Raw genomic sequence first — 57671 nt, 5'->3', positions numbered from 1 at the left:
CGCCTTCCTGGCCTTCGCTGAGGATGTCCACGGCCTGGCCATTCTGGTACAGCGCAACGACTTTCGCCGCACCGCTAGTGTTGTGATAACCGGTGAACTGGGTGTCGACGTCGACCTTGACCAGCGCGTTGTAGTCCATGCCGAACGAGCTGGCGGAACGAGCGCGCACGCGCTGCGCTTCCATCTCGCGCTCGAAGCCTTCCTCGTCGATGGTCAGGCTGCGCTCACGCGCGATGTCGCCGGTCAGGTCCATCGGGAAACCGTAGGTGTCGTAGAGCTTGAACACCACGTCGCCCGGTACCACGTCGCCCTTGAGTTCGGCCAGATCCTGCTCAAGGATCTTCAGGCCCTGCTCGAGGGTCTTGGCGAACTGCTCTTCTTCGGCCTTGAGGACGCGCTCGATGTGCGCCTGCTGGGATTTCAGCTCAGGGAAGGCTTCGCCCATCTCGGCCACGAGGGCGGCAACGATCTGGTAGAAGAAGCTGCCCTTGGCGCCCAGCTTGTTGCCGTGACGGCAGGCGCGACGGATGATCCGGCGCAGCACGTAGCCGCGGCCTTCGTTGGACGGCAGCACGCCGTCGGCAATCAGGAAGCCGCAGGAACGGATGTGGTCAGCGACGACTTTCAGCGAAGCCTGTTCGTCGTTGGTGCAGCCGATGGCCTTGGCCGAAGCCGCCAGCAGGCTCTGGAACAGGTCGATTTCATAGTTCGAATGAACGTGCTGCAGCACGGCACTGATCCGCTCCAGACCCATGCCGGTGTCGACCGACGGTGCCGGCAGTGGGTGCAACACGCCATCGGCGGTGCGGTTGAACTGCATGAAGACGTTGTTCCAGATTTCGATGTAACGGTCGCCGTCTTCTTCCGGCGAGCCCGGTGGGCCGCCCCAGATGTCGGCGCCGTGATCGTAGAAAATCTCGGTGCAGGGACCGCACGGGCCGGTATCGCCCATGGTCCAGAAGTTGTCGGAGGCGTACGGCGCGCCCTTGTTGTCGCCGATGCGCACCATGCGCTCGGCCGGCACACCGACTTCCTTGGTCCAGATGTCGTAGGCCTCGTCATCGCTGGCGTAGACGGTCACCCAGAGCTTTTCTTTCGGCAGGTTCAGCCATTTGTCGGAGGTCAGGAACGTCCAGGCATAGGTGATGGCATCACGCTTGAAGTAATCGCCGAAGCTGAAGTTACCCAGCATTTCGAAGAAGGTGTGGTGACGGGCGGTGTAGCCGACGTTTTCCAGGTCGTTGTGCTTGCCGCCGGCGCGCACGCATTTCTGGCTGGAAACGGCGCGGGTGTACGCGCGCTTTTCCTGGCCCAGGAAGCAGTCCTTGAACTGGTTCATCCCCGCGTTGGTGAACAGCAGGGTGGGGTCGTTGCCCGGAATCAAAGAGCTGGAGGCTACACGGGTGTGGCCTTGCTCTTCGAAGAAGCGAAGGAAGGCTTCACGGATTTCTGCGCTTTTCATTAGGTTCTTCCACGGAGGCTGCGGCCAAAGGCCTGTGCGAAACGTCAACAGACGAAGCGACGGCAAAGGGCCGCATTATATCGGCCCTGCGCGCGGGGTACAGCGTGTTTATACGATAGAAACGGTCAATTGGACGGCTAACGCTGTCACTTGCGCGAAAACTCGACGAATGTCGCGATCACTTGCTCGATTTGCGAGCGATTGACGTCCATGTGCGTGACCATGCGCAGACGTCCGGCGGCGCTCAGCCTGATCCCGCGCTCGGCGGCAAAGTCCCGGAGCGCCCGGGCCTGATCGCCGATCTGCACGTACACCATGTTGGTCTGGACCGGTTCGACGCTGAACCCGGCCTGGCGCAGGCCCTGGGCGAGGAACTCGGCGTTGGCGTGGTCGTCGGCCAGGCGCTCGACGTGATGCTCCAGGGCATACAGCCCCGCCGCCGCCAGCAGGCCCGCCTGGCGCATGCCGCCGCCGACCATTTTGCGCAGGCGCCGGGCCTTGCCGATCAACTCGGCCGAACCGCACAACACCGAGCCGACCGGCGCGCCGAGGCCCTTGGACAGGCACACCGAGACCGAGTCGAAATGCCGGGTGATCTCCCGCGCATCGACCCCGAGCCTGACCGCGGCGTTGTACAGACGCGCGCCGTCCAGATGCAGCTGCAGGCCGTTGTCTTGAGTGAATTTACGCGCCCGCGCCAGATACTCCAGCGGCAAGACCTTGCCCTGCATGGTGTTTTCCAGGGCCAGCAAACGGGTGCGGGCAAAGTGGAAATCGTCCGGCTTGATCGCTGCCGCGGCCTGCTCGAGATCCAGCGAACCATCGGCCTGTACTTCCAACGGCTGCGGCTGGATCGAGCCGAGCACCGCCGCACCGCCGCCCTCGTACTTATAGGTGTGCGCCTGCTGGCCGACGATGTACTCGTCACCGCGCTCGCAGTGCGCCATCAGGCCCAGCAGGTTGCTCATGGTGCCCGTCGGGACGAACAGCGCCGCGGCAAAACCCAGCCGTTCTGCCAGTTCGGCTTCCAGACGATTGACCGTCGGATCTTCGCCGTACACATCGTCGCCGGTGGCCGCGCTGGCCATCGCTTCGAGCATTGCCGGGGTCGGTTGGGTGACGGTGTCGCTGCGAAGATCGATAACGCTCATGAACCTGGCCTCAAAGTCAGCAGGGGAATTCCCTTTTCGAAGTTGAATTACTGCGGTCACAGCGCAGATTAATCAACCCTTGGTTGAGGAAAAGTCGCCACGTGTCTTCGAAAAACCCGATGGCAATCATCACAAAGGCGCGATGCACAGGCTGCCAATCTGTGTTAAAAACGCTGCGCCGCCCGATGAAGGGCGGCATAACGTTCTCAGGGCGGGGTGCAATTCCCCACCGGCGGTAATTGCGCGCAATGCGCATAGCCCGCGAGCGCTTGGCGCTGGAAACCGGTGTGCCCGGGAGCCGCGACAAGGTCAGCAGACCCGGTGTGATTCCGGGGCCGACGGTCATAGTCCGGATGAAGAGAGAACGGGATTGACGCCAAAGGGCCGTCCGCCCGCCTTCGTGCGAGCGTGCGTACCCTCGAATCCCTTTCGATTCATAACGCCCTGTTTTTTACACAAACAGGAGTCAGAACATGCAACCCACCGCTATCGACAGCAAAAGCAAACACCCACACGGCGAGCGCGTCGCGTTCATTCAGGCCTGCTGGCATAAGGAAATCGTCGATCAGAGCCGTAAAGGTTTCGTCGCCGAAATGATTGCCCAGGGTTACCAGGAAGCGGACATCGATTTCTTCGAAGTCGGCGGCGCCTTTGAAATGCCCCTGCACGCCAAGTTGCTGGCCAAGACCGGTCGTTATGCCGGCATCGTCGCGGCAGCCCTGGTGGTGGACGGCGGCATCTATCGTCACGAGTTCGTCGCCCAGTCGGTGGTCAGCGGCCTGATGCAGGTGCAGCTGGAAACCGAAGTGCCGGTGTTCTCGGTGTCCCTGACCCCGCATCACTTCCATGCCGGTGAAGAACATCAGAAGTTCTTCTTCGAGCACTTTGTGCACAAGGGTCAGGAAGCCGCGAAGACGTGCGCCGATACGTTGCAGAAGGTACGTGCGTTGCGCCGCACCGAGCCGCGTGCTCTCGCGGTCTGATCGCCCCTGAGTGAGGCTTTTGGTCTCACTCATTGCCCTGTGGGAGCGAGCCTGCTCGCGAAAGCGCACTGACAGCCAACTCGAATGTTGAATGCCAGCTTGCCTTCGCGAGCAAGCTCGCTCCCACAGGGTTATATAGCAGATCGAAAATTGGCTTAGGCGAGGTTTTCGTCAGTGGCCGGGACGATCAGAATGCCCGCCCGCAGGCCGTTCTTGACCTTCGGGTTGGGGAAAATGATCCGTGCGCCCTCCTCCTCGATGATCCAGCGGGTATTGGCCAGATCTTCGGCCAGCACGTAACCCACTTCCAGTTCCGAGAAGTTTTCGATGTCCGCCGGCAGGTTCAGGCGGAACGCGTCGCTGTGCTTGATGATTTCCCGCGCCACGCTGAACAGCTGCAGACCGTCCAGGCCTTCCGCGGCCAGCTCCGGCTCGTTGCCTTCGATGATCTGCTTCAGCCGGGTTTCCAGCAGCGACACGTTGACCCCGGCGTTCTGTCCGAACGGCCGCGCCTTGCCCAGCTCGAGGGTAAAGGACTCGGCGCCGAGCTTGTCGTAGGTGTAGGCGCTGAACACGATCGACGGCTTGTTCTGCAACAGCACCGCTTCCATCCCGGCCGCGCGCAAACGGGCCAGTTCCTGGCGCGAATGCTGGCGCCCGTCCTTCCAGGGGTAGAGCGCGAACTGCTCGATCTTCGAGCCACGAATGGCGGTGTGCAGGTCGTAATGCAGGCGCTGCCGGTCCGGCACGCTGAAGAAACTTGCCGCCAGCCGTTCCAGCTCACAGGCGCGCAGGGCTTCGGAACCGCTGCTTTGTTCATGACGGCCGTTGAACAGCCGATTGACGTCCTGCTCGACGAAGCGCTCGCCCTTGCGAATCGCTTCCGGGTTGCCGAACAGGAACAGAATCCGGGCACGCGGCTTCAGGTCGCCGCGAGCGATGTCATGCAGCAACCGGTCGAGCAGTTCGATCGGTGCTGTCTCGTTGCCGTGGATCCCCGCTGACAGCAGCAGGTCCAGGCCATTGTCGCGCGCTTCGGGTGGCCGCACTTCCAGCGCACCCTCGCTCAACCAGCGCATACGCACGCCTTCGACAGTCAGTTGAGTCTTCTCCGCCGGTTCGCGGCCGGCGAGGGTCAGTTCAAGCAGTTTGCCGAGGGCGAGCATAGAGCGGTTTCCTTAATGGTCGTGGTTGCAATCCGGGCCGTGCACGTGGTCCTCGTCACCGAGGTCGGCCGGTTCCATTTCCAGTTGCAGACTTACCAGATTAGTCGCCAATGGGCGCAGCAGCAGGTTGGCGTACTCTTCGTCGCCCTCTTCGACGTCCACGCCGATCAGCAGCTGGCCGCGGCCGTCCTGCTGGATCCACAGCTCTTTGCCTTGCCACATGACCGCGACGCGGGTGCACGAAGTTTGCAGTTGCGTGCCGTCGGTGTCTTCAAGGATCAGCTGCAGGGAATCACTCATGTCTTTTCGCTCTCTTGGGGAGATGAAGCCGGGCGCCGCGACGAAGCGGCGCAACGGCCATCAATTGATCTGGAATGGATAAACCGCGCCCAGTTTAAGGATTTGCGTCAGTTCATCCAGTGCCGTCCGGCATTCAAGCAGCAACTGCGGATCCGCCAGGTCGCTTTCGCTCAGGCGATCGCGGTAGTGCTTTTCAACCCATGCGGTCAATGAACCGTACAACGGGGCCGTCATGATAACCCCTGGGTTGACCGCCGCCAGTTCGGTTTCGTTGAGCGCCACGCGCAGGCGCAGACACGCCGGGCCACCGCCGTTCTGCATGCTCTGCTTGAGGTCGAAGACCTTCACTTCGCGGATCAGGCCGCCGGAGCTGGTCAGGCCTTGCAGGTACTGCCACACGCGCTCGTTGGCCTGGCACTCCTGCGGCACGATCAGCAGCATCGAACCGTCCGCACGCGACAGCAACTGGCTGTTGAACAGGTAGGAACGCACGGCGTCGTCGACGCTGACCGCCGAGCGCGGCACGCAGACCGACTGGAACTGGCCGCCGACCTTGGCCAGCTTGGCTTGCAGCTCGGCCAGCATCTGCTCGGTGTCGAGGAACGCGTCCTCGTGATAGAACAGCACCTCGCCGTTGCCTACCGCGATGACGTCGTTGTGGAACACGCCCTGGTCGATCACCGCCGGGTTCTGCTGCGCGTAGACCACGCCGTCGTCGCGCAGGCCGTGCAGACGAGCGACCGCCTGCGACGCTTCGAGGGTCTGGCGTGCCGGGTACTTCTGCGGTGCAGGGTAACGGGTATCGAACGCACTGCGGCCGAACACGAAGAACTCGACACCGGCCTCGCCGTACTCACGGCAGAAACGCGTGTGGTTGGCTGCGCCTTCGTCGCCGAACTGCGCCACCGCCGGCAACGCGGCGTGGTGGGCGAAGTGCTGCTGGTCGGCGAACATCGCGCCGAGCACGCGGCTGGTGGTCGGGTGCTCGATGCTGCGGTGATATTTGCAGTTGAGGTTGGCGGCGGTGAAATGCACGCGGCCGTCGGCGGTGTCGGCGCTCGGGCTGACGGTGGCGGCGTTGGCCACCCACATGCTCGACGCCGAGCAACTGGCGACCAGCAGCGGCATCGCTTCCTTGGCGGCGCGCTCGATGACCTGCGCATCCGTGCCACTGAAACCGAGGCGGCGCAGCGCGGCCACGTCCGGGCGCTCCTGCGGTGCCAGCACCCCTTGCTGAAAGCCCATTTCCATCAGCGCTTTCATTTTCGCCAGGCCTTGCAGCGCCGCTTCCTTTGGATTGGAAGACTGTTGGCTGTTGCTCTGCGATGCAACGTTGCCGTAGGACAGACCACCGTAGTTATGGGTCGGCCCCACTAGACCGTCAAAATTGACTTCATAGGATTTCATCAGCGAGGCTCCACGAGAATCTGTTGTTATAGGCTTCAAGTAACAATTGAGTCAGACCGCGGCGCGGCCTTCGCTGGCCAGCCAGCTCCCACAGGGATCTCATCGCCCTTGTGGGAGCTGGCTGGCCAGCGATGGGCATTACGCCATTTTCACGCCAGGCGTCAGGGCCGCGGGCAACACCAGGGTCGGCGTTTCCAGCGAGGCCACCGGGTACGCGCAGTAATCCGCGGCGTAGTAGGCACTGGCGCGGTGGTTGCCCGACGCACCGACGCCGCCGAACGGCGCGCTGCTCGCAGCACCGGTCAGCTGTTTGTTCCAGTTGACGATACCGGCACGGCTTTCCAGCCAGAATTGCTGGTAGCGCTCTTCGGAGTCCGACAACAGGCCAGCGGCCAGGCCGAATGCGGTGGCGTTGGCTTCGGCAATCGCCGCAGCGAAATCGGCGTAGCGGATCACCTGCAGCAATGGGCCAAACAGTTCTTCGTCCGGACGCTCCGCCACCGCAGTCACATCGAGAATGCCCGGGGTCAGCAAGGCCGACTGCGCCTGTGGCTGAGTCATCGCCAGCAGCGACACCGCGCCATTGGCCAGCAGCTGTTGCTGGGCATCCATCAGCGCTTTCGCCGCGCCAAGGGAAATCACCGAGCCCATGAACGGCGCCGGTTGCTGATCGAACGCACCGACTTCGATGGTCGCGCTGACTTCCACCAGACGCTTGAGCAGGCTGTCGCCCCACGCGCCTTGCGGCACCAGCAGCCGACGGGCGCAGGTGCAACGCTGGCCGGCGGAAATGAACGCCGACTGAATGATGGTGTACACCGCCGCATCGAGGTCAGCGACCTGATCGACCACCAGCGGATTGTTGCCGCCCATTTCCAGGGCGAGGATCTTGTCCGGACGCCCGGCGAACTGCTGGTGCAGGTGATTGCCGGTGCGGCTGGAGCCGGTGAAGAACAGACCGTCGATGCCCGGGTTGGCCGCCAGGGCGATCCCGGTTTCGCGGGCGCCTTGCAGCAGGTTCAGCACGCCGGCCGGCAAACCGGCCTCGATCCAGCACTTGACCGTCAGTTCGGCGACTTTCGGCGTCAGCTCGCTGGGCTTGAACAGCACGCTGTTACCGGCCAGCAGCGCCGGCACGATGTGGCCGTTCGGCAAGTGGCCGGGGAAGTTATAAGGGCCGAATACCGCGACCACGCCGTGTGGCTTGTGGCGCAACACAGCGGTGGCGTCGCCCAGCGGGCCGCTCTTTTCGCCGGTACGTTCGCGATAGCTCTGCACCGAGATCGCGATCTTGTTGACCATGCTGGTGACTTCGGTCGCGGCTTCCCACAACGGCTTGCCGGTTTCCTCACCGATGGTACGGGCCAGTTCGTCGGCGTGGTTTTTCAGCGCGGCGGCGAAGGCTTCGAGGACGCTGATGCGTTCTTCCAGCGAACGCCGCGCCCATGCCGGGAATGCCTGGCGCGCCGCCTGCACGGCGGATTCGACCTGGGCGGCGGTGGCGCCCTCCCCCGACCACAGCACTTGCTGGGTCACCGGGTTCAACGATTGAAAAGCTTCGCCCTGACCGGCCAGCCATTCACCTGCGATGTATAGCGAATTCATTATTTCGACTCCCGAGCAGCGGACAACGCCACGGCGCGCACTTGGTCGCCCGCGTTGAGTTGAAGACGTTTGGCGGTCAGCGGATCGACCACCAGGGTGCCGGCAGCCAGACGGGCCGGCGCCGCCGTGATGCGGCAGTCTTCGCGCTTGCGGTTATGAATGATGAACGGCGTGGCGTCGTCGCCCGGGGTGCCGACGGCCAGCACCAGCGCCTCGCTGTCACGCACCGCGCGGATCTTGCCGGTTTCGCATTCGATGGCCGGGCCGGCGTCGAAGATGTCGACGTAGCCCTGGTAGCTGAAGCCTTCGCTCTTGAGCATGGCCAGCGCCGGCTCGGTGTCCGGGTGCACCTGGCCAATGACGTTGCGCGCATCCGGCGAGAGGAAGCAGGTGTACAGCGGGAATTTCGGCATCAGTTCGGCGATGAACGCCTTGTTGCCGACCCCGGTCAGGTAATCGGCCTGGCTGAATTCCATCTTGAAGAAGTGCCGACCCAGGCTTTCCCAGAACGGCGAACGGCCGGCCTCATCGGACACACCGCGCATCTCGGCGATGATCTTGTTGCCGAACAGCTCCGGGAACTCGGCGATGAACAGCATCCGCGCCTTCGACAGCATGCGGCCGTTGAGACCGGTGCGGTAATCGGCGTGGAGGAACAGCGAGCACAGTTCGGAGTTGCCGGTCAGGTCGTTGGCCAGGAACAGCGTTGGAATCTCGCGATAGATGTTCAGCTCCTGCGAAGCACTGACGGTCAGGCCGACACGGAAGTTGTACCACGGCTCACGCAGACCGACCGCGCCGGCAATGGCGGAAATCCCCACCACCCGGCCGTTGTCGTCTTCGAGCACGAACAGGTAGTCCGCATCGCCACGACCGGCCTCACCGCGAAAGGTCTTCTCGGCCCAGCCGACCCGGTGGGTCAGGCGCTCTTCGTTGGCCGGCAGGGTGGTCAGACCGGTGCCGGTGCTGCGGGCCAGGTCGATCAGAGCGGATAAATCGCTGCTGCGTACGGGACGAACAATCATGCTATCTCCTCAAACGGGCCGCCTTCGCCACCCGTGAAACTCGCTAAGGCGTTAAACCGCCACCAGGCGCACGCTGGCACCTTCACCGACGCCCAGGGCTTCGGCCGCTTGCAGATCCAGGGTCACCGGTTTGCCCGGCGCGTAATCGAGCTCCAGCAGCACCGCGCGGTAATCCTGCAACTGCGCGTTGGCCACCAGGTACTGGCGTCCGGCACCTTTGACCGGCTCGCCGATCTTCACCGGCACCACGCGGCTCTGGGCGATCGAACGAATCCCCGAAACCCGTGCGTGCAGGGTCGGGCCGCCGTCGAAAATGTCGATGTAGTGATCGGTCTCGAAGCCTTCGCGCATCAGGATGTCGAAGGTGATCTGCGCCCGCGGGTGCACCTGGCCCATCGCTTCCTGGGCGGAATCCGGCAGCAGCGGCACGTAGATCGGGTAATGCGGCATCAGCTCGGCGAGGAACGTGCGGCTTTTCAGGCCACACAGGCGCTCGGCCTCGGCGTAGTTGAGGTCGAAGAAGTTGCGGCCGATGGCGTCCCAGAACGGCGAGTCGCCGTTTTCGTCGCTGTAGCCGACGATCTCGGTGACCACCGAATCGGCGAAACGCTCGGGGTGGCTGGCAACGAACAGCAGACGCCCGCGGGAATTGAGTTCGGCCCAGGGCGATCCGACCAGTTCGCGCTGCACATAGAAACTGGTCAGCAGGCTGTTGCCGGTGAGGTCGTGGCACTGCGAAAGCACGTGGATCTTGTTGTGGATCTTCAGCTCGCGGGAGGCATGCACGAAGGTCTCGTTACGGAAGCTGTAGAACGGCTCCGAGTAACCGGCGGAGGCGACGATGGCCGAGCAGCCCACCAGTTTGCCGGTGGCGGTGTCCTCGAGGACGAAGAAGTAGCTCTCCTCGCCGTTGAAGCTCACTTCGGCGGCGAACGAGGCTTCGCTTGCGGCGATCTTGTCGCTCAGGCGTTCGACGTCATCCGGCAAGGAAGTGACACCAATCGGGCTGTCCGCAGCCAGACGCTGTACCTCGCCCAGATCAGCCATTTGCGCGGGGCGCATCACCAGCATGGTGTCACTCCTTTCTCTTATAAATTTGCAGAAGAAAAAACACCGGACACTGTGGGAGCGAGCTTGCTCGCGAAAGCGGTGTATCAGTCAGCATAGATGGCGACTGAAACCCTCTTCGCGAGCAGGCTCGCTCCCACAATGAAACGTGTCCGGCATTGAAATTTTGATCGACGCCCGAGAAGCTCAGGCGCCGAAGGGTCCATCAGGCTTGTGTCAGTGCGGCGACGGCGCGTTCGAAGCGGTCGAGACCGGCGTCGATATCGGCGTCTTCCACCACCAGGCTCGGGGCGAAACGAATCACGTCCGGGCCGGCCTGCAGAATCATCAGGCCTTCTTTTTCGGCGGCGTTGAACACGTCCTTGGCCTTGCCTTTCCAGGCGTCGCTGAGCACGCAACCGATCAACAGACCGAGACCACGCACCTGGGTGAACAGGCCGTACTTCTCGCCGATCTGCTGCAGGCGGGTCTTGAATTTGTCGTGCTTGGCGTTGACGCCGTTCAGCACCTCAGGGGTGTTGATCACGTCGATCACCGCTTCGGCGACGGCGCAGGCCAGCGGGTTGCCGCCGTAGGTGGTGCCGTGGGTGCCGACGACCAGGTGCTTGGCCAGCGCTTCGGTGGTCAGCATCGCCGCGATCGGGAAACCGCCGCCCAGGCTCTTGGCGCTGGTGAGGATGTCCGGGGTCACGCCGTAATGCTGATAGGCGAACAGCTTGCCGCTGCGGCCCATGCCGGTCTGCACTTCGTCGAACACCAGCAGCGCGTTGTTGGCGTCGCACAGTTCGCGGGCACCTTGCAGGTACGCCAGTTCGGCCGGCAGCACACCGCCCTCGCCCTGGATCGGTTCCAGCACGACCGCGCAGGTCTTCTCCGACACCGCGGCTTTCAGTGCCGCCAGGTCGTTGTAAGGCACGTGGGTGATGCCGGTGATTTTCGGGCCGAAACCGTCGGAGTACTTCGACTGGCCACCGACGTTGACGGTGAACAGGGTACGACCGTGGAAGCTGTTGAGCGCGGCGATGATTTCGTACTTCTCGCTGCCGAAACGGTCGAACGCGACGCGACGGGCCAGCTTGAAGGCGGCCTCGTTGGCTTCGGCGCCGGAGTTGCAGAAGAACACGCGCTCGGCAAACGTGGCGTCGATCAGCTTGTGCGCCAGACGCAGGGCCGGTTCGTTGGTGAACACGTTGGACACGTGCCACAGCTTGTTCGCCTGCTCGGTCAAGGCACCGACCAGCGCCGGGTGCGCGTGGCCCAGTACGTTGACGGCAATCCCACCGGCGAAGTCGATCAGCTCGCGGCCGGCCTGGTCCCAGACCCGGGAACCGGCGCCACGCACCGGAATGAAAGCGGCAGGCGCGTAGTTGGGAACCATTACCTGGTCGAAATCGGCGCGTTGTACCGCAGCGTGCTCAACGGACATCGGAGTCTCCTGAAGAGGAACACCCGCCTGGAACTGGCGAGCGATGAGGGGATTGTAAGGACAGTTTTCTGCCCGGCCTTGCCGCCAAGCGACAACTTCTTATAGCGCAAACCCCGGATTTTCCCGGGTTTACGGCAATGCGACATATAGCGTCGCAAAGGCGCAGTTTAAACCGTCGCCGGTCGTTGCAGCACGTTCCGCGAGCATATCAATTGCAAAGCCTGCCGCTGTCATATCCATGTACCGCACGCGGTTGGCCGAACGCTGATTTGCTGAGCGCTCCCAGACGTACAAGGACGCACTCCATGCAAGCACGCACCGGGCAGACTGCCACCCACACCCCGCGCCATCCGGCCGAACACTACGAACCGCTCAGGCACGCCTTTCCCGAATGGCTCGGCCTGGCTTCTGCCGCCCGTCGCCAGGCACTGAAAAATCACCAGCGGCCATTGGCCGACAAGCTCAAGCAAGCACCGAGGGCCGAGCACGATGAATTACGGGCCATCCTCGCGCGACGCATGAACGCGCAAAACACCGTTGACCGCAAACTCGCGCAACTGCAGGACGCCGCGGCCTACGCCGAGCCGATCCTCAGCGCGGCACTGAAGAGCCGCTTCGACCTCGACGTCGATGTGCGCACCACCTGCCTGCGCCTGTACATCCCGGTGACCACGCCCGGCCTGCCGATCACCACCGGCAGCCGCACGTGGACCGTGTCGCTGCTCGATGCGGCGCTGCACAACTTCGAAGCCAGCGAAACCGAGGCGCACGCCTACAGCGCCGAGTCCACCTATATCAGCAAACCGAGCGCTACCGGCCAGTTCGAAACCCTGCCGCAGATCAAGGCGAAAATCAGCATCGCGGCATTCGCCCGCCTGTGCCGTGAGCTCGACATCGGCGCCGGCTACAAAACCTATCTTGAAGAACACCTGGCGATCGACGAGCCCGTCGCGACCGCCGTGTTGCGGCTGGACATCGATGCCAGCGAGAAGGCCGCCATCCAGGCTGCGCTGCAGATGGCGCGGATCAATGGCGACGTCAGCGAACTGTATGTACGCCTGATCGGCGGTCTGCTCGATGGTTTGCAAGGCATGCGGGTCGACGGTCAGGCATTGCTCAGCCACGACCTGACGATGATGTCGTCGGCACTGACTGGCATCATCGTGTTCGCCCCCGATCTCGGGCAGGCCCGCGATTCGGTCAGGGTGGTGGCCTACGTGCCGGACGACCCCGAGCACCCGATCAAGGAGTACGCCTCCACCGTCGAGATGATGCAGGAGCTGACCCGACAGCTGCGCGCCCCCGAGTACCAGACGTTCTTCAGCCGCTTCGTCGCCCATGACCAGCGCGGGCCTTTCTTCGCCGACCTGGGGCGGCGCCTGAGCCAGGTGACCTGGCACCAGCCCGAAGCAGGCAGTGCGTTGCCGGCGTGGCGCGATACCCCCATCGAGACGCCGCAGCTGCAATTCGTTGCCACGCCGATCGTCGGCGATCTGTTCGAGCAGCTGTACCAGCGCAAACTGAACAAGATCCTCAATGACGCGGCCACGCTGGCGGTCGCCACCGTCACGGTGGACCGCAACGCCCGTTGGGCGATCTGGGATTCACTGGTCAAGGTGGCCTCGTCGATTCTCGAAGTCGCCTCGTTTGTCTTGATGCCCTTCGTGCCGTTTCTCGGCGAAATGATGATGGCGTACATGGCCTACCAGTTTCTCGACGGGCTGTTCGAAGGCGTGGTCGACTGGGCCGAAGGCTTGGCCAACGAGGCCGGTGAGCATTTTTTTGCGGCGCTGGAGTCCCTGGTTCAGCTCGGCGCGTTCGGCCTCGGCGGCGCCATCGCCGTGCAGGAGCTGCCAAAACTGTTGCCTGCCGAATTCATCGCGCTGGTGGATCGCTGCCAGCCGGTGAAACTGCGCAACGGCAAGACCCTCTACTGGAAGCCGGATCTCAAGCCCTACGAACTTCCCGTCTCGCCGCCCGAGGGCGTCACTCCCGATGCCCGGGGCCTGATCCAGCACCAAGGGAAGACCCTGCTGCGCGGCGAAGACGCGCACTATGCGCTGACCGAGCATCCGCATCCCGACAAGTACCGGATCGCACACCCGAGCCGCGCGGACGCGTACCAACCCATCGTGCGACACAACGGCGAAGGCGCATTTCATACCGAACTTGAGCAGCCGCTATCGTGGGACACCGCCACCGCGCTCAAACGCATCGGCCACAGCGTCGAGGGGTTTTCCCCGGCCAGGCGCGAGCGGATTCTCAAGGTCAGCGGCTACCGCGCAGACGCGCTGCGCAAAATGCATGTGAACCGCGAGTCGGTGCCGCCGCTGCTGGCCGACAGCATCCAGCGCTTTCGCCTCGATCAGGCGCTGCAGGACTTCGTCGAGCAGATCGGCAGCCATGATCCCGCGCAGTATCTGAAGGCGGACCCGCAGACCCAGTTGCAACTGCTCAAGGATCACCACCTGTGGCCGGCCGAGAAACGCCTGCGCTTGCTCGATGCACAGGGCGAGGCCGTCTGGGAATCTTCCGCCGATGACAGCCTGCCGCTGACCACCCTGCGTCAGGATCAACTGAGCAACGGCGACTTGCTGACAACCCTGCTGCAGACACTCGGCGACTCGGAGCTCAATACCCTGCTCGGCGAAAACCCCGGCGACCGGATCGCCCTCGAGGTGCGGGCCCGCCAGCTCAGAAGCACACTGGCCCAACTGGCCCGCGAGCAGCGCCCTGCCCTGTTCGAAACCCGTTATGCCGCGTTGCAGCACAGCGACGATCCGCTGGCGAGCAAAGTACGCGTGCATGAACCGCACCTGCCGCTGCGCATCACCCGTGAGCTGCTGAACACCGCCACTGGCGATGAATTATTGGCGATCAACGCCGGCAACTGGCCGGAGCGCCAACAGCAACTGGCGGCGCAGGCTCGCCAGGCGCTGCGCATCACCCGCGCCTACGAAGGGCTCGAGCTGGACTCGGTGCACAACCCCGACAGCGACACCCTGGCGCTGCACAGCCTCGAGCGTTTGCCCGGCTGGTCGGCGGACGTGCGCCTGGAAGTGCGCGACGGCGCCTACGAAGGCAAGGTCATCGACAGCAGCGGTGTGGTGCAAGCCTCGATCCACAAAGTGCTGGTGCGCAACGCCGATGGCACCTGGCAACCATACGACAGCCAGGGCAAGGAGCTGCACGCGCCGACGGATTTCTACACCGCCGTCCTGCAAGCCCTGCCCGACCGCGAGCGCCAGGCCCTGGGCCTGCAGATCGGTGAAAGTGCCAAGCTGAAACAGGCCATTGCCGACAACCCGCTGCAACGCAGCGCGCTGCGCCTGGCGATTGCCGCCGAACCCGTTGCGCCGGTGGTCAACGACACGTTGCGCCTGGTGGGCCTCGAGGGTTACCCGATCATGGCGCCCCGACCCGAACTCACCCTGCCGGACCGGATCAGGGAGGTTTACCCCGGCATCGCCGACGCGGACCTGACGGCCATGGAGCAGACACTGCTCAATCATCCGGAGGGCGCTATCGCCGAACTTTCGCGCCTGCGCCTGGAATACGCCCAGCTCGAAGCCGACCTCAATCAATGGCGCACGAGCACTCCGCGCACTCACCCGGTGACGGGGCGCCGCCTGTCGAGCCAACGCCGCCTCGCCGCCGAGCGCAATCGCGACCTGTTCAGCCAGGAACTGCTCAAATGCTGGCGCCGGGAAAGCCGCGAAGCCTATGGCTTTCGCATGCGCTTCGCCGAGCCGCTGCTGGGTGATCTGCCGACGCTGAGCGCTGATTTCAGTCATGTCGCCAGCCTGGAATTGACCGGCAGCGGCGGCCCCGCTGCCACCGACGGGTTTATCGCGCACTTTCCAGGCCTGCAGCGCCTGGACCTGCGCCACTTCGATCTGCGCAGCCTGCCTCAGGGCGTGACGCGCATGCCCTTACTGCGCCAACTGCGTCTGCGCAACTGCCGACTGACCCTGACGTCGGCGGACCAGGCCTTACTGTCGGCGCTGCCTGAACTTTCCGCGCTCGACCTGCAAGGCAATCGCCTGGGCGCGAACCTTGATGTCGGCGCCCTGCCAGGGCTGAGCCACCTCAACCTGACCAACACCGGGCTGACCGAATTACCCGGCGGCCTGCTCGAGCACGTGCGACTCAAGAGCGTGTGGCTGCGCGACAACCGCATCAGCACCTTGCCCGACAACCTGTTCCAGTTGCCTGCCGAGGCATCCGCAGGGTTCGACTTCGCCGATAACCCCTGGTCTGCCGCCACGCGGGAACGGGTCAAAGGCTATTTCAACCTGACCGGCAAAGACTTCGGCATCCACGCCGATCGCGCCGATATCGAGCGGGTTCGCCGGTTGTTTCCCGATCTCAACAACCGTCAGGCCAACGAATTGTTCTATCGCCTGCCGGGCTCGCTACTGCAAGGCCGGCTGCAGGTGGGTCTGTGGCAAAGCGAACTGGTCAGGCTGACCAGCGAACTGAACACCTGGAGCCGCGACATCCCCGATCGCGACCCGGTGACGGGCAACACGCTCACGCCCAACGAGCAGGCGGACGAACTGAACGCGCGCGAAACCTTCGCCTGGCAGGTGCAGCGTCTGTGGCGCCAACGCTCCAGGGACAGCCCGCTGAACCGTGGCGATTACTTCTCGACAGACGCCAGGTTCCTCGGTGACATGCCGCAGCTGAGTGCGGACTTCGGGCACATCACCAACCTGTCGCTCAATGGCAACAAAGGCATCCGTGGCACCTCGGCCTTTCTGCGCAGCTTCCCTGGCTTGCGCGAGTTGAGACTGCGGCATTTCGACCTCGACCAGGTGCCGCAGACCCTGGGCCGACTGCCGCGCCTGGAGTCGCTGATACTCAGCGACTGCGGCGTCAGCGTCGACCGCGAGTTGCAGACGGCGCTCGAAGCGTTGCCGAACCTGGAATCGCTCGAGCTGCCCAACAATCCGCTGGGCAGCGCCCCGCAGGTGGCGGCGCTGACCGAACTGACCTACCTCGACCTGTCGAACGCCGGGATCCGCCAGGTCTCGGCCGACCTGGCCGAACACCCGAAGCTGCAAACCGTGATCGTCAGCGACAACCAGCTGACCGAGCTGCCCGAGGCATTTTTTCAACTGCCTGCGCGCAAGGGCGAAAACTTCGACTGCTCGAACAACCCGTTGTCTGCCGAGACCCGCGAACGAATCAAGGCCTACTCGCGGGAGCACGGCCACGACCTCGGCGTGCTGGCCGACCAGGCCGACATCGATGCGCTCAAGGCGCTGTTCCCCGCCCTCGACAGCGAGGAAGCCAGCGACGTGTTCTACGGTTTGCCGGGCAGCCTGGAGCATGGACGCAGCCAGATCCGGCACTGGCAAGCCGAACTCGAACAGATGACGGCGGATCTTGGCGAATGGAAAACCGCCATTCCCGACACCCATCCGCTGTCCGGGCAACCCCTCAATACCCGCCAACTGATCGCCGAGCACACGGCGCGCCAGCGTTTCGCCGATCAACTGCTGGAGGTGTGGCGCACCCGCTCCGGCGACAACCCCAGGCAACGCGCGCAGAACCTGCAAGGCCAGATCACGTTCATTGGCGACCTGCCGGCGCTGTCCACCGATTTCAGCCATGTGTCGAACCTGACCTTGCACGGCAACGCCGCCGTGACCGGCGTCGACGGTTTTCTCGAGGCGTTTGCCGGCGTGAGCCAACTGGATTTGCAGAACTTCAGTCTTGGCGACATCCCCACGGCCACTTCGCGCATGCCGCAGCTGGGGCATCTGCTGCTGAGAAACTGCGCCGTGAAGCTGACTCCCGAGGTGCAGGCGACGCTGGCATCGCTTGCGCACCTGCAATACCTCGACCTGAGCCACAACCCGCTGGGCGCCCCGCCGCAGGTGCAGGCCCTGCCGCGGCTGAAACACATTCGCCTGACCGACACCGGCATTTCCAGCCTGCCGGACGGCGTGTTCACGCATCCGCAGATCGCCAGCGGCATCTTTGACGACAACCTGATCGAAACATTGCCCGACGCGTTGTTCACCGTCCCCGCCGTGACCCACAAACACTTCAGTCTTGCCGGCAACCCGCTGTCAGCCGCCAGCCGCTTGCGCATCAAGCAGCGTTACCGCCTGAACAGCCAGGATTTCGGTGTGTGGTTTGCGCGGGAGGATCTCGAGCGCACCACCCGCCTGTTCCCCGACCTGAGCGACGAAGCGGCCAACCGGGTTCTCTATCTGCTGCCCGGAACGCTCGAGGACGGGCAGCTCCGTCTGGCGAACTGGGAGGCCGAATTCCGGCAACTGAGCGTCGATCTCGGCACCTGGGTCGACGACGTGCCCAACCACCACCCGATCAGCGGCGAGTCCTTGAGCGCGGATGACCGAAGCGCGGAAACGGCCGCCCGCCGAGCCTTTGGCAAGGCACTCGAAGACCTCTGGCGCAGCCGCCTGACCGACCGGCCCGAGATCCGCAAAACCGATTTCCGCCAGGAATTGCCGTTCATCGGTGAGCTGCCCTCGCTGAGCGCCGACTTCGGCCACATCTCCTCACTGACCCTCGAGGGCCAGGCCACGCTGCGGGTCAACGAGGCTTTCCTGCAAAGCTTCAGCGGTTTGAAAACCCTGGAACTGCGCAACCTGGCGGTGGATCGCCTGCCCGCGGCCATTGCCCGCATGCCGGCGCTGGAAACCCTGGCCATGAGCAGTTGCGGCATGGTGCTGGATGCCCAGGGCAGCGCGACGCTGTCATCGCTGGCCAACCTCAAGGCCCTGGACCTCTACAACAACCCGCTGGGCATGTCGCCCGATCTGCGCGCGCTGCCGAGGCTGGAATTGCTCGACCTGTCCGGCACCGGCATTACGGCAACGCCTGTCGGCCTGGAAAATCATCCGGCGCTGAAAACGGCGATTCTCAACAACAACTGGATCACCGACATTCCCGAGCCTGTTTACAACCTGCCCAACAGCACGATCTTCGGCTTCGACTTCGGCAACAATCCGCTGTCCAGCGCCACGCGCGAGCGGATCAAGGTGTGCTTTCAGCGCACCGGCGAAGACCTCGGCGTCATGGCCGACAGCGATGAAATGCTCCGCGCACAAGCGCTGTATCCGGGCCTCAGCGACGAGCAGGCCAGCCAGTTCATCTACGGCCTGAAGGGCACCCTGCTGGAAGGCCGCAATGAACTGGCACGTCGAGAGGACGAACTGCGCACCCTGATCGCCGACCTCGACACCTGGACCAGCAACGTCCCGCAGAACAACCCGGACTCGCAGATGCCGCTCGATGAAGGCGAACGCCTGCAGCAAGAACTCACCCGCAGCGCCTTCAAGGAGGCACTGCTCAGGTGTTGGCGCAATATTCCGGTCGAGGGCTCAGGGATCGAGGATCACGGATTTGCTTCGCGCCTGTCACTGGCCGGCGAGCTGCCGACGCTCAAGGCCAGATTCGAACATGTCCCTGATCTGTTCCTGATCGGATTCGGCGACTACGCACCACGGTTGGGGCACTTTCTCGAAGCCTTCCCCAATCTCGACAACCTGGATATCCGCGGTTATTTCCTCCCGGACATCCCGCAGGAAGTGTTCAACATGGGCCGCCTGACATCGCTGAGCCTGAGCGATTGTGACCTGACCCTGACAGCGCATACGGTGAACGAACTGGCCAGCATGGACAGCCTGGAAATCCTGCACCTGCGGGACAACCCGCTGGCGCTCACCCCCGACTTGCGCAACCTGCAGAGCCTGACCGATCTGGACCTGAGCAATACCGGCCTGACGGAAATTCCGCCCGGCGTGCTGGAAAACTTCAACTGGAGCGAGGTCGATCTTTCCAACAATTTCATCAGCGAGATGCCGGATGAGCTGATGGAGGTGCCGGGGCATATCGGCGACCGCTACGACCTGTCGAACAACACCTTTTCCGAGCGCGCCCGGCGACGCATCCATGCCTATTACGAGGAAACGGGGCAGACGTTGAACGTGGAAAACATCGCCGACCAGGCGGGACCGACGATCCGTCCTGACGCTGAAGTGGAGCATTGAGGCCGGACACAGCGGCAAGGCCCGGGCCTTGCCGCTGCCGATCAACCGCGCTCGGGCGGTACCGACGACAGCTCGAACGGGCTGCTGCTGCGGCGCTGGTTGCGATCTTCGCGCGGCGTCGCGCCGAAGAAGTTGCGGTAGGCGCTGGAGAAGTGCGGCCCTGAGGAGAAGCCGCAGGACAGGCCGATCTGGATGATCGACTTGCTGGTCTGCATGAGCATCTGCCGCGCCTTGTTCAGGCGCAGCTCCAGGTAATACTGGCTCGGCACGCGGTTGAGGTATTGCTTGAAGATCCGCTCCAGCTGCCGACGCGAGACGCACACGTGCTGGGCGATTTCGTCGGTGGTCAGCGGCTCCTCGATGTTGGCTTCCATCAGCAGCACCGCCTGGGTGAGCTTTGGATGGCTGGAACCGAGACGGTTCTGCAACGGAATGCGCTGACGCTCGCCGCCTTCGCGAATGCGCTCGACCACCAGTTCTTCGGACACCGCACCGGCCAGTTCCGCGCCGTGGTCACGGGCCAGCACCGCCAGCAGCAGATCGAGCACCGACATGCCGCCACACGCGGTCAGGCGATCGCGGTCCCAGTCGAACAGATGGCTGGTGGCAATGACTTTCGGGAAGCGCTCGGCGAAATCGTCCTGCCAGCGCCAGTGCACGGCCGCGCGATAACCATCGAGCAGACCGAGTTGCGCCAGCGGATACACACCGGCCGACAGCCCGCCGATCACGCAACCGGCGCGCACCAGTTGCTTGAGCGCACTGCTCAGCGCCGGCGCCAGGGTGGTCGGCGGCTCATCGGCGAGCAGGAACAGTTTCTGCAGGTTCTCCAGCTTGCCGGTCCAGGGTTCGCCGGGCAGTTGCCACTCGCCCTCGACGGGCGGCTCGGCCTGCAGGAACGACAGTTCGTAGACCACATCCGGGTGCACCCGCTGGGCGACACGCAAGGCCTCCTCTGCCAGCGCCAGCGTCAGAGCTTTAGTGCTGGGCCAAATCAGGAAACCAATTCGATGGGCAGTCATGGCGGGCGATCCGAAACGAAGAACGGTGATGAAGGCATGGGCCAATGCTAGCCCGTAAATGAACGCAAATCTCGAAACCAGCACCGATCTCCTGTAGGAGCTGGCTTGCCAGCGATGGCGGTTTGTCTGCACCAGATAGGCAATCTGGCCTACCGCTTTCGCTGGCCAGCCAGCCCCCACAGGGATTGGCGTCGATCTCTAGGTCGCGCAGCATGACCTAATCTGGTGCATAACGGCAGCGATTACTTGAGGCTGCCCGACAGGAATTGCTGCAGACGTTCCGATTGCGGATTGACCAGCACTTCGCGCGGGTTGCCGCTTTCTTCGACGACGCCTTTGTGCAGGAACACCAGCTGGTTCGACACTTCACGGGCAAAGCCCATTTCGTGCGTCACCACGACCATGGTGCGGCCTTCCTGGGCCAGGGCCTGCATGACTTTCAGCACGTCGCCGACCAGCTCCGGATCGAGCGCCGAGGTCGGTTCGTCGAACAGCATCACTTCCGGCTCCATCGCCAGCGCACGGGCAATCGCCACACGCTGCTGCTCGCCACCGGACATGTGGCCCGGGAACGCATCCTTGCGGTGAGCCACCCCCACCTTGTTCAGGTAATGCTCGGCCTTCTCGCGGGCTTCGGCCTTGGACACACCGAGAACATGCACCGGCGCTTCCATGATGTTTTCCAGCGCGGTCATGTGCGACCACAGGTTGAAGTGCTGAAACACCATCGACAGGCGCGAGCGCATGCGTTGCAGCTGCTTCGGATCAGCGGCTTTCAGCGCGCCGTCCTTGTTCGCGACGAGCTTGAGCTCTTCGTTGTTGAGCAGGATCTTCCCGGCGTGCGGCTGCTCGAGCAGGTTGATGCAGCGCAGGAAAGTACTTTTGCCGGAGCCACTGGAGCCGATGATGCTGATCACATCGCCGGCTGCCGCTTTCAGGGACACGCCCTTGAGCACTTCGTGACTGCCATAGCGTTTATGCAGGTCTTGGACTTCAAGTTTGTACATGCGGTCGGTTCTCACAAAAACAGTCAGTCAGTCGTTGAGCAAGCGCCCGTGACGCAGCGCTTCGCGCCCCGCCACCTTGGCCAGCCAGAAACCGGGTTGGGCATAACGCAGCCGTTCAATGGCAAACAGCACCCCGGACGTACCAGCACACACCGTGCTGACCCGATCGGACAGCGGATCGATCACTTCAAAAATCTCGTCGCCGGCCTCGACCCATTCGCCAGGCTTGCGCAGGAAACTCACCACACCGGGGTGTGGCGCGAGCAGCAGCTCGGTGCCCTCGAACGGCATGCCTTCACACGGTTCGTGCGCCGCCTGCGGCCACTCGCCGCTGATCAGGCCCTGCTCGGCGAGGAACGCCAGGATGCCTTGAGCATACGCCTCGGCGTCCGCCCGGCCGGTGTCGGCCTGACCACCGAGTTCGATGGTGGTCGCCAGGCATGCCAGGGGAATCTGCGCGTCGGGGAACAGGCGCGACAGCCGCAGCCACGGCAGCGAACAGGCTTCGTCGAAGGAGCTGCCGCCGGAATCTTCCGCCAGCAAACCGACCTTCACATTCAGATGCGCGGCCAGCGAACGCCACTGCGGCCAGTGCTGCGGCAGCGCATACATGTGCAGCGCGGCTTCGGCGTCGCAGTGCAGATCGAGCACCACGTCGGCGGTGCAGGCGTGGCTGAGCAGCACGCGCTGCATGCCTTGCAACTGGCTGCTCGCCTCGGGCAATGCCGCCAGATGATCGGCCATTGCCTGGCGGATCAGACGGATGTTGGCGTGCGGATCGTCACCCAGCCTGCCGGCCAGCGCCGCCGCAACCGGGGCGCTGAGCTCGACGAAGTCGCGGTTGAAGTTCTTGCCGCTGCCGGCCTCGAAACGCCCCTGGTGATTGCCTTGCAGCAACTGGCCAAGACCCAGCGGGTTGGCCACCGGCACCAGCTCGATCACACCGTTGAGCAGGCCTTGGGCTTCGAGTTCGCCGAGGCGTTTTTTCAGCTCCCAGGCGGTGCGCATGCCGGGCAGTTCGTCGGCGTGCAGGCTGGCCTGGATGTAAGCCTTGCGCTCGCCATGACCGAATCGCAAGACCGAGATCTTGCGCTCGCTGCCCAGGTGGCTCCACGGCAATACGTGGTCGATGCGTTCCATATCAGTGCTTCCGCGGGGCCAGGTAGCTCAGCCAGCGCCGTTCGGCCAGCTTGAACAGGCGCACCAGAATGAAGGTCAGGCACAGGTAGAACACGCCAGCGGTGATGTACGCCTCGAACGGCAGGTAGAACTGCGCGTTGACGGTACGGGCCGCGCCGGTGATGTCGATCAGGGTCACGATGGACGCCAGACTGGTGGTCTGCAGCATCATGATCACTTCGTTGCTGTACTGCGGCAGCGCCCGGCGCAGGGCCGACGGCAGCAGGATGCGCTTGTACATCTTGAAGCGCGACATGCCCATGGCCTTGGCGGCTTCGATCTCGCCGTTCGGCGTGGCCTTGAGGCTGCCGGCGATGATTTCGGCGGTGTAGGCGCTGGTGTTGATCGCGAAGGCCAGGCAGGCGCAGAACGTCGCGCTGGACAGCCACGGCCAGAGGAAGCTTTCGCGCACCGCCTGGAACTGGGCCAGGCCGTAGTAGATCAGGAACAGCTGCACCAGCATCGGCGTGCCGCGGATCACGTAGGTGTAGAGCCACGCCGTCATGTTGACGACCGGGTTCTTCGAGACGCGCATCAGGCCCAGCGGCAACGCCGCCAGCAGACCGAAAAACAGCGACAGCGCGAGCAGTTTGAGGGTGGTCACCAGGCCGCCGAGGTACAGCGGCAGGGCCTCCCAAATGACGTTGTAGTCGAAGATCATAGATCAGCCGCCCTTACGCCTACCGAGTAGCGCTTCTCAAGGTGACGCAGCGCCAGCAACGAGACACTGGTGATCACCAGGTACATCGCCGCCACTGCGAGGAAGAAGGTGAAAGGCTCGCGGGTGGCGTCGGCCGCCTGCTTGGCCTTGAACATCATGTCTTGCAGACCGACCACGGAAATCAGCGCGGTGGCCTTGGTCAACACCAGCCAGTTGTTGGTGAAGCCCGGGATCGCCAGTCGAATCATCTGCGGCACCAGCACGCGGAAGAACACCTGAAAGCTGCTCATGCCGTACGCCATGCCGGCTTCGGCCTGGCCCTTGGGGATTGCCATGAACGCGCCACGGAAAGTTTCCGAGAGGTACGCACCGAAGATGAAACCGAGGGTGCCGATACCGGCGGCCAGCGGGTTCAGGTCGATGTATTCGTCATAGCCGAGCATGGGTGCGACGCGGTTGAGCAAGTCCTGACCGCCGTAGAAGATCAGCAGGATCAGCACCAGGTCGGGAATCCCGCGGATCACCGTGGAATACAGGTCACCCAGCCAGGCCAGCCAACGCACTGGCGACAGGCGCAACGCGACACCGATCAGCCCGAGAACGATGGCCAGGGCCATGGAAGACAGGGCGAGCTGAAGCGTCAGCCATGCGCCATCGAGGATGACAGCCCCGTAGCCTTTCAACATGATTCAGGTCCTCGAAAGTTGGGATGAAAAAATGGCGCAAACCGCAGAGATCCTGTTGCTTGCGCCATTTCTGACTTGTCGCCGGGACGAATTACTTGCCGTAGATATCGAAGGCGAAGTACTTGTCCTGGATTTGCTTGTATTTGCCGTTCTCGCGAATCGCCGCGATCGCCGTGTTGATCTTGTCTTTCAGGGCATCGCCCTTGCGCACGGCGATGCCGACGCCGTCGCCGAAGTATTTGACGTCGGTGAACTGCGGGCCGACGAACGCGAAGCCTTTGCCGGCGTCGGTGTTCAGGAAGCCATCTTGCAGCAGGGTGGCGTCAGCCACGGTACCGTCGAGACGACCGGCAGCCACGTCGAGGTAGATTTCGTTCTGCGAGCCGTACGGTTTGATCTCGGCACCCAGCGGGGCGAGGACTTCGCGGGCGAAACGCTCGTGGATCGAACCACGTTGCACGCCGATGTTCTTGCCCTTGAGCTCAGCCAGGCCATCGCTGACCACGGTGCCTTGCTTCATCACCAGACGGGCCGGGGTGTTGTAGTACTTGTTGGTGAAGTCCACGGACTTCTTGCGGTCTTCAGTGATCGACATGGACGACAGGATCGCGTCGATCTTGCGCACTTTCAGCGCCGGGATCAGACCGTCGAACTCTTGCTCGACCCACTGGCACTTGACCTTCATTTCTTCACACAGGGCGTTGCCGATGTCGTAGTCGAAACCGACGATGCTGCCGTCCGGTGCTTTGGAAGCGAACGGAGGGTAAGCCGCTTCGATACCGATCTTCAGAGGTTTTTCATCAGCGAAGGAATTCAGCGACAGCACGGACAGTGCCAGGGCGCCAAGCAGCACAAGTTTCTTCATCTTGGGACTCCATCGGTAAAGGGCAAAAACGGCAGAGTGAGCGACAGCCCAATATGCGAATGGGTGAATCGGGAAAGCAGTGCTGCATCCGTGGGAAATTCCCATTGAAACCCGAAGCGATTTCAACACGAGCCACGACGAGCGAGTGATCGGCATTCTAACGACAGGCCCGAAGCCGATATTTCTTCAATGCGACAACTAATTACAGATGCACCGAGAAACCTGCTTGAGCACATTGACAGCCTTGCAATTTCATGCAAGAGCGAAAGACAGTGAACCGATCTATGCTGCAAATTGCGGGCCTATTATTCGCAAACCCTTCTAATCCGGCAAGCGCAGCGTTATGTCTTATTTTTCACCGGGGGTTTTGCGGCTCTAAAACGGGGCGTTGCGTTTCCCTTCGCCCCGCTGCGGGGCGCGCGGTTACACATTCAGTTACTTGAAGGTCGACGGGTAACAGTGGGAATGGGCTGACAGAACAATTCGATAATTATTGGTTGCTGATTTTGCCTGTCGACCCAGGGTTGCCACTTCGCATGACCAACCGCTTTCGCTGGCAGCCAGCTCCCACACGATCTCAGCCGTGCTGAAGATATCTTTTCACCACAATCCTGTGGGAGCTGGCTTGCCAGCGAAGGGGCCGGCACTGACACCCCATCAACCACAGACAACAAAAAAGCCCCGCCCGGCGCGATGCCGGACGGGGCTTTTCAGCCTTCAGACCCGCCGCTTACGCGACGTTCATGGTCTTGTGCGTATCGATCAGATGCTGCACCACACCCGGATCGGCCAGGGTCGAGATATCCCCCAACCCGTCGTACTCAGCCGTGGCGATCTTGCGCAGGATCCGCCGCATGATCTTGCCCGAACGAGTCTTCGGCAGCCCCGGCGCCCACTGGATCACGTCCGGCGAAGCAATCGGGCCGATCTCCTTGCGCACCCAGTTCTTCAACTCCAGGCGCAACTGCTCGCTCGGTTCCTCGCCATTCTTCAGGGTGACGTAGACATAAATGCCCTGGCCCTTGATGTCGTGCGGCACACCGACCACCGCCGCTTCGGCGACTTTCGGGTGAGCGACCATTGCGCTCTCGATCTCGGCAGTCCCCATGCGGTGGCCGGAGACGTTGAGCACGTCGTCCACGCGCCCGGTGATCCAGTAGTAGCCGTCGGCATCGCGACGCGCGCCGTCACCGGTGAAGTACATGCCACGGAAGGTCTTGAAGTAGGTGTCGACGAAGCGGTCATGGTCGCCGTACAGCGTACGCGCCTGACCCGGCCACGAATCGAGAATCACCAGGTTGCCCTCGGCCTCGCCCTCGATGATGTTGCCGAGGTTGTCGACCAGCGCCGGCACCACGCCGAAGAACGGACGCGCTGCCGAACCGGGCTTGAGCGCGTGCGCGCCGGGCAGCGGGCTCATCATGTTGCCGCCGGTTTCGGTCTGCCACCAGGTGTCGACGATCGGGCAACGCGACTTGCCGACGTTCTTGTAGTACCAGTCCCAGGCTTCCGGGTTGATCGGCTCGCCCACCGAACCGAGCAGGCGCAGGCTGCTGCCATCGGCGCCCTCAACGGCAGCGGTGCCGGAGGCCATCATCGCGCGGATCGCGGTCGGCGCGGTGTAGAGGATGTTGACCTTGTGCTTGTCGACGATCTTCGCCACCCGGGTGATGTCCGGGTAGTTCGGCACGCCTTCGAACAGCAGCGTGGTCGCGCCGTTGGCCAGCGGGCCGTAGACAATGTAGGAGTGACCGGTGACCCAGCCGACGTCGGCGGTGCACCAGTAGATTTCGCCCGGACGGTAGTCGAACACGCGCTCGTGGGTCATCGCCGCATACAGCAGGTAACCGCCGGTGGTGTGCTGCACGCCCTTCGGTTTGCCGGTGGAGCCGGAGGTATAAAGAATGAACAGCGCTTCTTCGGCGCCCATCTCTTTCGGCGCGCAGACGGTGCCGGCGACTTTCATCAGGTCTTCGTACCAGATGTCGCGATGCTGGTTCCACTTGATGTCGCCACCGGTGCGCTTGCACACGATGACTTTCTGGATGCTGCTGGTTTCCGGGTTGGTCAGGGCGTCGTCGACGTTGGCCTTGAGGGAAATCTTCTTGCCGGCGCGGATGCCTTCGTCGGCGGTGATGACGACCTTGGAGCGGCAGTCGATGATGCGACCGGCCAGGGCTTCGGGCGAGAAACCGCCGAACACTACCGAGTGAATCGCGCCGATCCGGGTGCAGGCCAGCATGGCGACCACGGCTTCGGGGATCATCGGCATATAGATCGTCACCACGTCGCCGCGGTGCACGTCCTGGCCACGCAGGGCGTTGGCGAGCTTGCAGACCTGCTCATGCAGTTCGCGGTAGGTGATGTTGCGGCTTTCGGAAGGATCGTCGCCTTCCCAGATGATCGCGACCTGATCGCCGCGCTCGGCCAGGTGCCGGTCGAGGCAGTTGTAGGACACGTTGAGGGTGCCGTCGGCGAACCACTTGATGTCGACATGGTGATCGTCGAACGAGGTCTGCTTCACCGTGGTGAAAGGCTTGATCCAGTCGAGGCGCTTGGCTTGCTCGCGCCAGAAGCCGTCAGGGTTGACGACCGACTGTTGGTACATGGCTTTGTAGGTCGCCTCGTCAGTCAGCGTATTGGCCAGAACCTCGGGACGAACGGGATACAGAGAAGCCGCACTCATCTTTCCTACCTCGGTGTAATAGTTGTTTTTGTATGACCCCGTTGTAGCCGGGCCGGGCCCATAGAACCATTCGACGATGGTAGTAACAAGCCCCTACAAAACATCCAGTTACCCCTGGCGCAAGCCGCGCGCTGCTTGCTCCAATCTCCCACAACCCCTGTGGGAGCTGGCTTGCCAGCGATTCAGGCGACTCGGTCATCCAGGCAAAACGCATCACCGGCAAACCTGGCCCAGGCGATTTCCACCGATTGTTACCAAAACCGCCAAAAGTGTTTATCAAAACCCCACCTGTTTACCCCTACCCCACCTCCTTAAAATTCACCTCGCCGACAAGGCAAAGCGATTAACAACGTTACAGCCCCCACGAAGGCCGTTAATCCAGCTCTCCGCAGTAATTGCAAACGATGAAGTTACACACGCAACCCCATAAAGGTTGCGTGACCCCACTCGACCTCAAAAAGGTAAATCTGAAATGAAAGCTTTATTGGTTCTGGCCCTCAGCAGTCTGTGCGCAACCGCCATGGCAGACGAGGTCCCGACTGATGTCGCACAGCAACAACCGGTAATCGAGGAATACACTTACTCCACCCACCTGGACATCGCCAAAGTTGTTTCGATGAGCGAAGTTCCGAATGTCTGCGAAGTCGTACCGGCCAAAATGGAGTACGACGATTCCCATGGCCAGCGTCATATCCTGCGCTACAGCATCATGGGCAACGGCTGCACCAATTGATGCTTGAGACTGCACCGGATCGGATCGCTCAGCGCTTCATTTGAGGGTCGATTCCAGCCCGGCTTCGGTCGGGCTCAGTTGTGTCTGGAGTCGCTCAAAAGGGTTGCAAAACACAAGATATAGTGAAAAACCCGGTTTTTTGCTCATTTCTTGAGCAACCGAAGCCTCGCAAAAAAATTAATGAAAAAAAATTCTCGCAGGCCAATCCCAGCGAAAGCCCTGTAAACCCTCGCTCCGATCGAAATCACCCGGCCAATCGAACGCCCTGCGGTGTTTCGCCCTCCCCCACGCCCGTGTTTTTTTCCCTATAATGCCGCCCTAATCGGGTCAGCAATATTCCCTTACAGGGAGCAAAAGCCATTCTGAAGCCCCGCAGCAGCGTCAACGCTGATCTGCGCCCGTCAGAGGCTCTCGGAAACCCGTACAAAATTCTGTTTTATTGCCTGCCTTGGCTGCCGCAAAAAACGATTCCTTAAGATCCAACGCGGTCTGTACGACCGTGTGAACCACCAACCCATCAGGTTTCACACGGGGCGACAGGCCCTCACGCAGGAGACGACACGTCATGCTGAGCTGGGACGAATTCGACAAAGAAGACAGTGAAGTAGCAGCAGTGAAAGGCGCCAACGCCGGCCACGCCACTGAAGCCAACATGGACCGCCTCGACAGCGCCGGCGGTGCCGCCGCGCTGGAAGCCCGCGCCGTGACCGCCGATGACTCGGCTGCGGTGGCCCGCGCCAAGGCTGCACTGGATTCCCTCGACGTCGCCGAAGGCCTCGCCGAACTCGAAGGCGCCTCCGCCCGCGTCGCCGTTGACGAAAAGCGCATGATCAACTGCCGCGCCGACCTCAACCAGCTCGTGCCATTCAAGTACGACTGGGCCTGGCAGAAGTACCTGGACGGCTGCGCAAACCACTGGATGCCGCAAGAAGTCAACATGACCGCCGACATCGCCCTCTGGAAAAACCCGGAAGGCCTGACCGACGACGAGCGCCGCATCGTGATGCGCAACCTCGGCTTCTTCTCCACCGCCGACTCCCTGGTTGCCAACAACCTGGTCCTGGCCGTGTACCGCCTGATCACCAACCCGGAATGCCGCCAGTACATCCTGCGCCAGGCGTTCGAAGAGGCGATCCACACCCACGCCTACCAATACTGCATCGAATCGCTGGCCATGGATGAAGGCGAGATCTTCAACATGTACCACGAGATCCCGTCTGTCGCCAAAAAGGCAGCCTGGGGCCTGAAATACACCCGTTCGATCTCCGATCCGAAGTTCGAAACCGGCACCCCGGACACCGACAAAGAACTGCTGCGCAACCTGATCGCCTACTACTGCGTTCTGGAAGGCATCTTCTTCTACTGCGGCTTCACCCAGATCCTCTCCATGGGCCGCCGCAACAAAATGACCGGCGTCGCCGAGCAGTTCCAGTACATCCTGCGCGACGAATCCATGCACCTGAACTTCGGCATCGACGTGATCAACCAGATCAAAATCGAAAACCCACACCTGTGGGACGCCGACATGAAGGAAGAAGCGACCCAGATGATCCTGCAGGGTACGCAACTGGAAATCGAATACGCCCGCGACACCATGCCTCGCGGCGTACTGGGCATGAACGCGGCGATGATGGAGGACTACCTGAAGTTCATCGCCAACCGTCGCCTGTCGCAGATCGGTTTGAAGGAAGAGTACCCAGGCACGACCAACCCGTTCCCTTGGATGAGCGAGATCATGGACTTGAAGAAAGAGAAGAATTTCTTTGAGACTCGTGTGATCGAGTATCAGACTGGTGGTGCGTTGAGCTGGGATTGATTGATATGGCCCTGCTGCTCCAATTGCAGCAGGGCCATAAAAATATCAAAAGACTGTTATTCAGAACGCAGAAACAAGAAACCCGCAGCAATCGCGCCAACGATTGCTGCGGGTCTTGACCGCACCATTGAACAGAAGCCCGATGGTGCGGGCCGTGACTGGAAGAACTCAGATCACGATGCATTGGGAAAATGCGCGAAGTGATTATAGACATCTTTCGGACGGTTACAACGGCCTCACGTCGGAGAATTCGTCATGAACGAGTATCCGGTGGCACCGCCAGGATACAGAGTTGTTTTCTGTATGAGCTTTAAGCACTGGCGCAGTGGAAAAGACGTCTTTCGCAAGGACGGGCGTCCTTTCTGTTTTTTGTGAAAGCCTAACCGTGCGGGACAGGCGACTGTCCCGCTCTATAATCACTACTGAGTAATTCGCATGAAGCAAACAATTATTGACGCTATCAGTAATCATCAGGTTTTGACGTTCACATACAGCGGAATTGCGAGAGTAGTAGAACCGCATGCCGTGGGAATTACTCGCAATGGAAAAGAAATGCTTTGCTGCTTTCAGACACATGGAGGGCATGTAACTCCAGGTCATGAATGGGATTTTTGTGAGCTAAATAAAATATGTGACTTGAAAACTTCGGGAGCTATTTTTCATGATCCCCGGCCGGGTTATCGCCCCGGAGATAGTCGCATGATGGTGATTTTTGCGGAGCTATAAACTCGCAATCGAAAAGAGCAACAAGCCCTGATTCGATCAGGGCCTTTTAATTCCATGACAGATGATGATCCCTTCCCTACATTACGGTTCTAAACCTCCTACAGCAGTTACAGCCGCTTCCGCATTGATACCCACCACAAGCACCTCTAAGCGGAATTGCACGTGCCCAAGAAACGCCCCACGTAGCCCGATCCTCTTTCTGTAAGTGTCTACTCTCGCCAAAACCTCGCTCTTCATGCCCTTCTACTCGAAAACCAACCCTGGTTCTGCGCACGCGATATCGGCCGTTTGATGGGTTTCCATCTAAACGAACGCATGGTCAATAAACTGGATAAGGATCAGCGTCGCGTTTTGTGGATTGAGTATTTCCGGCAACCCGAAAAGCAACTGTTGCTCAGCGAATCCAGTGTGGGCGCGTTATTGGTGTATCACTACGTTTCGGGCAATCGATTGTTGCGTAAGCGTGGTACCGGCCCTGCGCGACGCCGAACGCCTGGGACATCCAGGTCGGCCAATGTTGAGTTTGTTGGATTGGCCGGAGATGTATCTGAGCTTGTTGCATTGGCAGAACGAAGGTTGGAATCGGCTGCGGGACATGCTTTATCTGTTATACCGCGAAAAACTAACGCGACGAAGCCTTGCTGGCGGAGGCTCGCCCACGCGTTTCAGTCTTCGAAGTACTCAATGGGGTAAGCGATTCGCTTGCAGGATCAAATGCAGGATCCGTCGCTATTTTTTGTAGGAATTTTCGTGGACAGCAGTAATGGCCACTCAGTATCGTCCGAGGGTTTTCAACCCTCGGCGACTGTATGGTTATGGAAAAAAGTAACAGCGACTGGAGTGACGTAGAGATTCAGGCGGCGGTCGATGCCTATCTCCGGATGTGGTCGTGTGAACAGAAAGAACAGGCATACAACAAGGCCCACGAGAACCGCGTACTTCGCGAGGGCGTACTGGCTGACCGAACCAAGAGCTCTATCGAATTTCGGATGCAGAACATTTCTTCAGTCATGGTCGAGTTGGGCCGTGAACCTATTAAGGGTTACAAACCTGCCAAGAATGTCGGCGCTAATGTTGCGCGGAGCATTCGTACAGCGCTCGATGCTTCCAAAGTTGCTACTCCTGAGGACTCTGATCCGACGGCGGACGAAGAAAAGCTAGAGCAGCGGGCGGCCAAATTTGAGCGCCAACCATTCCTATACATCCCAAAAGGGATAAAGAATCCTGTTTGGACCGAGTCCACCAGAAAGACTTACTTTCGCGATCCTGAATTGAGGGGCTGGGTTCGTCAGCAGGCCAATGGGAAGTGCGAAGGCTGTGGCGAACCAGCACCATTTAAAAAGAATGGGAAACCGTTTCTGGAAGCGCATCACGTTAAACATATGTCGCAAGAGGGCTCGGACCTTCCTTCGAATGTTGTGGCGTTGTGTCCCAACTGTCACCAGCGTTGCCACCATTCGGATGACAGAGAGGATTTCACTGCTTGGCTTTATGACAACGTTGGAAGACTAGAAAAGGAATAATTGCGGCCTACCTCGTTCACCGCATTTGTTGGTTTTGGGGCAGTTCCGCAGCCCAGCGGGAGCAAGCGCCCTCGCCACAATTTTGCGTGCTGCTGAACAACGCTTACCGTGAACGAGAGCACTCTCGAGCACACACATGGATGAACATCAAATGCCACCAGCCAACTCAATCAAGTCAGATCCATCGCGACTCTTGATCGTCTCATTCCTCATCGTATTTTTCGGCCTACTAATGATGGCCCTGCGCATCGCCCAAAAAAACGAAATCATGGCCATCGGTGCCGTCTGGGTGTCCAACGCTTTGACGATGGTGCTGCATGTCATTTATTGGAAACGTTACGGCCTGTCCGTCGGCTTTAAAATTGCGGTTGTGATTCAAATCGTCATTACGATTCTGCCCTTCCTTTTTGGCAATCTCGGTTTTATGGCTGTTCTGTTAATGCTGGGTGGCGAGATCCACTACTGGTAACCCGCCCCGCCTCCCGCTATTAATACCCCCTCCCCCACTCAAGGACCCGAGCCCCACCATGAAATTCGATCTCGCCTACTGCCTCAGCCTCGACGACAAGTTGTCGATCTATGACGTTCGCGATCTCAATTTCGATGAGACGGTGGCGTTCGATTCGGCCAAAGAGCATTTCCAGTGTCCCAACGATGCCTGTCGTTCGGCGTTTGATGCGTCGAATGAGTTGGGCACATTCAACGCCAAGAACGTGAATTACGTGCGCACGCCGCACTTCAAGAATCTGCCCACGACGCAACATGTGGCCGGGTGTCCGTATGTGGGTGTGAAGGCGTCGGGGTCTGGGGTTGAGACGGTGGATGGCGAAACGGACGACGGGCGCGAAGAACATTTCCCTTCGGAATTGTTACTGACGCGGCGTGAGTATGTGCGCAAGCCTATTGCGCCCGTAGAGGCTGTGGATGTGTTGCGGGATGATCCGGTGCGGGTGACGGCGGACGGTGGCAAAGAGTCGCCCAGTCGAGACACGGCGCCGGACAAGACCAGTGTGTTCGCCCATCCGGTGGAGTGTTTTGTGTCGAACTTCGCCGACAAGGAGTTGCTCAAACGCATGCCGTTGAAGATTGGCGAGCACACGGCGCCTTATGGGTCGTTCTTCAAGAAGATCGAGTATCTGACGGACAACAAGGGGCTGATTTACTGGGGGCGGATCAAGAAGATCGAGGACTTCCACAGCGCCAGTTTCCGCATCGATTTCGAGGACAAGGTCTGGTTCAAGAAGCCCGAAGACAGCAAGAAGAAGCCTTATCCGGTCAGCGTTTATCTCAATAAAAAGCTGATCGACAACTACCGCAAGCGCAAAGCGTTTCTGCAAGAGATCAAACACGCCGTTGATAGCGATAAGGCGTTGTTCTGTTTCTTTTATGGGGTGACGCCGGAGTTGAAACAGGTGCCGGGCAAGAAGAACCCCGAAAAACCTTTCGAGGTCTTCAATGCCAATATCGACAACCTGGATCACTTCATTATTCGTGAAGCACCGGGCCTGGAGTGACGGTCAGCCTTGTGGCAGTTGCAGTTTGACAGCGCCAGGGTGCTGCCTGACGACAGAGTACGGCAGGATCGACCAGTCCGGTCTGTCGCAAGAGCGTTGTACGCGAGCGAAGTAGGCGCCCAGGTACAAACCCTTCGCGGTGAAGTACCACGGTGAAGAACCCCAGACGCTTTCATCGGTGAAATTGCAGTCGTCCTCTTGCGTCGGTTTCTTCATTTGCGTGGGATACAGCGCGGTGAATTGCTGGATCACCCAAGGCACCAATTCTTTGCTTACATACTGATATCGCGCGTTACTTTCATCGCTGCTCAGCGGTTTATCCCCCAGGCTGTCGCGCTCGGCATGCAGCAGTGGCTTGCCCTCGCCGACCCACAGCACGTCTTCGAGGGACAGCGGATGGCCAGTTTTCACGTCAATGTTGAGCGGTGAATCACCAAAGTCGGGGTGCGCGCCGCCGCAGTAATAGCTGGTGGAAATATTCAGGCTGACCACGGCTGGCGAGATCATTTTCGGTTCTGCCTGCTGCATGAATTCGACGTTTTCCCCACCGTCCAACTGGCAGCTGTGATAGCTGATGACTTCATTCCACAGACGTCCGAGCAACTGTTGATTAACGCGCCGCTGATCATCTTTCGCCAATCCCGACTCCACACTGAACAGCGAAATTTTCGTTTCAGGCTCCGCCCACCATTGCAGGTCGTAGCCCATGAAGTTTTCTTTCTTCGTCGGTTTCAGTTTGAGTCCCTGCAGGCGCAAATACTCGTAAGGCTCGCCGTTTCGCAGCGCAGTAATCAACGGCAAAGTGGCTGAGTCTGGTGCGGGAAGTTTGGCCTCGGAGAGTTTCACCGGCAGTTTCTTGCCCTGCGGACTTTGCCATTCGCCCTGCCAGCCATCGGCCGTTTCTTCGAGTTTCAACGTCGGCAATGGTTTGTCATCGCCGTAACGGTTGTTGCCTTCAACCAGGTTTAACGTGCTGTCTTGCAGCGAACCGCTGAGTGCGAGATCGCGGTGATATTTCTCGTAGAAATAGCGACCGGTGACTTCGTCCTGCTGCGTGGTATTGAGCTCCACGACAATCGACGTCTTGCCCAATGTGCCAGTGAATACGCGCCGGCCATCATCGGCCTGGGCGGAGGAAATCAATGTGAACAGCGCCGCGGCATATGGCGCCAGGCGCAGCAGTCCCTTGTGCATGAATCGGTCCCTGAATGAGTTGGAAGTTGCGCCGCAGTCTGACTGCCGGCGCTGGAAAGTTCGTGGCGGATTATGGCGAGGTCGTGCCCGCTGATCGAGAATCGGCCGTCGAAATGTCGTGTTATCTCACGGTAGTTGCAATGCCACACCGCCCGGATGCTGTTTGACGATGTTGTATGGCAGAACGCTCCAGTCGACGAATCCGCAGACCGCCGCAACATGCGGATAGGATGGATCGATTTTGATGCCCTGTTCCGTGAAGTGCCAACCCGGGAATCGCCAGCGATCATTCTCGTCGTAGCCGCAGTCGTTCTCACCCTCGGGGGTAACGGTCATTTCACTGGGATAAAGTTTCAGAAACTGCGCGACCAGCCAGGGCGCCAGTTCCGTCGTGCGATAGTTCGACCAAGTCTCGGACGAGCCAGACGCCCCCTCGCTGAAGTCGCCCTGTTGCTCGAAGTGCAACTTTTTACCCTGCCCCACCCACAGAACATCATCCAGGGTCAGCAGTTTGCCCGTCCTGGTGTCGATGTTAAGCGCATCGTTATTTTGATCCGGATAGGCGCCGCCACAGTAGTAGTCCGATGCAATCCGCACACTCATCACTGTCGGCGACATCCACAATGGCTGGCTCCACTGCGCGTAACTTCCGGAACAGCCATAAGACGCCAGGACCTCGCTCCACAAACGCGCCATCAAATGTTGGTTGATACGCTGACGCTCTTCGAGGGAGTAACCGGAGACCACTTCAAACAGAGAAGCACCTGTCTGCGGTTCACTCCACCACTGCAGCGTGTAACCCATGAAAGTGTCGATCTTGCCCTTGCGGAGTACGACGCCTTGCAGCCGCAGATAGTCGTAAGGGTACTTGTCGTGAAGCATGGCTAAGAAGGGCAAGGCGTCGGCGGGGACTTCGGGAATGACGGCTGGCTGCAGCTCGATCTTCAGGGTTTTACCGGTGGTACTTGTCCACTCGCCACGCCAACCATCAACTTCCGGCTGCAGACGAAGGGTCGGGTGCGAGTCTTCCATCCGCGAACCTTCTTCCAGCACCAGTGTTTCCCCTTCCAAGGCGCCGTCAAGTGGCAGGTCCTTGCGGTACTTCTTATAGAAGTAACGACCCTCTCCCGTACGAGGATTTATTTCGACGACGATGGGCGCTTTACCCAGAGTGCCGCTATACACCCTCGCACCGTTGTCGGCCCAGGTTGCTGTCGAGACAAACCATCCCGAGAGTAAAAGAACAGCGAACAGCCGTGAGAGTCCTCGGAACATCACTTCATCCTTGAATAAAAGAACCACTGCCAACGAAAAGCAGGCGTGGATTATGTAGACGTTGCGCCGAAGAATCGAGCGGCTTGCGTGTCAACTCACGCACATGCTGATCAACACGATTGCCAGCAGCGCAACATACACCCACGCATGCAGCCGATCCGGTATCCGTCCGATCCATGGCGTCGCCAAACGAATCCCCAGCAACGACCCCGCCGTCAGCGCCGCAAACGCCAGCAGATCCACGTACCCGACAAACCATGTGCCCAAACCCGCGTTGCCGAAGCCGGCCATGGCCATGTAGGTAATCGTCCCGGCCAACGCGACCGGTACGCTCAAAGGATTGGCCATCGACGTGGCCTGAGACATGCTCAGCCCACAGCGGCGCAATAACGGCACGGTCATGACGCTTCCTCCTACACCGAGGAACGTGGCGATAGCGCCGATGCCTACACCGCCGCCGGACATTTCCGTCCGACCCAATTGGCGTGGGATACCGCCCTCGGTGCGTGTAAGAAATCCGCGTCTGAGCAAGCAATCGATGAGGGTGATGCCAAGGTAGGCGATGAAAACGTAGCGAATGACGTCGCCACTGACCCACACCGCCGCAATCGCGCCGACGATGGCACCCAGGCCGATGAACCCGCCGAGTGGCCACAGGTAATCGCGAATCAGGTTGCCGGCGCGGCGATGTTTGTCGGTGGCGATCAAGGCGTTGACGATCATCACGCAAGTCGAGGTGGCCACGGCGATGTGCATGGCCGATTGGCCGATGGGGTCGTCGGCACCGTGCGCGGCAAGGAGCAGGCGATAGAGCAACGGCACGACGACGAAGCCGCCGCCGAAACCGAAGAGCACGGCACTGATGCCGGTCAGGCAGCCAAAGAAAGTCAGCAGGATATAGAACATGGCGCGTCGTCCATTGGGAGTGAGCCCTCGACGATAGAGCGCGACGACTTGGCCGGCGTCAGCAAGTCAGCCAATAATGTTTGTATTTACGCCAAGTGCCGGGTGCTGTCCGATGCGCAATGTTTCGATCAATCAGCTGGATGACACACCACGCCCAGTGGTGGCGATCGGCACCGATTATTCCCACGGCCACCTGCTGCCATTTCACACACACCGGCGCGCGCAGTTGCTCTACGGCGCGACTGGGGTGATGCAGGTTCGCAGCCATGATGGCAACTGGGTGGTGCCACCGCAGCGGGCGGTGTGGATTCCGCCGGGGGTGGCGCATGAAGTGCTGATGCTCGGGGTCAGCACGCGCAGTCTGTATATCGAACCGGGCACGGTCGATCTGGGCGAGCGCTGCCAGGTGATCAGTGTGTCGCCGCTGATGCGGCATTTGCTGATGGACGCGGTGGATGTGCCGCTGATCTATGAGCTGAATGGCCGCGATGCTGCGCTGATGGAGCTGTTGCTGCATGAACTGCTGCGCAGTGCGCCGCTGCCGTTGCACATCCCGCTGCCGTCTGACGGAAGACTGCTCGAACTGTGTCAGAAATTTCTGCATCAGCCGAACGCACACCTGCCACCACTGCAATGGGCGCAGGCGCTACACGTAAGCTTACGCACCTTCAACAGACTGTTCCGCCAGCAGACCGGGCTGAGTTTCAGCCAATGGCGCCAGCGCGCCTGCGTAGTGCAGGCCTTGGCACGGCTGGCGGCCGGGGAAGCGGTGACGCGGATTGCCCTCGATTTCGGCTATGACAGCCCGGCGGCGTTCTCGACGATGTTTCGCCGCATCCTCGGTCAGGCACCGTCCGTCTGGTTGGAGGCGGCGAAGTAGGGCAAATCAAAAAATGCGTTTGATCCCGGCCGAAAACAACTGTACAAAAACACAGTACATTTTCCATCAGCACTCTCGAGCCCGGAGCACACCATGGCCTCTTCCGCGATGAACCTCATCCTCGAACGTATCGCCCTTTTCCAGTTCACCCCGACCCATTGCGCCCAGGCCCGAGCGATGCTGGGCTGGAGCGTGGAACAGCTGTCGCGGGAAGCGGGCGTCTCAGCAGACGACATCCAGCGCTTCGAGGCGCAACAGGAAGTCGCGGATGCGCCGCGCCTGGCGCTGGCGTATCGCTTCGAAGCGCAGGGGCTGGTGTTCTTCCCGGGATTCGCGCCGGGGCGTAACGCGAACATGCGCAACTCGACTGCGGAGCCGGTGGGACGCGGGGAATATGCGTTGGCGGATTGACCGGGTTCGCCTCTAGGAGGCGAACCCACAGTGGCGATTCAGACCCCCTGCACCACCGCCTCACTCTCCCCTTCAACCGCCATCCACCAGGCACTGCCTCGTTGCGGTTGGGCCAGGTTAAACGCCTCGCCCATTTGCGGAGTGGTGATCGACACGCTGCGTTCCCAGGCGAGGGCGAGGATACGGTCGAAGGGTTCGTGCCAGGCGTGCATCGCCAGGTCGAAGGTGCCGTTGTGGATCGGGAACAGCCAGCGGCCCTTGAGATCGAGGTGGGCTTGCAGGGTTTCTTCCGGTTGCATGTGCACGTGCGGCCATTCGACGTTGTAGGCGCCGGTTTCCATCAGCGTCAGGTCGAACGGGCCGAACTGTTCGCCGATGCGCTTGAAGCCGTCGAAGTAGCCGCTGTCGCCGCTGAAGAAGATGCGGGTGTCGCCGTCGATCATCACCCACGACGCCCACAAGGTGCTGTTGCTGTCGAACAGGCCGCGGCCGGAAAAGTGCTGCGAAGGGGTGGCAACGAAGCGGATGCCGGCGACTTCGGTGCCCTGCCACCAGTCGAACTGGCGCACTTTGCCGGCAGCGATGCCCCACTTGACCAGGGTGTCGCCGACGCCCAACGGGGTGAGGAAGACGTTGACCTTGTCCGCCAGTTTCAACACCGCCTCATAGTCGAGGTGGTCGTAGTGGTTGTGCGACAGGATCACCGCTTCGATCGGCGGCAACTCATCGATGCTGATCGGTGGCTGGTGGAAACGTTTCGGCCCGGCCCATTGCACCGGCGAGGCGCGCTCGGCGAACACCGGGTCGGTGATCCAGAATTTGTCCTGCATCTTCAACAGCAGGGTCGAGTGACCGAGGCGGTAGACGCTGTGATTGGGCGCGGCCATCAGGTCGGCGAGTTTCAGGGGTTGCACCGGAATCGCGGCGGCGGGCCGGGTGTTGCGCGGTTTGTGGAAGATCATGTTCCACATGATGCGCAGCATCTTGCGCACGCCCTCACGCTGCACCGGCGCATGATTGCGGAACAGCCCCTGGTCCTGGCGGGAGGCCTCAGGCGCTGTCGCAGTCTTTGCAGGGAAATTGTCCACGGAGGAATTTGGCTTGGCCATAACTGAATGACTCCAGAAAAACCGCGCAATTCACGGTTTTCCACAGTGGGACGATAAATGGCCAAGGCATGCACGCATCAGCCGGACATCTGGTTTTAGGTGGCACCGATTAAGGCAACATTACACTGACCGGTGTACTTTCTAGGTTGCATCAAAGCGGATGACAAGTAAACTGCCGAGTGTAATTTTCCCTTTTTCCTGCCGAATCGAACTTATGACAGCTCCACAGCGCCTCACCGACCGCAAACGCGAAGCCATCATCCAGGCGGCGATCAGCGAATTCCGCAGCAACGGTTTCGAGATCACCAGCATGGACAGGATCGCGGCCACCGCCGGGGTGTCGAAGCGTACCGTGTACAACCACTTCCCCAGCAAGGAAGAGCTGTTCGCGGAAATTCTCAACCAATTGTGGACGCGGATCAGCACTGAGCAGGCCTCGGCCTACCAGCCCGACCAGCCGCTGCGCGAGCAGCTGCGTCATATGCTGCTCGGCAAGTTGCAGATGATGGCGGACGACAATTTCCTCGATCTGGCACGGGTCGCCATCGCTGCCACCATTCACTCCCCGGAACGCGCGCAGAACATGGTGGCGCGCATGAGCGAGCGTGAGGAAAGCGTGACCGTGTGGATTCGCGCCGCCCAGGCCGACGGGCGCCTGAAACCGGTAGACCCGGAGTTCGCCGCTCATCAGCTGCAGGGCCTGCTCAAGTCATTTGCCTTCTGGCCGCAGATTTCCCTGGGCCAACCGACACTGGACAACGCCACGCAAAACACCGTAGTCGACGCAGCACTGGACATGTTCCTCGCCTGTTATCAGCTCTAGACCGCGCCTGCGCCACGGTTAAATGGCTCACAAGGACACTGAATATTCGCGCTGGAATAAATGACAATGTCGGCCACTTGGCCGATGAACGGTCAGGCTGAGTCGTGCACTGCAAAGTGTTTCAGAATGAATCTGGCGCAGAAGATCATGGAAAACCAACGCGGCAAGGGCTTGTCATTCGCCAGGCGCATCTACCTCCCCCGAGCCATCGGTCTGGGCATCGGCCTGTTCAGCGTCGCTGCCGCGCTGTACCCGCTGAATATGCCGGCCTGGCTCTGGGCGTTGTTACTGTTCAACGGTTTCGTCTGGCCGCATCTGGCCTATCAGTGGTCAACGCGCTCGGCATTTCCCTACCGCGCCGAACGGCGCAACCTGCTCTACGATTCAGTCTTCGGCGGTTTCTGGACGGCGTGTTTCCAGTTCAATCCGCTGACCAGCGTGACCATCCTGTCGATGATGACCATGAACAACGTTGCCGCCGGCGGCCAGCGCCTGTTCATGCTCGGGGCGCTGGCGCAATTGATCGGGGTGCTGCTGGGCTGGTCGATATTCGGCGTCCAGTTCACCCTGACGGCGACGCAAGTGCAGGTATGGGCCTGCCTGCCAATGCTGACGCTTTATCCACTGGCGCTGGGCATGGTCTGCTACCGCCTGGCCATCAAACTCGCTGAACACAAACGCACGCTCAGCGCCCTGAGCCGCACCGACAGCCTCACCGGCCTGCTCAACCACGGCGCCTGGAAAGACCTGCTGCACCTGAAATTCGCGCAATGCCGCGAGCGTAACAACCAGGCCACCCTGGCACTGATCGATATCGACCACTTCAAAGTGATCAATGACAGTTACGGGCATATCGTCGGCGACGCAGTGTTGCAGCAGTTGAGCCGCGAGCTGAAATCACTGCTCGCTGAAAGTGAACCGGCCGGCCGCTACGGTGGTGATGAATTCTGCGTGATTCTGCCCAACCTGCCTCCGAGCAAGGCCGAGGCGCTGATGGAAAAACTGCGTCAGGCGTTGAATCAATACCGCCATCCTGATGTCCCAGAGCTGCGCGTCAGCCTCAGCATCGGACTGGCACGCTTGCACACTGGCTACCCGGATGCACTCGCCTGGCTGGATGATGCTGACAAGGCGTTGTACACCGCCAAGCACACAGGCCGTAACACGATCAGCGTAGCGTTGAGCCGCTCCACGGCCTGACAAAACTTGTACAAAATCTGTCGAAAGCGTTTTCTTGTACAAGAGCATCGACTTTGTATAATATCGCCTCGTCAGCCTGGATGCTGGCACTATGCAGTCAATGCCGAATGTCGCCAGCACCTTCGGTCTGCCAACGCGGGAACAGGGACAACACTTCAGCCCTAATTTCCAGAGTGCAGCCAGCATGTTCTTCAATCGCCACAAAGCCGTCATCGACGACCTGCAACACACCCTCGCTCAGCAATCCGGCCTGCTCGAAGCCATCGACCGTTCGATGGCGGTGATCGAATTTGATCTCGACGCCGTGGTGTTGCGCGCCAACGAAAACTTTCTCAAGACCATGGGTTACACCGCCGAGCAAGTGATCGGTCAGTCCCACCGCCGCTTCTGCCCGGACGAATTCGCCCGCAGCAGCCAGTACAGCGATTTGTGGTCGCGCCTGAAAAACGGCCAGTTCCAGTCCGGCACCTTCGAACGCGTCGACAGTCAGGGCCGGCCGATCTGGCTCGAAGCCAGCTACAACCCGATCAAGGACGCGTCTGGGCGCGTGGTGAAAGTGGTCAAGTACGCCATGGACGTCACGGCCAAGGTGCAGCAGGAAAGCGAAGCCAACGCCAAACTGCAGGCGATCGATCGCGCCATGGCAGTGATCGAATTCAATCTCGACGGCAGTATTCTCACGGCTAATCAGAATTTTCTGACGCGCATGGGTTACACCCTCGCCGAGCTCAAAGGCAAACACCACAGCCTGTTCTGCACCCCGGAGCTGGTCAACAGCAGTGCCTATCAGGATTTCTGGCGCCGGCTGAATCAAGGCGAATTGTTCACCGGGCAGTTCGAGCGCGTCGACAAACGCGGGCAGATCGTCTGGCTGGAGGCCAACTACAACCCGGTCTACGACGCCGCTGGCCGCTTGTGCAAAGTGGTGAAGTTCGCGTCCGACGTCACGGCTCGAGTCGTGCAACACGAGCAGGACGCGCGCAGCGCCAGCGCCGCTTACCACATCTCGGTGGCGACGCGAAAAGTCGCCGAACAGGGCACGCAAGTCATCCAGCAAGCCGCCAGTGAAATGCGTGAAATCGCCGACGACATCGCGCAATCGTCGACCTTGATTGCCCAGCTCGGCGAGCGCTCGGAGCAGATCACCGCCATCGTCAACACCATCCGCGCGATTGCCGACCAGACCAACCTGCTGGCGCTCAACGCTGCCATCGAGGCGGCTCGGGCCGGCGAACAGGGACGCGGATTTGCCGTGGTCGCCGATGAAGTGCGGCAGCTGGCGGCGCGCACCAGCGGCTCGACGGCGGAGATTTCCAACATGATCGGGCTGATCCAGAGCGAAACCCGCCAGGCGATCAAGAGCATGGACAGCACGCGCGGTCGCGCTGCGCAGGGCGTGGAACTGGCGGATCAGGCGGGGACGGTGATTCTGCAGATTCGCGACGGTGCCAGTGAAGCGGTGCAGGCGGTGAGCATGTTTGCCAACGAGCGCTCGCCGGACTGAGATTTACCTTGTGCAGGGCTATAGTGACCGCCAGTCCCAAGCCCTGCCGAGCCCATCATGACCCGCCCAGACAAACCGCAAACCGCCGCGCCCGTCGATCACCTGCGCTTCCATCGCCCTCACGCGCACCTTGCCCCGACCTTCGGTAACGACAAGTTCGCTTTGCGCGCCGAAGCGTTTGCGCGGTTCTTCGGCACGCCGACGTTTCTCGGCGCACAGACGCTGATCGTGCTGCTGTGGGTCAGCCTCAATGTCTTCGGCGTCACTCACTTCGACGTGTATCCGTTCATCCTGCTCAACCTCGCGTTCAGCCTGCAATCGGCCTACGCCGCGCCGTTGATTCTGCTGGCCCAGACCCGCCAGGCCGCACGCGACAAGGCGCAATCGGAAGCCGACGCGCAACACCGCGAAGCCCTGGCCGTGGCCAATTCCGAGCGGCAGGCCCAGGCCGCAAAGAACACCGCGCAACTGCTCGAGCTGCTGGAGCAGAACACCCGCCTCACCGAAATGACCAAGAGTCTGACCGAACGCATCGAAAGCCTGACCAGCGAACTGCATCAACACATGCGCGAAAATCCGCAGCGCTGATTACGGCAAGCGCAGCGCCCGTCCGAGTTCATCGAACAACGTCACCACCGAGCGCAACGCCCGGCAGTCCGGGCGGGTCAGCAGCCACAGCGCGGTGTCGTAGCCGTGCAACGGTTCGCTCAACGCCTGCAAACCGTCGCCGATAAGAAAGTCCGGCAACGCCGCCACGCCGAGCCCGGCGCGTACCAGTTCGGTCACGGACAGCATGCTGTTGCAGCGATAGCCCGGGGTGACCCCCGGTAAATGCTGGCGGCGCCAGGCGACGGTCGGGTGATCGGGCAGGAAGTCGTCCGGGGCGATCCAGGTCAGCGCGACCAGATCCGCTGGATCGACGCCGCGCAGGTAACGCGCGCTGGCACACACGCGGTAGGAAATCTTCGCCAGCTGCCGTCCGACCAGGTGCTCGGGCGGCGTGCGCGTCAGGCGCAAGGCGATGTCGGCATCGCGCCGGCTAAGGTTGGCGAAATCGTTGGAGGTGCTCAGTTCCAGGGTCAGCGCCGGGTAATTCGGCATGAACTGCGCCAGTGCCGGCAGCAGCAGGCCTTGCAGCACCGAGTCGGTACAGGTCAGGCGTACCGTGCCGCTGACCACAGCCCCGCCCTGCTCCACGCCAATCCGCGCCGCATCGAGTGCCTGCTCGGCACGCTCGGCCTGCTCCGCCAGACTCTGTGCGAGGCTGGTGGGCAAATAGCCGGCGCGACTTTTTTCGAACAGTTGCTGACCGAGTGCGGCTTCGAGGCGGCGCACGGCGCGGAACACCGTCGACACATCGACCTTCAACAGCTGCGCAGCCCGGGCCAGAGAGCCGCCGCGCACCAGCGCGAGGATCAGGGCCAGATCGGGATAGTCGAGGCGATAGTGCGCGGCTGCATTGATCACTTGGGTAAACGCCAATATTGAGTGCGTGAGCGCCAATCTATAGTGAGTGGCATCTCTCAACAAGCGCAGCGAAATCACATGGAATCGAGACCACTCCGCATTGCCCTGATCGGCGACTACGACCCGCAAGTCACCGCCCACCAAGCCATTGCGCTCGCGCTCGGCCTCGTCGCCGAACACACCGGCCACACCGTGCAGTTCGAGTGGCTGGCCACCGCGCAGATCCACCCCGATACACCGCTGCACGGTTACCACGGCTTCTGGTGTGTTCCTGCCAGCCCTTACCAGAGCGAAGTCGGCGCGCTACGCGCCATTCGCTTTGCCCGCGAGCAACAGCGACCGTTCCTCGGCACCTGCGGTGGTTTTCAGCATGCCGTGCTGGAGTTTTCCCGCCATGTGCTGGGCTGGGCCGATGCCGAACATGGCGAAACCTCGCCCGCTGCCGAGCGCGCCGTGCTGACGCCGCTGACCTGCGCATTGGTCGAAGCCGTGGACAGCATCCACCTGCTGCCAGGTACGTTGATCGCCAAGGCGTACGAAACGTCCGAGATTCGTGAAGGTTATCGCTGCCGCTACGGTGTGAATCCGCAATTTGCACAAGCGCTGCTCAGCCATGACCTGCATGCGGTGGGTCACGACTCGGCAGGCGACCTGCGCGCCATTGAACTCAGCGGCCATCCGTTCTTTGTCGCGACGTTGTTCCAGCCGGAACGCGCGGCGCTCAAGGGTCAGGTCCCGGCGCTGGTGCGAGCATTCGTCGAAGCCTGTGCGCAGCAACGCCGATGAAGCCGAACGAGCCTTGCTTCGCGGTGATTTTCACCTCGACCCGCACCCCGGGTGACCACGGTTACGCGGCAGCCTCCGAGCGCATGATGGAACTGGTCAGCCAGCAACCGGGGTTTCTCGGCATCGATTCGATTCGCGGCGAAGACGGGGTTGGGATCACCATTTCGTACTGGCACAGCGAGGCGGCGATCCTGGCCTGGCGCGAGCATCCCGAGCACCGGGAGATTCAGGCGCGCGGGCGGGCGCAGTGGTATTCGGCGTTCCACACGCGGGTGTGTCGGGTGGAACGCGAGTATCGGTTTGGCCAGTGAGTTGGGTGGCGTTCTCAGCGGCCTCATCGCGGGCATGCCAGCTGCCACAGGTACAGCGTGATCTGCAGAACAACGCATAACCTGTGGGAGCGTGGCTTGCCCGCGATGAGGCCAGTGGCGTCACTGGAAAAATCTCAGCCCCGCACCAGGCTGCGCACCGCGACAATCTCCGGCACCGCCTGCTTGCGCATGTACACGCGCAACGGCTCGGTGATGTTGATCCGCTCATCGATGTGTTGATCCAGCAACAGCTGGATCAGCTCACGCTTGAGGGTCATGGTCTGCGCCGTTGCCGGCGCCCAGACAAATTCACTGGCGGGGATGATGCCGTCGTCAGCCACGTCCATGCCGAAGGCATCCTCGCTGAAACGCACGATGTATTGGCCGGTCTTGCGGTTGAGGCCGACGAAGCCCTTGAGGTCGTCAGCCGCCTGGCAGATGAGTTGCGAAGTGATGTGCATGGTAAACCTCACGAAATGGATCGATGGTCTACACGCAGGGCGAAAGAGTGGGCGCGCCCTCTGCCGGGGCGGCTGCCGTGGGCAAGCGTACTGCAAACGGCAACACAAAAGCGTAGGAAAAATCGCTTTTAATACGTTTATGTCGGTCTGGCGATAGCACGCACCCGATTCAGTTGTTAAAAGGTACGTCCTTGAAATAGCCTGCGAAAGGATCTCGACCATGCCCGCCACTTTCACCCAAAGCGCCCTGCTGCTGAGCCTGCTGCTCGGCCTCGGTCAGGCCCACGCCGCCAGCCCGGACCTCAACGCCCTGGCCGCCAGCCACGGCATTCCGCACCCGGCGGTGATCGCTCACCGCGGCGCTTCCTTCGACGCCCCGGAATCCACCGCCGCTTCCTACAAACTGGCTCGCGACCTCGGCGCCGACTATCTGGAAATGGACCTGCAACGCAGCAAGGACGGCGTGCTGTTCGCCCTGCACGACGACAACCTGCAGCGCACCACCGACGTCGCCAGCAAATTCCCCGAGCGCAAGGACAGCCCGGCCAACGCCTTCACCATGGCCGAGCTGAAAACCCTCGATGCCGGCAGCTGGTACAACAAGGCCTATCCCGAGCGCGCGCGCGCGTCCTACGCCGGGCTGAAAATCCTCACCCTCGATGAAATCATCGACATCGCCCAGGCCAACCCGCTGCACAAGCCTGGCCTGTACATCGAAACCAAGGAACCGCAGCTGTTCCCGGGCATCGAGCATGACCTCAAGGAAAAACTCCAGGACCGCGGCTGGCTGAGCCCGGCCGGTTCGAAACTGGCGAAAAGCGAACTGGGCGTCGGCCAGGGCAAAGGCAAGGTGATCCTGCAGACCTTCGAGAAGAACAGCCTCGAACTGCTGCAAAAGGAAATGCCGCAGGTGCCGAAGATCCTGTTGCTGTGGGTTGGCGAAGGCAGCATCGAGCCGAAGTCGAAAGTGACCTTTGCCGAGTCCGGCGAGAAGGACAAGAACGCGTTCTACGGCAAGCAGGAGCCGAAGTCCGACGCCGAATTCAAACAGTGGGTTGATTTCGCCAAGGCTCACGGCGCCATCGGCACCGGCCCTTCGGCGAAGCTGACCAAGGGCGGCGACCAGAGCTATTCGGACCTGGTGCAGCCCTGGATGAACCAGTACACCCACGACCAGGGCCTGCTGGTGCACGTCTACACCGTCGACGAGCCGCTGGACTTCGCGAAAGTCATGGCCGCCGGCGTCGACGGCATCTTCACCAACCGCGCCAGCGAACTGCTGAAGTTCTACAAGCGTCCGGCAGCGGCCAGTGTCGATCAGGTGTTGAAGAACAACGGCTTCTGATTGTCCGTCCCAGCGGCAGATCGCGGGCAAGTCGTGCCCCACCGAAGACCGGTGGGACGCGACTTGCCCGCGCTGTTTTCCGGGTATGGCGTTTTAAGGGTGAATTAAGTTGCGCTGATTAATCTGAACCCACTGCAACGAATCACGCACTCAAGCCAACCAAGGAACGAACCGATGAAAACTTTGACTGCCCTGTTTACCGCTGCCGCCCTGACCCTGACCGCCGGCCTGGCCCAGGCGGATGTTCGCGTCGATCAGATCCCGCAACTGGTCAAGGAAGGCAAGATCAAGCCGCTGGAAGAAATGAACCAGGCGGCGCTGAAACTGCATCCGAACGCGAAGATCACCGATACCGACCTGGATAACCACTTCAACGGTTACGAATACGAAGTCGAGCTGACCACCGCCGACGGCAAGGAATTCGACGTCGACTTCGACGCCACCACCGGCAAGGTCCTGAGCAACAAGCAAGACACCTGATAAGCCGCAACAACCCGCCGCACGACCAGACCGGTCGTGCGGCTTTTTTGTGCCTGGCCGCCACGCAACGCATTCAACACAAGCGCATTTGCAGTCAGCCCGCTAGTATGGCCGCTACTGAACACACCACGGCAAAGGCAGCGGACATGGGGCACAGCAAAGCAGCAGACATCGCCACCATTGGCCGCATCAGCGCGGTGCCGGCGATTCTCCAGGTGATTCGCGAGCTGACCGGCCTGCGCTTCGCCGCCGTGGCGCGGGTCACCGAGGAGTCGTGGACCGCCTGCGCCGTGCTCGACTCGCTGGAATTCGGCTTGCAGGTCGGCGGCGAGCTGGACCTGGTCACCACGCTGTGCCATGAAATCCGCTCGTCGCACCGCGCGGTGGTGATCGACAAGGCCAGCGAGGACCCGCACTACCGCCATCACCACACCCCGCGCATCTACAAGTTCGAGAGCTATATCTCGGTCCCGGTGTTCCGCACCGACGGCAGTTTCTTCGGCACCATCTGCGCCCTCGACCCGAACCCGGCGGCGCTCACGTCCAGCAGCATCCAGAGCACCATGGAATCCTTCGCGCGGATGCTCGCGCTGCAGATCGAAGCCGAAGAAAACCAGCAGCGCACCGAAGCGGCGCTGCTGCAGGAACGGCAAACCGCCGAGCTGCGCGAACAGTTCATCGCCGTGCTCGGCCATGATCTGCGCAACCCGTTGTTCGCCATCAGCGCCGGTGCGGAAATGCTCCTGCGCAAGCACCCCGACCCGGCCAGCGAGCCACGGGTGCGCAACATCATCACCAGCGCGCAACGCGCCACGCGGCTGGTCGACGACGTGCTGGACTTCGCCCGCGGACGGCTGGGCAACGGCATTCCGGTGAATGTGCAGCCCTGTGACGACCTGGCGGATACGCTGCAGCACGTGGTCACGGAAATCCACAGCGTCAACCCCGGGCGGCAGATCCACGCGTCCATCGGTGACCTGCGCGGCGTGCATTGCGATCGCGCGCGCCTCGGTCAGTTGCTGTCCAACCTGCTGGCCAACGCCATGACCCACGGCGACCCCGACGGTGACGTCGAGGTGATCGCCGAGGTCGATCACGGCGCGCTGATGCTGGCGGTGAAGAATCAGGGACAGATTCCCGACGAAGTGCTGCCCCACCTGTTCCAGCCCTACTCGCGGCCAGCGCATGGCGCGCCGCAGGCCGGCCTCGGCCTGGGCCTGTACATCGCCAGCCAGATCGCCCAGTCCCACGGCGGCCGCCTGCACGTGGCGTCCACCGCGCAGAGCGGCACCCTGTTCACCTTCAGCCTGCCGCGCCCCTGAGCCCCACGCCGAGCGCAGGCGCCAGTCAGGCCGACGTGCTGAGCAGCGCGCCGGCCGTGCTGCTGTCGGAATCCTGCAACGCCTGCAGCAACGCGGCAGTGGCGGTCTGCAATGAAGACGAAGTGGTTGCGATCTGCGCCTGTGCAGCGGCGACGTCGGCAGCCTTGGCGTCGGCGCTTTCCTGCTTGGCCTGGGCCGCTTGCAAGGCCTGCTGCTGTTCCTGCAATTGCTTTTGCAGTTCGGCGATCTGCTTGCGCAGCGCTTTCACGCTGTCCGATTCTTCGCTGCTGCTGGAACTGCTGGCGCCCGCCGCCGCACCGTCAGCTGCCAGTTTGCTGGTGTCGGCGCTGACGCCGCTGCTGGCTGCCGCGGCGGCGGACGTGTCTTCGCCGTTGCCGCTGACCGAAGTTTTGCCGGGCGCCGAGGTGACGCTCGGGTTGATCGAAACGGAGGTGATGCTGACCATGGGAAATCTCCAATGCCGGTGATAGATCACCGGCCATCGGCGGCGCGGGCAGCGAATTGAGATCGACTGTGTACCGACTCGGTAACCGAAGCGGTACACAGCCAGCGGGTCAGGCACTCAGGCGCGCGGTGACTTCGTTGAGTTGCCCGGACAGGCCATGCAGGTTCTGGCTGGCGCTTTCGGTGCGCTGCACATTGTCGAGGTTGGTACTGGCAATCGAAGTGATCTCGGTGAGGTTGCGCGAGATGTCTTCGGCCACCGAAGTCTGTTCCTCGGCCGCGGTGGCGATCTGTCGGTTCATGTCGCGGATCGCTTCCACGGCGTGGGTGATGCGTTCGAGCATGGCGCCGGCCTGGGTCACCTGCTCGACACTTTCATCACTGCGCGCCTGGCCGCTTTCGATGGCCTGGGCGGCATCCACCGCACCGGTCTGCACGGTCTGGATGATCTGGTTGATTTCGATGATCGACGCTGCGGTGCGTTGCGCCAGGCTGCGCACTTCGTCGGCGACCACGGCGAAACCGCGCCCGGCTTCCCCGGCCCGCGCCGCTTCGATGGCGGCGTTGAGCGCCAGCAGGTTGGTCTGCTCGGCAATGCCGCGAATCACTTCCAGCACCTTGCCGATGCGCCCGCTGTCGGCCTCCAGGCGACGGATCACCGTGGCGGTATTGGCAATTTCCCCGCGCATCTGGGTAATGGTGTGGATGGTGCCCTGCATGACTTTCTCGCCCTGCTGCGCAGACTGATCGGCGTCGTCGGCGGCACGCGCGGCATCGGCCGCATGGCGCGCGACCTCCTGGGCGGTAGCGGACATTTCGTTCATCGCCGTGGCCACCTGATCGGTGCGGCTGAACTGCTCGTTGGTGCCACCGGCCATCAGCGTGGCGATGGCGTTCAGCTCACCGCTGGCACTGTCCAGATCCTTGGCGCTGCGTTGCAGGTGGTTGAAGGTTTCGGCGAGGAAATCGCGCAGGGTGTTGGCGGCCGCGGCGAGGTTGCCGAGTTCGTCCTGGCGCTGGCTGACCACGCGCTCGACCAGTTTGCCGCGGCTCAACTGGGTCACGTAATCGATCAGTCGGCGGATCGGTTCGACCAGATTGCGGTTGACCAGCCACAGGCTCAACAGACCGATCAGCAGACCGGAAGCGAGCATCACCAGCAGCCCCAGCCACACGGTACGCTCGGCGCTGGCGCTGATCTGCGCCGATTGCTCGGTGCCTTGCTGGCGCAGTTCGTTGACCAGTTCACTCATCTGCTCGCTGGTGGCGCGGTCGACGCCTTTCACCGCCGTGTCCCCGGCGCTCGGATCGGCACCGGCAGCCACGTAGGCATCGCGACCCTTCTGATACGCCGCGCCGAGCAGACGATGCTCTTCGCGCAGACGCTCGATGCGGGTCTTCAGCGCCGGTTCCAGGCCTTTCTGGCTGGCCAGTTCACCGAGGATGTCCTGCACATCGCGCTGGCGCTCTTCGAACTGGCCCCAGTACTTGGCCAGGTCCGCCGGCTGCTTGCCACGCAGCAGGACGTTTTTCCATTCCTGCACCTGGACCTTGAATTGCAGGTTGGCTTCGTCGATCAGTTGCGAGGTGTGCAACGGCCCGGCGATCAACTGGCTGTAGCTCTGCACGCCGTTGGACAGGAAGTGAAAGCAGGCCAGCGCGATCAGCAGCATCGCCAGCAGGCTGCCGCTCAGCAGGGCGAGAATTTGCCCTCTCAGGGATTTTTGCAAAGACATCACAGGTACTCAGGACAGGGATGAGGCACGCCCGACAAGACGTGACTGGAACCGGACATCCGTGTCGGCGAACCTTGGCCGATGGCCGAAGGCGCGCAACCTAACACCCCTGTGATCGGCGCGCCAGAGCGCTTCTTGAGGCTCATCCGACCGCCGGCAAGCCTTTGATTTGACGTCATTTTGCCGTCATACAAATGTCACGAACGGTTGCGATGATACCGTTCAGGTGAATCTGAAAATCCCGCACCAGACGCCCTCCTCGCAGCGAGCCTCCATGAACCACAGCCTCGATATCAGTCATCGCGACCCGGACCTGTTTGGCTTGCTCTACGGCTTCCGCTTCCGTCCCGGCGAGCGCGGCCGCGAAGTCGACTCGGCCACCGCCCTGCATTGCCTGCAGGAGGACAGCGACAGTGACGAATTCCTCTGGCTGCACCTGAACCTGGCGCACGCCGCCTGCGAGCGCTGGATGAAAAGCCATCTGCAATTGCCGGAAGAATTTTTCGAGGCGCTGCACGAAGGCTCGCGTTCCACGCGCATCGAACATGTCGATTCGGCGCTGCTGGCGGTGGTCAACGATGTAGTGTTCAACCTCAGCAGCATGGTCTCATCGGATGTGTCGACGCTGTGGGTCTGCGTACGCAGCAAACTGATCGTCAGCGCGCGCCTGCAACCGTTGCACTCGGTGGACAAGCTGCGCTCTTCGGTGAAGGCCGGCGAGTGTTTCCGCTCGCCACTGGAGTTGCTGGTGCACCTGCTGCGCGACCAGGGCGAAGTGCTGACGCAGATCGTGCGCAAGACCAGCCTCAGCGTCGATCAGGTCGAGGACGAATTGCTCTCCTCGCGGCTGTCGACCAACCGTGCCGAACTCGGCGCCAACCGCCGCGTGCTGGTGCGCCTGCAACGACTGCTGGCGCTGGAGCCGGGCTCGCTGCTGCGCCTGCTCAACCGCCCGCCGCCCTGGCTGCAGAAGGAGGACGTCAAGGAACTGCGCAAATCCACCGAGGAGTTCGCGCTGATCATCAACGACCTCACCGCCCTCGGCGAACGGATCAAGCTGTTGCAGGAAGAGATCGCCGCCAACCTCAACGAACAGAGCAACCGCACGCTGTTCACCCTGACCGTGGTCACGGTGCTGGCGCTGCCGATCAACATCATTGCCGGTTTCTTCGGCATGAACGTCGGCGGCGTGCCGTTGGCGCAGGACCCGCAGGGGTTCTGGATTCTGGTGGCACTGGTGGCGACGTTTACCGTGATTGCCGGGCGCTGGGCGTTTCGCAAGCGCCGGGATTATTGATCACCGAACCTGTTGTCCAGCACAGATCCCCTGTGGGAGCGAGCCTGCTCGCGAAAGCGCTCTGTCATTCAACAAGGATGGTGACTGACACTCCGTCTTCGCGAGCAGGCTCGCTTCCACAGGGGACCTCATTGACCTTCAGATCGGTGGTCTGGTTATTCAGCCAAACACTGATCTGCCGCAGCCTCTCTGTAATATTTAGCAACGATCATGGGCAACACTCCTTCCCTCGCTGAGGATTGTCCGCTCATGGCTACTCCCTCCCTTACCGCCAGCCAGGCGTCCGCTGCCAGCGGCAGGCCGGCGCTCGACAGAAAAACCGGCCCCTTCACCTACGTGGTGTTCTTCGCCGTGCTGGCCATGGGGATGCTGTTCACAGCCTACAGCCTGATGCACGACATGCACGAACTGGGCACGGTGGTCACCACCTGGACGCCGTTCCTGCTGCTCGGCGTGGCGCTGCTGATTGCCCTGGGCTTCGAGTTCGTCAACGGTTTCCACGACACCGCCAACGCCGTCGCGACGGTGATCTACACCCACTCGCTGCCACCGAACGTGGCCGTGGTCTGGTCGGGGTTCTTCAATTTCCTCGGCGTGCTGCTGTCGAGCGGCGCGGTCGCCTTCGGCATCATTGCCCTGCTGCCGGTGGAACTGATTCTGCAGGTCGGCTCATCCGCCGGGTTCGCGATGATCTTCGCCCTGCTGATCGCCGCGATCCTGTGGAACCTCGGCACCTGGTGGCTGGGCCTGCCGGCCTCCTCGTCGCACACGTTGATCGGCTCGATCATCGGTGTCGGCGTGGCCAACGCGCTGATGCACGGTCGCGACGGTACCAGCGGCGTGGACTGGGCGCAGGCGACCAAGATCGGCTATGCATTGCTGTTGTCGCCGTTGGTCGGTTTCGGCTGCGCCGCGCTGTTGCTGCTGGCGCTGCGCGCCTTCGTCAAGAACCGCGCGCTGTACAAGGCGCCGGAAGGCAACACGCCGCCGCCGTGGTGGATTCGCGGTTTGCTGATCGTCACGTGCACCGGCGTGTCGTTCGCCCACGGCTCCAACGACGGCCAGAAAGGCATGGGCCTGATCATGCTGATCCTGGTCGGCACCCTGCCGATGGCCTACGCCCTGAACCGCACCATGCCGGCCGACCAGGCGTTGCAGTTCGCCGCCGTGGCCGAGGTGACCCAACAGGCGCTGGTAAAAAGCGCCCCGCTGCCGGCGCCTGCCGATCCGCGCCCGGCGCTCACCGACTACATGCGCAGCAAGCAAGCCACGCCGCAACTGGTCCCGGCCCTCGCCGCCCTGACCGGGCACATCGGCGAAGAGGTCAAGGGCTACGGCTCGCTGTCGAAGGTCCCGGCCGAAGCCATGGGCAACGTGCGTAACGACATGTACCTGGCCAGCGAAACCATTCGCCTGATGGACAAGAACAAGGTCGGCAATTTCGATGCCGACACCAGCGGCAAGCTGCAACTGTTCAAGCAGCAGATCGACAACGCCACGCGCTTCATTCCGCTGTGGGTGAAAATCGCCGTGGCCATCGCCCTCGGCCTGGGCACCATGGTCGGCTGGAAGCGTATCGTGGTCACGGTCGGCGAGAAAATCGGCAAGACCCACCTGACCTACGCCCAGGGCGCCTCGGCGGAAACCGTGGCGATGCTGACCATCGGCGCCGCCGACATGTTCGGCCTGCCGGTGTCCACCACCCACGTGCTGTCCTCGGGGGTGGCCGGGACCATGGTCGCCAACGGCGGCGGCTTGCAGATGAAGACCATTCGCAACCTGCTGATGGCCTGGGTGCTGACCTTGCCGGCGGCGATCCTGCTGTCGGGCAGCCTGTACTGGCTGTTCACGCAGATCTTCTGAGCACCTCAAGCTTTTGTGGGAGCGAGCTGGGGCCGGGCGGCGATCCGGCGAATGCGGTCAGCCAGTAATGATGATGGCGGCTGACACGCCCCTTTCGCGAGCAAGCTCGCTCCCACAAAGTAACGCGTCAACTTCAGAGCGTTGAGCGAATCAGATCCCCCAGCCAATCCATGAACACCCGCACCCGCAACGGCAGATGCCGTTGCCGCGCATACAGCAGCGACACGCCCATGGCTGGCGCGGTGAACTGCGGCAACACTTCAATCAGTTCGCCGCTGGCCAGATACGTGTGCATGCCGGTGCGCGGTACCTGGACCAGACCAAAGCCGCCCAGACACGCCGACTCGTAGGCATCGGTGCTGTTGACCGTGATGCTGCCCGCCATGGGCACGCGCCGCAGCTGGCCCTGTTGCTCGTAGATGAATCCCTCCGAACGCGATCCCAGCACCCCGACGTAATGCACCAGCCGATGCTGCGCCAGGTCCTCCAGCGTCTGCGGCACGCCGTAGCGTTGCAGATACGCCGGGCTGGCACAGTTGACCATGCTGAAGTCGCACAGATGCCGCGCCACCACGCTCTGGTCCGGTTGCGCGCCGACCCGCAACACACAGTCGAAACCTTCACTGAGCAGGTCGACGCGGCGGTCGGTGCTGCTGATTTCCAGCTCCAGCTGCGGATGCTGCGCCATGAACTGCGGCAGGCGCGGCATGACCACGCGCCGGGCGAGGATGTTCGGCATGTCGAAACGAATCCGCCCGGTCAGCGAGGCGGCGTCCTGACGAAACAGGTTTTCGATTTCGTCCATGTGCGACAGCAGATCCTTGCTGCGCTCGTACAGCGCCAGGCCATCCTGCGTCGCCTGCACCTTGCGCGTGGTGCGTTGCAGCAGACGCGTGCCGAGCAGGCTTTCCAGCGCCTGCACCTGCTCTGACACGGTCGAGCGCGGCAGCCCCAGGCTCTGCCCCGCCAGGGTGAAACTCGATAGTTCGCTGACCCGGACGAAGGTGCGCAGCAGTTCCAGTTTGTTCATGGCGGCCCCGATTATTGTTCGATTCAGCCGACCAGTGATTCCGGCTTCAGCCTGTTTATCACCTAATGGCGGATAAATAAACTTTGCCCATCACCACTCAGCGCAATCGAGGACGACCCATGAAAGGCAAAATCGCATTGATCACCGGGGCCAGCCGTGGCCTGGGCAAGAACGCCGCCCTGCATCTCGCCGCACAGGGCGTGGACATCATCGGCACCTACAACAGCCGCGCCGACGAAGCCCAGGCGCTGGTCGCCGAACTGCAACAACTCGGCGTCAACGCCGTGATGCTGCAACTGGATGTCGGCCGCAGCGAAGGCTTTGCCGACTTCGCCGCAAGGGTCGAGCAGGCGCTGCAGTCGTTCCAGCGGCCGCGCTTCGATTTCCTCATCAACAACGCCGGAATCGGCGTGCATGCGTCCTTTGCCGAGACCACGCCGGAGCAGTTCGACCTGCTGATGAACATCCAGTTGAAGGGCCCGTTCTTTCTGACCCAGAGCCTGTTGCCGCTGATCAATGACGGCGGGCGAATCATCAATATCTCCAGCGGTCTGGCGCGTTTCACCCTGCCCGGGTACGCGGCCTACGCGGCGATGAAAGGTGCGATGGAAGTGCTGACCCGCTACCAGGCCAAGGAATTGGGGGCGCGGCAGATCGCGGTGAACATCCTCGCCCCCGGCGCCATCGAAACCGACTTCGGCGGTGGCGCGGTGCGCGACAATTCCGCCTTGAATGCGATGGTCGCCAGCAACACCGCACTGGGCCGCGCCGGGCAGCCGGATGACATCGGTGGCGCACTGGCGCTACTGCTGTCGCCGGGGGCGCAGTGGATCAACGGGCAGCGGATCGAAGCGTCGGGTGGGATGTTTCTCTAAACCCTGCAAAAATCCCGGACAAAAAAAATCGCAGCCCTCACAGGCTGCGATTTTTGTTTTCAGCTCTGGCAGACGCTACGCATCACCAGCCGCTCGCGCACCACGTCATAACCCCAGTGGTAAACGTAGGTGTACGGCAGGAAGAACAGCAGCACGCCGATGTCGAGCAGGAACGCCTGCCACAGGCTGACCGACAGCCACCAGGCAATCAGCGGCACCCCCATCACGATCAGGCCACCCTCGAACAGCAGCGCATGTACCACCCGGGTCCAGGCGTTGTGTGCAATGTTCCAGCGTTTGAGCAGGCGATCGAAGAAGCCGTTGAACACCACGTTCCAGCCCAGGGCCAGCATCGCGATGGCGAGGGTGACGGCGCCCATTTCAACCAGCGGTTTGCCCATGATCCACGCCAGCAGCGGCGTGCAGATCAGAATCGCCAACAGTTCGAAACCGATGGCCTGGAAGATACGTTCAGTGATGGATTTGTGGGCAGTCATGGCCGGACTCCTTGAGTGACGATGATTGCCATGATCCCGGTTCGTACCGATACTTCATAATCAATAACCATCGATCAAGGCGATAGTTCATGGCTTCCCAAGAAGTGCTGCTGGCGTTCGTCGAGGCCGCCACCCAGGGTTCGTTTTCCGCAGCGGCGCGCAAGCTCGGGCGCAGCCAGTCGACCGTCAGCGCGGCCGTGGCCAGCCTGGAGATCGACCTCGATCTGATCCTGTTCGACCGCAGCAGCCGCAAGCCGACCCTGACCCCGGCCGGGCACGTCATGCTGCAACGCGCCGAGGCGATTCTCGCGGCCACCAGTCGTTTGGAGATGACCGCGCGGCAATTGGCGCAAGGGGTCGAGCCGAAACTGACCGTGGCCATTTCCGATACCT

General features: G+C 61.7%; 49 protein-coding genes, 2 pseudogenes and 1 riboswitch (2 of these 52 only partly in view). Of the genes and pseudogenes, 25 read left to right on the top strand and 26 right to left on the bottom strand.

Annotated features, from left to right (window positions below; all coding sequences use genetic code 11):
• Both alaS and ltaE read right to left on the bottom strand, forming a co-directional pair.
• A protein-coding gene (gene alaS / locus QRN70_RS27185) for an alanine--tRNA ligase (RefSeq protein ID WP_285420932.1) crosses the window boundary here: on the bottom strand, positions 1–1462 show its 5' portion. 1163 nt of this gene lie to the left of the window's left edge; 1462 of the gene's 2625 nt are visible here — the first part of the coding sequence; its start codon is at positions 1460–1462; the stop codon falls past the left edge of the window.
• A gap of 146 nt (positions 1463–1608) precedes the next feature.
• Positions 1609–2613, bottom strand: coding sequence for a low-specificity L-threonine aldolase (gene ltaE, locus QRN70_RS27180; protein ID WP_285420931.1), 1005 nt, complete (start codon positions 2611–2613; stop codon positions 1609–1611).
• A gap of 198 nt (positions 2614–2811) precedes the next feature.
• Positions 2812–2983, top strand: a riboswitch (FMN riboswitch).
• A gap of 103 nt (positions 2984–3086) precedes the next feature.
• Between ltaE and QRN70_RS27175 the strand changes: the two genes are divergently transcribed.
• Positions 3087–3596 (top strand): 6,7-dimethyl-8-ribityllumazine synthase, encoded by a 510-nt coding sequence (locus QRN70_RS27175; RefSeq protein ID WP_285420930.1) that lies wholly within the window; start codon positions 3087–3089, stop codon positions 3594–3596.
• A gap of 155 nt (positions 3597–3751) precedes the next feature.
• Here QRN70_RS27175 and astE read toward each other — a convergent pair whose 3' ends face one another.
• From astE to QRN70_RS27140, 7 genes are all read right to left on the bottom strand, one after another.
• Entirely contained in the window at positions 3752–4762 is a 1011-nt protein-coding gene (gene astE / locus QRN70_RS27170) for a succinylglutamate desuccinylase (protein ID WP_285420929.1), read from the bottom strand.
• A 12-nt stretch (positions 4763–4774) separates the two neighbouring features.
• Positions 4775–5062 (bottom strand): topoisomerase II, encoded by a 288-nt coding sequence (locus QRN70_RS27165; protein WP_285420928.1) that lies wholly within the window; start codon positions 5060–5062, stop codon positions 4775–4777.
• 60 nt (positions 5063–5122) lie between these two features.
• Positions 5123–6469 (bottom strand): N-succinylarginine dihydrolase, encoded by a 1347-nt coding sequence (gene astB / locus QRN70_RS27160; protein ID WP_285420927.1) that lies wholly within the window; start codon positions 6467–6469, stop codon positions 5123–5125.
• A 138-nt stretch (positions 6470–6607) separates the two neighbouring features.
• Complete coding sequence (astD, locus tag QRN70_RS27155; protein WP_285421003.1) at positions 6608–8077, bottom strand: succinylglutamate-semialdehyde dehydrogenase; 1470 nt, start codon at positions 8075–8077, stop codon at positions 6608–6610.
• Entirely contained in the window at positions 8074–9099 is a 1026-nt protein-coding gene (astA, locus tag QRN70_RS27150) for an arginine N-succinyltransferase (protein ID WP_285420926.1), read from the bottom strand. The genes astD and astA overlap by 4 nt, the downstream gene beginning before the upstream one ends.
• Before the next feature lie 51 nt (positions 9100–9150).
• Positions 9151–10170 (bottom strand): arginine/ornithine succinyltransferase subunit alpha, encoded by a 1020-nt coding sequence (gene aruF, locus QRN70_RS27145; RefSeq protein ID WP_186551456.1) that lies wholly within the window; start codon positions 10168–10170, stop codon positions 9151–9153.
• Positions 10171–10372: 202 nt separating this feature from the next.
• Positions 10373–11593: an aspartate aminotransferase family protein gene (locus QRN70_RS27140; protein ID WP_285420925.1), complete on the bottom strand. Its 1221-nt coding sequence runs from the start codon at positions 11591–11593 to the stop codon at positions 10373–10375.
• Positions 11594–11898: 305 nt separating this feature from the next.
• Here QRN70_RS27140 and QRN70_RS27135 point away from each other — a divergent pair, with 305 nt between their 5' ends.
• Complete coding sequence (locus QRN70_RS27135; protein ID WP_285420924.1) at positions 11899–19623, top strand: dermonecrotic toxin domain-containing protein; 7725 nt, start codon at positions 11899–11901, stop codon at positions 19621–19623.
• Positions 19624–19664: 41 nt separating this feature from the next.
• On the opposite strand, the gene argR is transcribed toward QRN70_RS27135, so the two are convergent.
• The 7 genes from argR to acs form a co-directional block, all read right to left on the bottom strand.
• Positions 19665–20645 carry a transcriptional regulator ArgR gene (gene argR / locus QRN70_RS27130; RefSeq protein WP_285420923.1) on the bottom strand — a complete coding sequence of 327 codons (981 nt, stop codon included), beginning with the start codon at positions 20643–20645 and terminating at the stop codon, positions 19665–19667.
• Positions 20646–20887: 242 nt separating this feature from the next.
• Complete coding sequence (locus tag QRN70_RS27125) at positions 20888–21652, bottom strand: ABC transporter ATP-binding protein (RefSeq protein WP_003227281.1); 765 nt, start codon at positions 21650–21652, stop codon at positions 20888–20890.
• A gap of 27 nt (positions 21653–21679) precedes the next feature.
• On the bottom strand, positions 21680–22792 hold the full coding sequence (locus QRN70_RS27120; protein WP_285420922.1) for a M14 family metallopeptidase: 1113 nt from the start codon (positions 22790–22792) through the stop codon (positions 21680–21682).
• Position 22793: 1 nt separating this feature from the next.
• Positions 22794–23492: an ABC transporter permease gene (locus tag QRN70_RS27115; RefSeq protein WP_285420921.1), complete on the bottom strand. Its 699-nt coding sequence runs from the start codon at positions 23490–23492 to the stop codon at positions 22794–22796.
• Positions 23489–24178: an ABC transporter permease gene (locus QRN70_RS27110; protein ID WP_065261785.1), complete on the bottom strand. Its 690-nt coding sequence runs from the start codon at positions 24176–24178 to the stop codon at positions 23489–23491. The genes QRN70_RS27115 and QRN70_RS27110 overlap by 4 nt, the downstream gene beginning before the upstream one ends.
• A 91-nt stretch (positions 24179–24269) precedes the next feature.
• Entirely contained in the window at positions 24270–25043 is a 774-nt protein-coding gene (gene aotJ / locus QRN70_RS27105; protein WP_285420920.1) for an L-arginine-binding protein AotJ, read from the bottom strand.
• Positions 25044–25773: 730 nt separating this feature from the next.
• Positions 25774–27729, bottom strand: a complete 1956-nt coding sequence (gene acs / locus QRN70_RS27100; RefSeq protein WP_096795023.1) for an acetate--CoA ligase — start codon at positions 27727–27729, stop codon at positions 25774–25776.
• A gap of 472 nt (positions 27730–28201) precedes the next feature.
• On the opposite strand from acs, the gene QRN70_RS27095 reads away from it, so the two are divergent.
• From QRN70_RS27095 to QRN70_RS27065, 7 genes and pseudogenes are all read left to right on the top strand, one after another.
• Complete coding sequence (locus tag QRN70_RS27095) at positions 28202–28462, top strand: DUF2790 domain-containing protein (protein WP_285420919.1); 261 nt, start codon at positions 28202–28204, stop codon at positions 28460–28462.
• Positions 28463–29027: 565 nt separating this feature from the next.
• Positions 29028–30278 carry a ribonucleotide-diphosphate reductase subunit beta gene (locus tag QRN70_RS27090; RefSeq protein WP_285420918.1) on the top strand — a complete coding sequence of 417 codons (1251 nt, stop codon included), beginning with the start codon at positions 29028–29030 and terminating at the stop codon, positions 30276–30278.
• A 435-nt stretch (positions 30279–30713) separates the two neighbouring features.
• Positions 30714–31004, top strand: coding sequence for a hypothetical protein (locus QRN70_RS27085; RefSeq protein WP_285420917.1), 291 nt, complete (start codon positions 30714–30716; stop codon positions 31002–31004).
• A gap of 189 nt (positions 31005–31193) precedes the next feature.
• A pseudogene (locus QRN70_RS27080) lies at positions 31194–31697 on the top strand (BRO-N domain-containing protein); the annotation flags it as partial.
• Positions 31698–31819: 122 nt separating this feature from the next.
• Positions 31820–32527 (top strand): HNH endonuclease, encoded by a 708-nt coding sequence (locus QRN70_RS27075; protein WP_350224507.1) that lies wholly within the window; start codon positions 31820–31822, stop codon positions 32525–32527.
• A gap of 136 nt (positions 32528–32663) precedes the next feature.
• The gene (locus QRN70_RS27070) at positions 32664–32996 is read left to right on the top strand and encodes a hypothetical protein (RefSeq protein WP_285420915.1); all 333 of its coding nucleotides are present in this window, start codon (positions 32664–32666) and stop codon (positions 32994–32996) included.
• A gap of 58 nt (positions 32997–33054) precedes the next feature.
• Complete coding sequence (locus QRN70_RS27065) at positions 33055–34041, top strand: hypothetical protein (protein WP_285420914.1); 987 nt, start codon at positions 33055–33057, stop codon at positions 34039–34041.
• Positions 34042–34044: 3 nt separating this feature from the next.
• On the opposite strand, the gene QRN70_RS27060 is transcribed toward QRN70_RS27065, so the two are convergent.
• The 3 genes from QRN70_RS27060 to QRN70_RS27050 all read right to left on the bottom strand — a co-directional run bounded on the left by QRN70_RS27060 (position 34045) and on the right by QRN70_RS27050 (position 37416).
• On the bottom strand, positions 34045–35235 hold the full coding sequence (locus QRN70_RS27060; protein WP_285420913.1) for a hypothetical protein: 1191 nt from the start codon (positions 35233–35235) through the stop codon (positions 34045–34047).
• Positions 35236–35361: 126 nt separating this feature from the next.
• On the bottom strand, positions 35362–36510 hold the full coding sequence (locus tag QRN70_RS27055; RefSeq protein ID WP_285420912.1) for a hypothetical protein: 1149 nt from the start codon (positions 36508–36510) through the stop codon (positions 35362–35364).
• Positions 36511–36600: 90 nt separating this feature from the next.
• The gene (locus tag QRN70_RS27050; protein ID WP_285420911.1) at positions 36601–37416 is read right to left on the bottom strand and encodes a sulfite exporter TauE/SafE family protein; all 816 of its coding nucleotides are present in this window, start codon (positions 37414–37416) and stop codon (positions 36601–36603) included.
• Positions 37417–37528: 112 nt separating this feature from the next.
• Between QRN70_RS27050 and QRN70_RS27045 the strand changes: the two genes are divergently transcribed.
• Positions 37529–38296, top strand: coding sequence for an AraC family transcriptional regulator (locus tag QRN70_RS27045; RefSeq protein WP_285420910.1), 768 nt, complete (start codon positions 37529–37531; stop codon positions 38294–38296).
• 93 nt (positions 38297–38389) lie between these two features.
• A complete protein-coding gene (locus QRN70_RS27040; RefSeq protein WP_285420909.1) occupies positions 38390–38707 on the top strand; it encodes a helix-turn-helix domain-containing protein in 318 nt (105 codons plus the stop codon).
• Positions 38708–38745: 38 nt separating this feature from the next.
• Here QRN70_RS27040 and QRN70_RS27035 read toward each other — a convergent pair whose 3' ends face one another.
• Positions 38746–39816: an MBL fold metallo-hydrolase gene (locus tag QRN70_RS27035; protein ID WP_285420908.1), complete on the bottom strand. Its 1071-nt coding sequence runs from the start codon at positions 39814–39816 to the stop codon at positions 38746–38748.
• A gap of 214 nt (positions 39817–40030) precedes the next feature.
• Here QRN70_RS27035 and QRN70_RS27030 point away from each other — a divergent pair, with 214 nt between their 5' ends.
• From QRN70_RS27030 to QRN70_RS27015, 5 genes and pseudogenes are all read left to right on the top strand, one after another.
• Complete coding sequence (locus QRN70_RS27030; protein WP_285420907.1) at positions 40031–40639, top strand: TetR/AcrR family transcriptional regulator; 609 nt, start codon at positions 40031–40033, stop codon at positions 40637–40639.
• Positions 40640–40786: 147 nt separating this feature from the next.
• The gene (locus QRN70_RS27025; protein ID WP_285421002.1) at positions 40787–41839 is read left to right on the top strand and encodes a diguanylate cyclase; all 1053 of its coding nucleotides are present in this window, start codon (positions 40787–40789) and stop codon (positions 41837–41839) included.
• A 91-nt stretch (positions 41840–41930) separates the two neighbouring features.
• Positions 41931–42788: pseudogene (locus QRN70_RS27935) on the top strand (PAS domain-containing protein); the annotation flags it as partial.
• The gene (locus QRN70_RS27930) at positions 42762–43343 is read left to right on the top strand and encodes a methyl-accepting chemotaxis protein (RefSeq protein WP_502941683.1); all 582 of its coding nucleotides are present in this window, start codon (positions 42762–42764) and stop codon (positions 43341–43343) included. The pseudogene QRN70_RS27935 and the gene QRN70_RS27930, both read left to right, overlap by 27 nt.
• A 57-nt stretch (positions 43344–43400) precedes the next feature.
• On the top strand, positions 43401–43931 hold the full coding sequence (locus QRN70_RS27015) for a DUF1003 domain-containing protein (protein WP_285420906.1): 531 nt from the start codon (positions 43401–43403) through the stop codon (positions 43929–43931).
• Here QRN70_RS27015 and QRN70_RS27010 read toward each other — a convergent pair whose 3' ends face one another.
• Complete coding sequence (locus QRN70_RS27010) at positions 43932–44873, bottom strand: LysR family transcriptional regulator (protein ID WP_285421000.1); 942 nt, start codon at positions 44871–44873, stop codon at positions 43932–43934.
• Between the two features lie 15 nt (positions 44874–44888).
• On the opposite strand from QRN70_RS27010, the gene QRN70_RS27005 reads away from it, so the two are divergent.
• Entirely contained in the window at positions 44889–45596 is a 708-nt protein-coding gene (locus QRN70_RS27005; protein ID WP_285420905.1) for a CTP synthase C-terminal region-related (seleno)protein, read from the top strand.
• Positions 45593–45907 (top strand): antibiotic biosynthesis monooxygenase family protein, encoded by a 315-nt coding sequence (locus tag QRN70_RS27000; RefSeq protein WP_285420904.1) that lies wholly within the window; start codon positions 45593–45595, stop codon positions 45905–45907. The genes QRN70_RS27005 and QRN70_RS27000 overlap by 4 nt, the downstream gene beginning before the upstream one ends.
• 134 nt (positions 45908–46041) lie before the next feature.
• Here the strand turns inward: QRN70_RS27000 and QRN70_RS26995 are convergent, their stop codons facing one another.
• Entirely contained in the window at positions 46042–46368 is a 327-nt protein-coding gene (locus tag QRN70_RS26995; RefSeq protein ID WP_285420903.1) for a DUF2025 family protein, read from the bottom strand.
• 220 nt (positions 46369–46588) lie between these two features.
• Between QRN70_RS26995 and QRN70_RS26990 the strand changes: the two genes are divergently transcribed.
• The 3 genes from QRN70_RS26990 to QRN70_RS26980 all read left to right on the top strand — a co-directional run bounded on the left by QRN70_RS26990 (position 46589) and on the right by QRN70_RS26980 (position 49515).
• Complete coding sequence (locus QRN70_RS26990; RefSeq protein WP_285420902.1) at positions 46589–47713, top strand: glycerophosphodiester phosphodiesterase; 1125 nt, start codon at positions 46589–46591, stop codon at positions 47711–47713.
• A gap of 174 nt (positions 47714–47887) precedes the next feature.
• Positions 47888–48193, top strand: coding sequence for a PepSY domain-containing protein (locus tag QRN70_RS26985; RefSeq protein WP_285420901.1), 306 nt, complete (start codon positions 47888–47890; stop codon positions 48191–48193).
• 146 nt (positions 48194–48339) lie between these two features.
• The gene (locus QRN70_RS26980) at positions 48340–49515 is read left to right on the top strand and encodes a GAF domain-containing sensor histidine kinase (RefSeq protein WP_285420900.1); all 1176 of its coding nucleotides are present in this window, start codon (positions 48340–48342) and stop codon (positions 49513–49515) included.
• Between the two features lie 25 nt (positions 49516–49540).
• On the opposite strand, the gene QRN70_RS26975 is transcribed toward QRN70_RS26980, so the two are convergent.
• Entirely contained in the window at positions 49541–49981 is a 441-nt protein-coding gene (locus tag QRN70_RS26975) for a hypothetical protein (protein WP_285420899.1), read from the bottom strand.
• A 109-nt stretch (positions 49982–50090) separates the two neighbouring features.
• Entirely contained in the window at positions 50091–51716 is a 1626-nt protein-coding gene (locus QRN70_RS26970; RefSeq protein ID WP_285420898.1) for a methyl-accepting chemotaxis protein, read from the bottom strand.
• Positions 51717–51990: 274 nt separating this feature from the next.
• Here QRN70_RS26970 and QRN70_RS26965 point away from each other — a divergent pair, with 274 nt between their 5' ends.
• Together QRN70_RS26965 and QRN70_RS26960 are read left to right on the top strand one after the other, a co-directional pair.
• On the top strand, positions 51991–53013 hold the full coding sequence (locus QRN70_RS26965) for a transporter (RefSeq protein ID WP_285420897.1): 1023 nt from the start codon (positions 51991–51993) through the stop codon (positions 53011–53013).
• A gap of 249 nt (positions 53014–53262) precedes the next feature.
• Positions 53263–54876 (top strand): inorganic phosphate transporter, encoded by a 1614-nt coding sequence (locus QRN70_RS26960; RefSeq protein WP_285420896.1) that lies wholly within the window; start codon positions 53263–53265, stop codon positions 54874–54876.
• Between the two features lie 133 nt (positions 54877–55009).
• Here QRN70_RS26960 and QRN70_RS26955 read toward each other — a convergent pair whose 3' ends face one another.
• On the bottom strand, positions 55010–55906 hold the full coding sequence (locus tag QRN70_RS26955) for a LysR family transcriptional regulator (protein ID WP_285420895.1): 897 nt from the start codon (positions 55904–55906) through the stop codon (positions 55010–55012).
• A 119-nt stretch (positions 55907–56025) separates the two neighbouring features.
• Between QRN70_RS26955 and QRN70_RS26950 the strand changes: the two genes are divergently transcribed.
• The gene (locus tag QRN70_RS26950; protein WP_285420894.1) at positions 56026–56781 is read left to right on the top strand and encodes an SDR family NAD(P)-dependent oxidoreductase; all 756 of its coding nucleotides are present in this window, start codon (positions 56026–56028) and stop codon (positions 56779–56781) included.
• 59 nt (positions 56782–56840) lie between these two features.
• On the opposite strand, the gene QRN70_RS26945 is transcribed toward QRN70_RS26950, so the two are convergent.
• Entirely contained in the window at positions 56841–57278 is a 438-nt protein-coding gene (locus tag QRN70_RS26945; RefSeq protein ID WP_285420893.1) for a multidrug/biocide efflux PACE transporter, read from the bottom strand.
• 89 nt (positions 57279–57367) lie between these two features.
• Between QRN70_RS26945 and QRN70_RS26940 the strand changes: the two genes are divergently transcribed.
• Positions 57368–57671, top strand: partial view of a LysR family transcriptional regulator gene (locus QRN70_RS26940; protein ID WP_285420892.1) — the 5' end (the start) only. The gene runs 551 nt beyond the window's last position; 304 of the gene's 855 nt are visible here — the first part of the coding sequence; its start codon is at positions 57368–57370; its stop codon lies off the right edge, out of view.

Origin of the sequence: Pseudomonas sp. efr-133-TYG-5 (genome assembly GCF_030209175.1) — a bacterium.
Lineage (GTDB): Bacteria > Pseudomonadota > Gammaproteobacteria > Pseudomonadales > Pseudomonadaceae > Aquipseudomonas.
The sequence above is the reverse complement of the archived record's forward strand: the minus strand, read 5'-3'. Positions and strand labels throughout refer to the sequence as shown.

Coding starts and splice junctions, on each gene's coding strand:
- QRN70_RS27070 (WP_285420915.1), top strand. CDS start 32,664: ATGGATGAACATCAAATGCCACCAGCCAACTCAATCAAGTCAGATCCA.
- QRN70_RS27095 (WP_285420919.1), top strand. CDS start 28,202: ATGAAAGCTTTATTGGTTCTGGCCCTCAGCAGTCTGTGCGCAACCGCC.
- aotJ (WP_285420920.1), bottom strand. CDS start 25,043: ATGAAGAAACTTGTGCTGCTTGGCGCCCTGGCACTGTCCGTGCTGTCG.
- QRN70_RS27125 (WP_003227281.1), bottom strand. CDS start 21,652: ATGTACAAACTTGAAGTCCAAGACCTGCATAAACGCTATGGCAGTCAC.
- QRN70_RS27025 (WP_285421002.1), top strand. CDS start 40,787: ATGGAAAACCAACGCGGCAAGGGCTTGTCATTCGCCAGGCGCATCTAC.
- QRN70_RS27165 (WP_285420928.1), bottom strand. CDS start 5,062: ATGAGTGATTCCCTGCAGCTGATCCTTGAAGACACCGACGGCACGCAA.
- QRN70_RS27055 (WP_285420912.1), bottom strand. CDS start 36,510: ATGTTCCGAGGACTCTCACGGCTGTTCGCTGTTCTTTTACTCTCGGGA.
- QRN70_RS26970 (WP_285420898.1), bottom strand. CDS start 51,716: ATGTCTTTGCAAAAATCCCTGAGAGGGCAAATTCTCGCCCTGCTGAGC.
- QRN70_RS27060 (WP_285420913.1), bottom strand. CDS start 35,235: ATGCACAAGGGACTGCTGCGCCTGGCGCCATATGCCGCGGCGCTGTTC.
- QRN70_RS27040 (WP_285420909.1), top strand. CDS start 38,390: ATGGCCTCTTCCGCGATGAACCTCATCCTCGAACGTATCGCCCTTTTC.
- QRN70_RS26980 (WP_285420900.1), top strand. CDS start 48,340: ATGGGGCACAGCAAAGCAGCAGACATCGCCACCATTGGCCGCATCAGC.
- argR (WP_285420923.1), bottom strand. CDS start 20,645: ATGACTGCCCATCGAATTGGTTTCCTGATTTGGCCCAGCACTAAAGCT.
- QRN70_RS27045 (WP_285420910.1), top strand. CDS start 37,529: ATGCGCAATGTTTCGATCAATCAGCTGGATGACACACCACGCCCAGTG.
- QRN70_RS27135 (WP_285420924.1), top strand. CDS start 11,899: ATGCAAGCACGCACCGGGCAGACTGCCACCCACACCCCGCGCCATCCG.
- QRN70_RS26955 (WP_285420895.1), bottom strand. CDS start 55,906: ATGAACAAACTGGAACTGCTGCGCACCTTCGTCCGGGTCAGCGAACTA.
- QRN70_RS27140 (WP_285420925.1), bottom strand. CDS start 11,593: ATGTCCGTTGAGCACGCTGCGGTACAACGCGCCGATTTCGACCAGGTA.
- QRN70_RS26995 (WP_285420903.1), bottom strand. CDS start 46,368: ATGCACATCACTTCGCAACTCATCTGCCAGGCGGCTGACGACCTCAAG.
- QRN70_RS27035 (WP_285420908.1), bottom strand. CDS start 39,816: ATGGCCAAGCCAAATTCCTCCGTGGACAATTTCCCTGCAAAGACTGCG.
- QRN70_RS27085 (WP_285420917.1), top strand. CDS start 30,714: ATGAAGCAAACAATTATTGACGCTATCAGTAATCATCAGGTTTTGACG.
- QRN70_RS27075 (WP_350224507.1), top strand. CDS start 31,820: ATGGAAAAAAGTAACAGCGACTGGAGTGACGTAGAGATTCAGGCGGCG.
- acs (WP_096795023.1), bottom strand. CDS start 27,729: ATGAGTGCGGCTTCTCTGTATCCCGTTCGTCCCGAGGTTCTGGCCAAT.
- QRN70_RS27000 (WP_285420904.1), top strand. CDS start 45,593: ATGAAGCCGAACGAGCCTTGCTTCGCGGTGATTTTCACCTCGACCCGC.
- QRN70_RS27005 (WP_285420905.1), top strand. CDS start 44,889: ATGGAATCGAGACCACTCCGCATTGCCCTGATCGGCGACTACGACCCG.
- QRN70_RS27120 (WP_285420922.1), bottom strand. CDS start 22,792: ATGGAACGCATCGACCACGTATTGCCGTGGAGCCACCTGGGCAGCGAG.
- QRN70_RS26990 (WP_285420902.1), top strand. CDS start 46,589: ATGCCCGCCACTTTCACCCAAAGCGCCCTGCTGCTGAGCCTGCTGCTC.
- QRN70_RS26975 (WP_285420899.1), bottom strand. CDS start 49,981: ATGGTCAGCATCACCTCCGTTTCGATCAACCCGAGCGTCACCTCGGCG.
- QRN70_RS26985 (WP_285420901.1), top strand. CDS start 47,888: ATGAAAACTTTGACTGCCCTGTTTACCGCTGCCGCCCTGACCCTGACC.
- ltaE (WP_285420931.1), bottom strand. CDS start 2,613: ATGAGCGTTATCGATCTTCGCAGCGACACCGTCACCCAACCGACCCCG.
- astB (WP_285420927.1), bottom strand. CDS start 6,469: ATGAAATCCTATGAAGTCAATTTTGACGGTCTAGTGGGGCCGACCCAT.
- QRN70_RS27175 (WP_285420930.1), top strand. CDS start 3,087: ATGCAACCCACCGCTATCGACAGCAAAAGCAAACACCCACACGGCGAG.
- QRN70_RS27015 (WP_285420906.1), top strand. CDS start 43,401: ATGACCCGCCCAGACAAACCGCAAACCGCCGCGCCCGTCGATCACCTG.
- astE (WP_285420929.1), bottom strand. CDS start 4,762: ATGCTCGCCCTCGGCAAACTGCTTGAACTGACCCTCGCCGGCCGCGAA.
- QRN70_RS26945 (WP_285420893.1), bottom strand. CDS start 57,278: ATGACTGCCCACAAATCCATCACTGAACGTATCTTCCAGGCCATCGGT.
- QRN70_RS27050 (WP_285420911.1), bottom strand. CDS start 37,416: ATGTTCTATATCCTGCTGACTTTCTTTGGCTGCCTGACCGGCATCAGT.
- QRN70_RS27110 (WP_065261785.1), bottom strand. CDS start 24,178: ATGTTGAAAGGCTACGGGGCTGTCATCCTCGATGGCGCATGGCTGACG.
- QRN70_RS26965 (WP_285420897.1), top strand. CDS start 51,991: ATGAACCACAGCCTCGATATCAGTCATCGCGACCCGGACCTGTTTGGC.
- QRN70_RS27090 (WP_285420918.1), top strand. CDS start 29,028: ATGCTGAGCTGGGACGAATTCGACAAAGAAGACAGTGAAGTAGCAGCA.
- QRN70_RS26950 (WP_285420894.1), top strand. CDS start 56,026: ATGAAAGGCAAAATCGCATTGATCACCGGGGCCAGCCGTGGCCTGGGC.
- QRN70_RS27115 (WP_285420921.1), bottom strand. CDS start 23,492: ATGATCTTCGACTACAACGTCATTTGGGAGGCCCTGCCGCTGTACCTC.
- astA (WP_285420926.1), bottom strand. CDS start 9,099: ATGATTGTTCGTCCCGTACGCAGCAGCGATTTATCCGCTCTGATCGAC.
- QRN70_RS26960 (WP_285420896.1), top strand. CDS start 53,263: ATGGCTACTCCCTCCCTTACCGCCAGCCAGGCGTCCGCTGCCAGCGGC.
- aruF (WP_186551456.1), bottom strand. CDS start 10,170: ATGCTGGTGATGCGCCCCGCGCAAATGGCTGATCTGGGCGAGGTACAG.
- QRN70_RS27065 (WP_285420914.1), top strand. CDS start 33,055: ATGAAATTCGATCTCGCCTACTGCCTCAGCCTCGACGACAAGTTGTCG.
- QRN70_RS27030 (WP_285420907.1), top strand. CDS start 40,031: ATGACAGCTCCACAGCGCCTCACCGACCGCAAACGCGAAGCCATCATC.